This is a genomic window from Marinomonas sp. THO17 (assembly GCF_040436405.1).
In the GTDB taxonomy this organism is placed as follows: Bacteria; Pseudomonadota; Gammaproteobacteria; order Pseudomonadales; family Marinomonadaceae; genus Marinomonas.
On sequence record NZ_AP031575.1, the window covers coordinates 1,600,088 to 1,657,758 of the forward strand.

Annotated in this window: 54 protein-coding genes and 1 riboswitch (2 of these 55 running past the window's edge); of the genes, 15 read left to right on the plus strand and 39 right to left on the minus strand. The window is 42.1% G+C overall.

Annotation, left to right across the window (positions count from 1 at the left end):
* The 18 genes from ABXS85_RS07555 to bioB form a co-directional block, all read right to left on the minus strand.
* Positions 1 to 204, minus strand: partial view of a SpoIIE family protein phosphatase gene (locus ABXS85_RS07555; RefSeq protein ID WP_353669429.1) — the start only. The gene continues 1,503 nt to the left of window position 1, outside the view; only the first 204 of its 1,707 coding nucleotides appear in the window; it begins with the start codon at positions 202 to 204; the stop codon falls past the left edge of the window.
* Between the two features lie 5 nt (positions 205 to 209).
* Entirely contained in the window at positions 210 to 512 is a 303-nt protein-coding gene (locus tag ABXS85_RS07560) for an STAS domain-containing protein (protein ID WP_353669430.1), read from the minus strand.
* Positions 513 to 542: 30 nt separating this feature from the next.
* Positions 543 to 2,423, minus strand: coding sequence for a hypothetical protein (locus ABXS85_RS07565; RefSeq protein WP_353669431.1), 1,881 nt, complete (start codon positions 2,421 to 2,423; stop codon positions 543 to 545).
* Positions 2,424 to 2,432: 9 nt separating this feature from the next.
* Positions 2,433 to 4,436, minus strand: a complete 2,004-nt coding sequence (locus tag ABXS85_RS07570) for a hypothetical protein (RefSeq protein WP_353669432.1) — start codon at positions 4,434 to 4,436, stop codon at positions 2,433 to 2,435.
* 14 nt (positions 4,437 to 4,450) lie between these two features.
* The gene (gene fliJ, locus ABXS85_RS07575; RefSeq protein WP_353669433.1) at positions 4,451 to 4,885 is read right to left on the minus strand and encodes a flagellar export protein FliJ; all 435 of its coding nucleotides are present in this window, start codon (positions 4,883 to 4,885) and stop codon (positions 4,451 to 4,453) included.
* Positions 4,886 to 4,938: 53 nt separating this feature from the next.
* Positions 4,939 to 6,270: a flagellar protein export ATPase FliI gene (gene fliI, locus ABXS85_RS07580; protein ID WP_353669434.1), complete on the minus strand. Its 1,332-nt coding sequence runs from the start codon at positions 6,268 to 6,270 to the stop codon at positions 4,939 to 4,941.
* On the minus strand, positions 6,270 to 7,088 hold the full coding sequence (locus tag ABXS85_RS07585; RefSeq protein WP_353669435.1) for a FliH/SctL family protein: 819 nt from the start codon (positions 7,086 to 7,088) through the stop codon (positions 6,270 to 6,272). Before ABXS85_RS07585 ends, fliI begins: the two co-directional genes overlap by 1 nt.
* Positions 7,089 to 7,095: 7 nt before the next feature.
* Positions 7,096 to 8,109, minus strand: a complete 1,014-nt coding sequence (gene fliG, locus ABXS85_RS07590; protein ID WP_353669436.1) for a flagellar motor switch protein FliG — start codon at positions 8,107 to 8,109, stop codon at positions 7,096 to 7,098.
* Complete coding sequence (gene fliF / locus ABXS85_RS07595; protein ID WP_353669437.1) at positions 8,110 to 9,783, minus strand: flagellar basal-body MS-ring/collar protein FliF; 1,674 nt, start codon at positions 9,781 to 9,783, stop codon at positions 8,110 to 8,112. It lies immediately after the preceding gene.
* Between the two features lie 27 nt (positions 9,784 to 9,810).
* On the minus strand, positions 9,811 to 10,173 hold the full coding sequence (gene fliE, locus ABXS85_RS07600) for a flagellar hook-basal body complex protein FliE (protein ID WP_353669438.1): 363 nt from the start codon (positions 10,171 to 10,173) through the stop codon (positions 9,811 to 9,813).
* Between the two features lie 67 nt (positions 10,174 to 10,240).
* Positions 10,241 to 11,590, minus strand: coding sequence for a sigma-54 dependent transcriptional regulator (locus ABXS85_RS07605; protein WP_353669439.1), 1,350 nt, complete (start codon positions 11,588 to 11,590; stop codon positions 10,241 to 10,243).
* Between the two features lies 1 nt (position 11,591).
* The gene (locus ABXS85_RS07610; RefSeq protein ID WP_353669440.1) at positions 11,592 to 12,746 is read right to left on the minus strand and encodes an ATP-binding protein; all 1,155 of its coding nucleotides are present in this window, start codon (positions 12,744 to 12,746) and stop codon (positions 11,592 to 11,594) included.
* Positions 12,746 to 13,216, minus strand: coding sequence for a helix-turn-helix domain-containing protein (locus tag ABXS85_RS07615; RefSeq protein ID WP_353669441.1), 471 nt, complete (start codon positions 13,214 to 13,216; stop codon positions 12,746 to 12,748). Before ABXS85_RS07615 ends, ABXS85_RS07610 begins: the two co-directional genes overlap by 1 nt.
* A gap of 89 nt (positions 13,217 to 13,305) precedes the next feature.
* Positions 13,306 to 13,983, minus strand: coding sequence for a dethiobiotin synthase (bioD, locus tag ABXS85_RS07620; protein ID WP_353669442.1), 678 nt, complete (start codon positions 13,981 to 13,983; stop codon positions 13,306 to 13,308).
* A 14-nt stretch (positions 13,984 to 13,997) separates the two neighbouring features.
* Complete coding sequence (gene bioC, locus ABXS85_RS07625) at positions 13,998 to 14,822, minus strand: malonyl-ACP O-methyltransferase BioC (protein WP_353669443.1); 825 nt, start codon at positions 14,820 to 14,822, stop codon at positions 13,998 to 14,000.
* Complete coding sequence (locus tag ABXS85_RS07630; RefSeq protein WP_353669444.1) at positions 14,806 to 15,606, minus strand: alpha/beta fold hydrolase; 801 nt, start codon at positions 15,604 to 15,606, stop codon at positions 14,806 to 14,808. The genes bioC and ABXS85_RS07630 overlap by 17 nt, the downstream gene beginning before the upstream one ends.
* A 12-nt stretch (positions 15,607 to 15,618) precedes the next feature.
* The gene (gene bioF / locus ABXS85_RS07635) at positions 15,619 to 16,800 is read right to left on the minus strand and encodes an 8-amino-7-oxononanoate synthase (RefSeq protein WP_353669445.1); all 1,182 of its coding nucleotides are present in this window, start codon (positions 16,798 to 16,800) and stop codon (positions 15,619 to 15,621) included.
* Complete coding sequence (gene bioB / locus ABXS85_RS07640) at positions 16,784 to 17,872, minus strand: biotin synthase BioB (RefSeq protein WP_353669446.1); 1,089 nt, start codon at positions 17,870 to 17,872, stop codon at positions 16,784 to 16,786. Before bioB ends, bioF begins: the two co-directional genes overlap by 17 nt.
* Before the next feature lie 306 nt (positions 17,873 to 18,178).
* Here bioB and ABXS85_RS07645 point away from each other — a divergent pair, with 306 nt between their 5' ends.
* Entirely contained in the window at positions 18,179 to 18,661 is a 483-nt protein-coding gene (locus ABXS85_RS07645) for a hypothetical protein (protein WP_353669447.1), read from the plus strand.
* Between the two features lie 68 nt (positions 18,662 to 18,729).
* Positions 18,730 to 20,019 carry an adenosylmethionine--8-amino-7-oxononanoate transaminase gene (gene bioA / locus ABXS85_RS07650; RefSeq protein ID WP_353669448.1) on the plus strand — a complete coding sequence of 430 codons (1,290 nt, stop codon included), beginning with the start codon at positions 18,730 to 18,732 and terminating at the stop codon, positions 20,017 to 20,019.
* A 60-nt stretch (positions 20,020 to 20,079) separates the two neighbouring features.
* On the opposite strand, the gene ABXS85_RS07655 is transcribed toward bioA, so the two are convergent.
* The 6 genes from ABXS85_RS07655 to rpsF all read right to left on the minus strand — a co-directional run bounded on the left by ABXS85_RS07655 (position 20,080) and on the right by rpsF (position 25,198).
* Positions 20,080 to 21,633 carry a methyl-accepting chemotaxis protein gene (locus ABXS85_RS07655; protein ID WP_353669449.1) on the minus strand — a complete coding sequence of 518 codons (1,554 nt, stop codon included), beginning with the start codon at positions 21,631 to 21,633 and terminating at the stop codon, positions 20,080 to 20,082.
* A 63-nt stretch (positions 21,634 to 21,696) separates the two neighbouring features.
* Positions 21,697 to 23,073 carry a replicative DNA helicase gene (gene dnaB / locus ABXS85_RS07660; protein WP_353669450.1) on the minus strand — a complete coding sequence of 459 codons (1,377 nt, stop codon included), beginning with the start codon at positions 23,071 to 23,073 and terminating at the stop codon, positions 21,697 to 21,699.
* A gap of 121 nt (positions 23,074 to 23,194) precedes the next feature.
* Positions 23,195 to 23,638, minus strand: a complete 444-nt coding sequence (gene rplI, locus ABXS85_RS07665; RefSeq protein ID WP_353669451.1) for a 50S ribosomal protein L9 — start codon at positions 23,636 to 23,638, stop codon at positions 23,195 to 23,197.
* A gap of 19 nt (positions 23,639 to 23,657) precedes the next feature.
* Positions 23,658 to 24,521, minus strand: coding sequence for a hypothetical protein (locus tag ABXS85_RS07670; protein ID WP_353669452.1), 864 nt, complete (start codon positions 24,519 to 24,521; stop codon positions 23,658 to 23,660).
* An 18-nt stretch (positions 24,522 to 24,539) separates the two neighbouring features.
* On the minus strand, positions 24,540 to 24,770 hold the full coding sequence (gene rpsR / locus ABXS85_RS07675; protein ID WP_013662377.1) for a 30S ribosomal protein S18: 231 nt from the start codon (positions 24,768 to 24,770) through the stop codon (positions 24,540 to 24,542).
* Positions 24,771 to 24,793: 23 nt separating this feature from the next.
* Entirely contained in the window at positions 24,794 to 25,198 is a 405-nt protein-coding gene (gene rpsF / locus ABXS85_RS07680) for a 30S ribosomal protein S6 (protein WP_353669453.1), read from the minus strand.
* 239 nt (positions 25,199 to 25,437) lie between these two features.
* On the opposite strand from rpsF, the gene ABXS85_RS07685 reads away from it, so the two are divergent.
* The 3 genes from ABXS85_RS07685 to ABXS85_RS07695 are packed head-to-tail and all read left to right on the plus strand — an operon-like array spanning position 25,438 to position 28,023.
* Positions 25,438 to 26,190, plus strand: a complete 753-nt coding sequence (locus ABXS85_RS07685) for a MipA/OmpV family protein (RefSeq protein WP_353669454.1) — start codon at positions 25,438 to 25,440, stop codon at positions 26,188 to 26,190.
* Positions 26,191 to 26,201: 11 nt separating this feature from the next.
* Positions 26,202 to 27,098, plus strand: a complete 897-nt coding sequence (locus ABXS85_RS07690) for a DMT family transporter (RefSeq protein ID WP_353669455.1) — start codon at positions 26,202 to 26,204, stop codon at positions 27,096 to 27,098.
* A 22-nt stretch (positions 27,099 to 27,120) separates the two neighbouring features.
* On the plus strand, positions 27,121 to 28,023 hold the full coding sequence (locus ABXS85_RS07695) for a DMT family transporter (RefSeq protein WP_353669456.1): 903 nt from the start codon (positions 27,121 to 27,123) through the stop codon (positions 28,021 to 28,023).
* Between the two features lies 1 nt (position 28,024).
* On the opposite strand, the gene ABXS85_RS07700 is transcribed toward ABXS85_RS07695, so the two are convergent.
* The 7 genes from ABXS85_RS07700 to hldE all read right to left on the minus strand — a co-directional run bounded on the left by ABXS85_RS07700 (position 28,025) and on the right by hldE (position 36,883).
* A complete protein-coding gene (locus tag ABXS85_RS07700; protein ID WP_353669457.1) occupies positions 28,025 to 28,891 on the minus strand; it encodes a DMT family transporter in 867 nt (288 codons plus the stop codon).
* A 44-nt stretch (positions 28,892 to 28,935) separates the two neighbouring features.
* Positions 28,936 to 29,649: an ATP-binding cassette domain-containing protein gene (locus ABXS85_RS07705; RefSeq protein WP_353669458.1), complete on the minus strand. Its 714-nt coding sequence runs from the start codon at positions 29,647 to 29,649 to the stop codon at positions 28,936 to 28,938.
* Entirely contained in the window at positions 29,642 to 31,216 is a 1,575-nt protein-coding gene (thiP, locus tag ABXS85_RS07710) for a thiamine/thiamine pyrophosphate ABC transporter permease (RefSeq protein ID WP_353669459.1), read from the minus strand. The genes ABXS85_RS07705 and thiP overlap by 8 nt, the downstream gene beginning before the upstream one ends.
* Positions 31,217 to 31,239: 23 nt before the next feature.
* Complete coding sequence (thiB, locus tag ABXS85_RS07715; RefSeq protein ID WP_353669460.1) at positions 31,240 to 32,250, minus strand: thiamine ABC transporter substrate binding subunit; 1,011 nt, start codon at positions 32,248 to 32,250, stop codon at positions 31,240 to 31,242.
* 55 nt (positions 32,251 to 32,305) lie between these two features.
* Positions 32,306 to 32,422: riboswitch (TPP riboswitch) on the minus strand.
* Between the two features lie 22 nt (positions 32,423 to 32,444).
* A complete protein-coding gene (locus ABXS85_RS07720; protein ID WP_353669461.1) occupies positions 32,445 to 33,671 on the minus strand; it encodes a 3-deoxy-D-manno-octulosonic acid transferase in 1,227 nt (408 codons plus the stop codon).
* Entirely contained in the window at positions 33,671 to 35,455 is a 1,785-nt protein-coding gene (gene msbA, locus ABXS85_RS07725; RefSeq protein WP_353669462.1) for a lipid A export permease/ATP-binding protein MsbA, read from the minus strand. Before msbA ends, ABXS85_RS07720 begins: the two co-directional genes overlap by 1 nt.
* A complete protein-coding gene (gene hldE / locus ABXS85_RS07730; RefSeq protein WP_353669463.1) occupies positions 35,456 to 36,883 on the minus strand; it encodes a bifunctional D-glycero-beta-D-manno-heptose-7-phosphate kinase/D-glycero-beta-D-manno-heptose 1-phosphate adenylyltransferase HldE in 1,428 nt (475 codons plus the stop codon). It lies immediately after the preceding gene.
* Positions 36,884 to 36,979: 96 nt separating this feature from the next.
* Here hldE and ABXS85_RS07735 point away from each other — a divergent pair, with 96 nt between their 5' ends.
* The 6 genes from ABXS85_RS07735 to ABXS85_RS07760 are packed head-to-tail and all read left to right on the plus strand — an operon-like array spanning position 36,980 to position 42,850.
* A complete protein-coding gene (locus tag ABXS85_RS07735) occupies positions 36,980 to 38,137 on the plus strand; it encodes an AGE family epimerase/isomerase (RefSeq protein ID WP_353669464.1) in 1,158 nt (385 codons plus the stop codon).
* 2 nt (positions 38,138 to 38,139) lie between these two features.
* Positions 38,140 to 39,087 (plus strand): ADP-glyceromanno-heptose 6-epimerase, encoded by a 948-nt coding sequence (rfaD, locus tag ABXS85_RS07740; RefSeq protein WP_353669465.1) that lies wholly within the window; start codon positions 38,140 to 38,142, stop codon positions 39,085 to 39,087.
* Complete coding sequence (gene waaF, locus ABXS85_RS07745) at positions 39,080 to 40,081, plus strand: lipopolysaccharide heptosyltransferase II (RefSeq protein ID WP_353669466.1); 1,002 nt, start codon at positions 39,080 to 39,082, stop codon at positions 40,079 to 40,081. Before rfaD ends, waaF begins: the two co-directional genes overlap by 8 nt.
* Complete coding sequence (locus ABXS85_RS07750; RefSeq protein ID WP_353669467.1) at positions 40,081 to 41,022, plus strand: glycosyltransferase family 9 protein; 942 nt, start codon at positions 40,081 to 40,083, stop codon at positions 41,020 to 41,022. The genes waaF and ABXS85_RS07750 overlap by 1 nt, the downstream gene beginning before the upstream one ends.
* Positions 41,019 to 41,801 (plus strand): glycosyltransferase family 2 protein, encoded by a 783-nt coding sequence (locus ABXS85_RS07755; RefSeq protein ID WP_353669468.1) that lies wholly within the window; start codon positions 41,019 to 41,021, stop codon positions 41,799 to 41,801. Before ABXS85_RS07750 ends, ABXS85_RS07755 begins: the two co-directional genes overlap by 4 nt.
* Before the next feature lie 8 nt (positions 41,802 to 41,809).
* Positions 41,810 to 42,850 (plus strand): glycosyltransferase family 4 protein, encoded by a 1,041-nt coding sequence (locus ABXS85_RS07760; protein WP_353669469.1) that lies wholly within the window; start codon positions 41,810 to 41,812, stop codon positions 42,848 to 42,850.
* A gap of 379 nt (positions 42,851 to 43,229) precedes the next feature.
* On the opposite strand, the gene ABXS85_RS07765 is transcribed toward ABXS85_RS07760, so the two are convergent.
* The 3 genes from ABXS85_RS07765 to ABXS85_RS07775 form a co-directional block, all read right to left on the minus strand.
* The gene (locus ABXS85_RS07765) at positions 43,230 to 45,056 is read right to left on the minus strand and encodes a DUF3413 domain-containing protein (RefSeq protein ID WP_353669470.1); all 1,827 of its coding nucleotides are present in this window, start codon (positions 45,054 to 45,056) and stop codon (positions 43,230 to 43,232) included.
* A 77-nt stretch (positions 45,057 to 45,133) separates the two neighbouring features.
* On the minus strand, positions 45,134 to 46,303 hold the full coding sequence (locus tag ABXS85_RS07770) for a nucleotide sugar dehydrogenase (RefSeq protein WP_353669471.1): 1,170 nt from the start codon (positions 46,301 to 46,303) through the stop codon (positions 45,134 to 45,136).
* Positions 46,304 to 46,420: 117 nt separating this feature from the next.
* Positions 46,421 to 47,260, minus strand: coding sequence for a sulfurtransferase (locus ABXS85_RS07775; RefSeq protein ID WP_353669472.1), 840 nt, complete (start codon positions 47,258 to 47,260; stop codon positions 46,421 to 46,423).
* Between the two features lie 120 nt (positions 47,261 to 47,380).
* Here ABXS85_RS07775 and ABXS85_RS07780 point away from each other — a divergent pair, with 120 nt between their 5' ends.
* Positions 47,381 to 48,142 (plus strand): TlyA family RNA methyltransferase, encoded by a 762-nt coding sequence (locus ABXS85_RS07780; RefSeq protein ID WP_353669473.1) that lies wholly within the window; start codon positions 47,381 to 47,383, stop codon positions 48,140 to 48,142.
* Positions 48,143 to 48,169: 27 nt separating this feature from the next.
* On the opposite strand, the gene ABXS85_RS07785 is transcribed toward ABXS85_RS07780, so the two are convergent.
* Both ABXS85_RS07785 and lon read right to left on the minus strand, forming a co-directional pair.
* Positions 48,170 to 49,585 (minus strand): MATE family efflux transporter, encoded by a 1,416-nt coding sequence (locus ABXS85_RS07785; RefSeq protein WP_353669474.1) that lies wholly within the window; start codon positions 49,583 to 49,585, stop codon positions 48,170 to 48,172.
* Between the two features lie 145 nt (positions 49,586 to 49,730).
* Positions 49,731 to 52,163 (minus strand): endopeptidase La, encoded by a 2,433-nt coding sequence (gene lon, locus ABXS85_RS07790; protein ID WP_353669475.1) that lies wholly within the window; start codon positions 52,161 to 52,163, stop codon positions 49,731 to 49,733.
* A 243-nt stretch (positions 52,164 to 52,406) separates the two neighbouring features.
* Here lon and upp point away from each other — a divergent pair, with 243 nt between their 5' ends.
* Positions 52,407 to 53,063: a uracil phosphoribosyltransferase gene (gene upp, locus ABXS85_RS07795; RefSeq protein ID WP_353669476.1), complete on the plus strand. Its 657-nt coding sequence runs from the start codon at positions 52,407 to 52,409 to the stop codon at positions 53,061 to 53,063.
* Positions 53,064 to 53,120: 57 nt separating this feature from the next.
* On the opposite strand, the gene ABXS85_RS07800 is transcribed toward upp, so the two are convergent.
* The 3 genes from ABXS85_RS07800 to ABXS85_RS07810 all read right to left on the minus strand — a co-directional run bounded on the left by ABXS85_RS07800 (position 53,121) and on the right by ABXS85_RS07810 (position 55,928).
* The gene (locus ABXS85_RS07800) at positions 53,121 to 53,744 is read right to left on the minus strand and encodes a LysE family translocator (protein WP_353669477.1); all 624 of its coding nucleotides are present in this window, start codon (positions 53,742 to 53,744) and stop codon (positions 53,121 to 53,123) included.
* Positions 53,741 to 54,388, minus strand: coding sequence for a TetR/AcrR family transcriptional regulator (locus ABXS85_RS07805; protein ID WP_353669478.1), 648 nt, complete (start codon positions 54,386 to 54,388; stop codon positions 53,741 to 53,743). Before ABXS85_RS07805 ends, ABXS85_RS07800 begins: the two co-directional genes overlap by 4 nt.
* Positions 54,389 to 54,761: 373 nt before the next feature.
* Entirely contained in the window at positions 54,762 to 55,928 is a 1,167-nt protein-coding gene (locus ABXS85_RS07810; protein WP_353669479.1) for a GGDEF domain-containing protein, read from the minus strand.
* A gap of 108 nt (positions 55,929 to 56,036) precedes the next feature.
* Here ABXS85_RS07810 and ABXS85_RS07815 point away from each other — a divergent pair, with 108 nt between their 5' ends.
* Both ABXS85_RS07815 and ABXS85_RS07820 read left to right on the plus strand, forming a co-directional pair.
* Positions 56,037 to 57,017, plus strand: a complete 981-nt coding sequence (locus tag ABXS85_RS07815; protein ID WP_353669480.1) for a glutathione S-transferase family protein — start codon at positions 56,037 to 56,039, stop codon at positions 57,015 to 57,017.
* Between the two features lie 178 nt (positions 57,018 to 57,195).
* Positions 57,196 to 57,671, plus strand: the 5' portion of a protein-coding gene (locus ABXS85_RS07820) for a glucosaminidase domain-containing protein (protein WP_353669481.1). It continues 373 nt past the right edge of the window; 476 of the gene's 849 nt are visible here — the first part of the coding sequence; the start codon lies at positions 57,196 to 57,198; its stop codon lies off the right edge, out of view.

The following is a 57,671-nucleotide window of genomic DNA, read 5'->3' on the forward strand; positions in this document are numbered from 1 at the left end:
AAGGGCCGCTTCCCAACCATCTTTACGCGGCATTTTAACGTCTAAACAAACTAATTGAATGGTATTTGGATCAAATTTATCGACTGCATCCTGACCATCTTCCGCTGAAATTACATTATGACCAAACTGACTCAAGATGGCCTTCAACAAAATTCGGTCAGAAGGATTATCATCAGCAATCAAAATGTTCAGAATCTGTTCCATAGACACTACTCTTGGATATCAAATAACCTATGGAAATTTGCTATTTTCAAGATATCTAATACTGCACCATTAGGCTTCTTCAAAATAACACTCGCTTTTTCACCACCAGCATGATCTCTTAACAATAACAACATACCCAATGCCGAACTGTCTAAATAGCTGACATTACTAAAATCAATCTCGTAGGCGCTCGCTTTCTTGACTGAAACAAAGGCTTCTTTAAACGACTTATGACAGCTGTAATCAAAACGTCCATTAATAACAATCGTTAGACATTTTGTTTTATCATTAAAAGAGCTTTCAACCACTGAACACCTCGCAAGTAACAATGGGAAGCACTACCACTCCTCCCATTCTTCATACAAATCTCCATCTGTCGGCACCCCATCCTTTTCTACTTGCTCGCCAGATGATTCTTCTGTTGTTATCAACTCAATTCGCTTTACAATGTAGTCAACTGTTTCTCTCACTCTCATTAACCTAGCGTTTCCAACACTACGATCTGATTCCAACAAGGATAAGGTAGTACTTATCATACTCGCCATTTCCTGTATTTGACCTTGGACCTCATTAATATCATGGTCTAGATCAACTGCAAAACGATGGCGAACCGCATCATTTTGCCCTTCAGCAGCTGATAAGCTCGACAACACCCCAGCTCTCACTTCGTTTAAACATCGACTGACGTTCTCAAGCAACAAAGCATTTGAAGATAAATCTTTTTCCACTAGAGACAGACGCTGAACAACCATCTCATACCCTAATAGAAGGGAATCTTGAATTTGATCCGATAAATTCCTTACATCTCGTACACTTAATTCAGACAAAGAGGTAGAAACAACAGGCAAAGTTTCCTGAGTCTCAGAAACATTGTGGTCTGTTTTTACGTCAAATAGGGATGCTATTTGTTGTAGTTTGGTAATCTTTTCAACATTATCTGTATGTATCGCGAAACTATTACTTGCGCTCAGAACCTCCTGTACTCTGACCCTTATTGCTTCTAATGCAACCGCAAAAGACGCATAAGGAGACGCCTCTCTTACCATACGAATGGGCGCATCCCAGACATCTTTAGAGAGCAATTTTAAACTGTTATACAAAACATCAAATTCAGCACTTTCCGATTTATGCTGAATCAAAATCAAATAGCGCATACTCGATTCATCTTCATCTGCGGTAAAGCGCTCCACTGTTAAAGCATAAACCCCATCAGCTAAGACCAGCTTCAACTCGCCCTCACTTAATAAGATGGTCTCTGCGACCTGCTCACCTATGGGCGAATCTAAACCTGGATCGATACCAAACAGAGATTCAAAAGTAGCGGTATTTCTCTGCCACAAAATGTCGGCGCCTCGAGTAAGCCAAATGATGTCTCTCTCTTCATTTACCACAAAAAATGGTAGTTCAACTGCCGACAAAGCAGAGTCAATCAAGGTTAAACGCCCCAACTGATGTCGAATATCCATATCTCGAGATGATAATTCATGATCGATTAAGTGACTTAAATCCGTTAATTCATCGACCATCTTACGATCTGGAAGCACAGATGCATGACCATGCTTTCTGTGATCAATCACATGATGTATGGTCGCAAAACCAGTGGTTAATTGACGACTAAAGCGCGATGCCAACAGAATAACGATGAAAGCAACAGCAATAAACAATGCCACAGGTGCCCATACCATTCGCCCGACGAAAAGCTGACGTTGATAATCTAATGCCACACCAAGTTGCAATAGCTGTTCATCCAGCACCTCAAGTTGTTCAAACTCTAGATAAGCCTGCACTCTTTCTTGAGCAGACAAAGGGTAAGTATCTATTTCACGATTAAAAAAGACATTGAGTAAATTAATTGCGCCAGATAAATCGGTATCTTGAACTTCAGGGAAAGCATCCAATCTATCTACAATTAATTGATACTCACTAATGAGTAATTGTTGATAATAACTGGCTGAATTAGTTTGTAATCCAGGTTGAATACTATTTAAATTATCAATAAGAAGCCATTCCAGCCAGTTTTCTTCTGCACTATGAACCAGCGTCTGCAACTCAGACAATTTTTCTTGCTGCGAGTTTTGTTGTAGTAATTTGCTGTTTACTAGGTAATAAAGACCAGCAAACGCCAATAACAGAAAAAACAACAAAATAACGACTGTTTTCTGCAAACCGTTAATTAACTCTTTTCGCGGAGCACCAAAAGGTGAATGCAATTTATTCATAGTAAATAATCACTTACAAGCTAACACTGACGCAAAATAGTCAGTGATAAAAGACAAATATTTTTTCTTATCTAGTACAACGAGATCTTCATGTTCTAGGTCGTTACTAAGCTCGCTACCACTCCCTAGTTCAAGTGATTCAATTGATTGATATGATTCATACCAATCAACCGAAACGAATGGCAAAACAACGGATTTGCCATCAGCCTCAAGGATAACAGAAAAACACCCAGTTGAGCTTGTTTCACTAAACCCTGATGCCCCTTTATTCAATTCGACATATTCGACGCAACTTTCTAAGCTTGGCATAAAATACCGACTTTGCAGCCCAAATTCTGTATAAAGATTAAAACATTGCGGTAATTTGTAAGGCGTAATATCCTCTACCAAATCTGCTTCAATCGCTAAGGGCAAACCATTACATAACCCAAAATAATACCCCTTCTTACCTAAGCGAGGAACCATTTCAGCCCTTAACCCTCGCTCTAAAGGCGGCATAATACTGGCATTAGCCAAACTGGGCTCCAATAACATTTCACCTTTCTTATCCAACCAAATATTTCTTACTTGCGGACCAACACAATGACAATCTAATGCCACCGCTTCTACACACCTCAACATATCATAAGGAATAGCAAAAGGTTGACCCAATTGAGTCACTACCAATACGTCAATCTTCCCGTGATTAGGAAATAACTTACAAGCAGCTTGATCAATAGAATAGACTTCAAGGGAAGTCACCAAAGGGACTCGCCTCTCATCCTCTAAGCAACAAAAAGCTTGCTGGTTTGTGAAAGAAATCTGATCAGCCTCTATACAATAAGGTCTTGCTTCTGAGCAGTGAAAATGAAGTTGTTGAGAAAGGTAATCTATCTGATATAAAACACTTGGTAGTATATCCCGGCCTAGGTAGACACTCTGAGTTATCGTCTTCGTGGCCGTAACAGCATCACTTTCCACAACCGCACTAGTGTCTGACGCTGAAACATTATGCGCCAGCGCATAAAAACTTCCTTGCCAACGCGTAGGAAATAGCATTGACTCCTGTTCAACAGACCATGAAGACAGATTCACCCTAGGAACTGGAAATTGCGAAAACGCTGGATCCACTTGAGCCATGTTACCAACAACATCAGCAAAAGTAGTATAAATCTGTTGCTGAACATGTTGAGTGTATTGTGTTAAAAAGCTATCTCTCCAGTGACGAGACAAGTTATTTGATTGGAAAACTGAGAGCAAGGCAGGAAATGACAATGCAAGATGCTCTAATAAGGCCGTTTGTCCAACAAGGTCGTTTGTTGATACTGTTTTCGTTAAGTTTTCAGATACTTGAAAGTCTGATATGGCAGTCTGCTTATCTGTCTGCTCGGCTTTGTTTTCCACCCATTCAAGCTCAGAAAAAAAGCGATCCAACCAACTTAAAGGCACACTGGTCTCGAAAGAAAAACGCCCAACAAAACACCCATTAACAGTACCACTTACCTCAAACGACACTGACCCAAACTCAACTAATCGTTGCAATAAACCTTCTATATCAAAACTTTTCTCACCCGTTAACTCAGCAACATACTGAAACCGATCTGCAGGGTCCGACAACCTTGCTTGAAAATCTATTAGGCTTTGCCAATAAGAGTTATGAGGCAATAAGGAACGCACATGAAGCTGCTGATACTCTGGACCTAACTGAACCGCCATGACATTTTGAAAAATGGCATCCAGACAAGGCAAAAACAAGGTTTGCCAATCGGTATGAAAAGGACAATCTAATCCAAGCAATTGATCAATGGTATTTTGAATTAAGATAAGTTGGGAATGAAACAAAGAAGTACTAGAAAAAGCAAACTGGCATTCTTCTTCAAGTCTTCCCAGTAAAGAACGAGAGCGTTCCAAAGATGAGCGAGGTTGCATGGTATAAGACACAACAGCAGCCTCTATTTCAGCCATAAGCAAACTAACATCTGAAATATTTAGTTCCGCAACTGAATTCCCCCGTCCCACTTGTTTTAACTCCATTCTTGAAGACGCTATTAGCGACTCATGTCCAAAAAACGACGCATGGCAAATTCATCCGTTTCACGCTGCTCCTGTCTATCTTGAAAAGCTTGTTCTGCTTTTAAGTTTTTGTCTTTCAAAACATCCATACTTTGTGTTTTTGAACGTGCTTGTAACCAACGTCGCATACTCATATCAGCTTGCTGCTCTGCTCTTTCTATGGCTGCCTCTTGTTGTGCAATAGCCTGTTGCACACGATCAACAAAGTGCTGATAATTGGTCGTAAGATAAGGGCTCAAGCCAAGCAGGTTTCGTTCTGACTCATATTGTTGAGCATACTCTTTTAACTCTTCCAGCTTCTGAATGTCTTGCTGAACTTTTGCCTTATCACGCGCCAACTGTTGAGCAACAACATCCTCTTTACGCTGGGCAAGATCCACAAGTATTTGCAAACGACGTGATTTTTTCATGAGCAACCTATTTATTCCGTTAATAAATAGTAGACGTATTTAGTGACTGGCGTCTACTGCCCTTTGGTCATTGCAGTCACTAAAGCTTCCAAACTTTGATCTATTGAAAAGCTTTCACCGAGAGGCTGCTGCAGAAAATTACGAATTTCAGGCATTTGAACAATTGCCTGATCAAGATCAGGATCACTGCCCTGCGCATAAGCACCGACAGAGATTAAATCCTGATTTTGCTGAAATTTTGAATAAAGCTGTTTTACACGCATTGCGCCATATAAATGATCTTCACTAACAATTTGTGGCATAGCGCGAGAAATAGAAGCTTCTATATCTATGGCTGGATAATGACCTTCCTCAGCAAGACGCCGAGATAATACTATATGCCCATCAAGTATGGCTCGAGACGCATCCGCTATAGGGTCTTGCTGATCGTCACCTTCTGTCAGAACCGTGTAGAAGGCAGTAACAGAGCCATTACCATTCTGCCCATTTCCCGCTCTTTCAACAAGTTGAGGGAGTTTCGAAAATACGGAAGGCGGATAACCTTTGGTCGCCGGTGGTTCGCCAACCGACAATGCAATTTCACGCTGGGCTTGTGCATAACGAGTAAGAGAATCCATTAACAAAAGAACATTCTTACCTTGGTCTCGATAATATTCAGCAATACGAGTAGCTAGCATCGCAGCACGCAGTCGCATTAATGCAGAATCATCAGCGGGAGAGGCCACGACCACTGAACGAGCTAAACCGTCTTCACCCAGAATCTGCTCAATAAATTCCTTTACCTCTCGACCCCGCTCACCAATGAGCGCGACAATAGTAATATCCGCTTCGGTAAAACGCGTCATCATACCCAGTAACATGCTTTTACCCACACCACTACCTGCAAACAACCCCAGACGCTGGCCTTTTCCAACCGTCAAAAGGCTATTGATTGCCTTAATACCAACATCCAATGTATCGGTAATGGGCTTACGTTGTAATGGATTGATGATGCCACCGTGCAAACTCACTGAATCTTCTGCACTAATTGGACCTTTGCCATCCAAAGGCTTCCCCAGTCCATTGACCACTCGCCCCAATAATTCATCACCTACGGGCATTTTACTTTCATCAAGTAATGGCTTCACACGTGCACCAGGGGAAATTCCCTCAATTGCCTCGGTTGGCATCAGATAAGTCAGATCCCCCGTAAAGCCGACCACTTCTGACTCTACCCATCGCTCTTTACCAACTTGTACAGCGCAACGGTCCCCTAAGGCCACGACACAACCTACCGCTTCCATAGTCAGCCCAACCATGCGCGTCACCTTGCCTTCCAGTTGAGGAGAATAAGAGCTGGAAAAAGCATTGGAGAGTTTGGCTAATCTTTCTTCAAGGCTGGCCACTAGTTTGCGTCCTGATCATGTGAGCTTGTCAAATGACGTAATTCTTCATAAACGGCGGCTAAACGTTGTTCAACACGGCCATCAATATGGAAGGACTTTGAGTCCAGCACAAAACCACCACTCACCATAGAAGGGTCTTCTTCAATTTTCAATGCTAGACGTTCTTGGATACCTAACGCTTCTAAGACCGAAATATCATCAGGGTTAAGACGTATACGAATACGTCCTTCAAATTCACCTATTTCATCAAACACTCGAGTAAGCTGTTCTGTTAGGATAACCTGCCCATCTTGCTGCATTTTATGCAAACAAACATTTTCTACCATGCGAATCATAGCTTGATAAATGAGTTGCTCAGCAGCGTGTCGGCTGCTTTCTAGTGGCTGAGAAATCTCTGCGACGACATCCGCCAATAAAGCTTCAACCTGCTCAAGCTGAGCTTTAGCAAGTTCACGGGCTTGCTCACGGCCTTCTTCTATGCCTGCCGCTATACCTTCAGCTTGCCCTTTTTCAAAACCGTCTACTTCACCTTTAGAAAAGCCGCCTTCGTAACCTTTTTTATGACCTTCCTCTTCTCCTTGAATAAAGCCCTCGTCGTAAGCGGCGGATCGGATTTCTTCTAACTGAGAAGCGGTTAGCGGCTCGTATACAAGAGCGTCCTGATCCACTTCTTCTGACGTCACAACGGTATGTCTTTGCACCAGAATCGCTGGACCGCTGGACTCTATCGGATTGGGGTTTTCAAGATGAGGCAATTCCCATCGTTCATAAGCCGTTAGCTTACGATCTTCAGGCTTTTCATTATCCTTATCAGACATAGGCTAACTAAACCATCTGCTCGCCACCACCACCGAGAACGATTTCTCCGTTATCAGCGAGGCGCCTAGCAACTGCCAGAATTTCTTTCTGTGCAACTTCAACTTCACTTACACGAACAGGACCTTTTGCTTCCAAATCGTCTTTCAACATGTCAGCAGCACGGGAAGACATGTTTTTGAAAATTTTCTCCTGCATGTCTGGGTCTGCCCCTTTCAATGCCAGAATCAGAGTTTCAGATTCCACCTCACGCAAGATAACTTGAATGCCTCGATCATCCACGTCTAGTAAGTTATCAAACACAAACATTAGATCTTGAATAGTGTTTGCCAAATCTTCATCCACGTCACGAATGGATTCCATCAATTCGGTCTCCACCGAACTGTCAATAAAGTTCATGATGTTCGCAGCAGTACGCACACCGCCAATGGTAGTCGATTGCGTCGAGTTATTACCGGAGAATTGACGTTCGAGTATGTTGTTTAACTCTTGTAAAGCAGCAGGCTGTACCGTTTCCAATGCCGCCACTCGCAACACAATATCCAAACGCACACGTTCATCAAAATTTGCCAAGATGTCGGCAGCTTGGTCAGGATCAAGATAAGAAATAACAATAGCCTGAATCTGTGGGTGTTCATAACGAATAACGTCAGCGACGGCACGTGACTCCATCCACTTGAGAGTATCTAGACCCGTGGTGTTACCACCTAACAGGATTCGATCAATCAAGCTTCCGGCTTTTTCTTCGCCTAAAGCCTCTCGCAACATATTACGAATATAACCATCAGCACCAAGTCCTAGACCAGTTTGATCACCCACCAACACTAAGAAATCGTCCAAGACTTTTTCTACTTGGTGACGTTGCACATTACTCAATTGCGCCATAGTCTGGCCAATTTTCTGAACCTCTTTAGGCCCCATGTGCTTTAGGATTTGTGCAGCATCAGACTCACCCAGTGACATTAATAGCACTGCAGCTTTTTGAACCGATGTTAGATCTGCACCTTGGCCTGTATCACTCATTTAGTTTTCCATTACCCACTGTTTAACCACTTGCGCAACACGCTCTGGCTCTTCGGCAATCAAGCCACGTATCGCATTAAGTTGACGATCAATTTTTTCAGGTGAACCTGGTACTAATATGTCTTCTGCACTGACCAAAGACACCTGATCATCTGAAATTTCATCCGTTTCATCAGAGAATATAGCGGCTTCGGTATCCTCCGCAACCGCAATCTTATTTTGCTCACTGAGGGTTTTCAAAATCGGACGCACCACGATGAGCAACAAAATGAGCACGAACAAGCCCACTAAGGTTGGTTGCAATAAATTCAAGAACCAAGGCTGCTTATAAAAAGGTGGCTCAACAATTGGCTCTTCAGGATCTGGCAAAGCAAAAGGAGAATTAATCACACTCACACTATCACCACGAGCAGGATCATAACCCACGGCATCACGCACCAATAGTGTCAGACGGCCTAATTCATCGTCACTCCAAGGTGTTCTCACAACGGTAGAAGTATCGGTATCTAGACTGGCCAGATCATCTACCACCACAGCAACCGACAATCGTCGAATAGTACCTTGCTGACGTTTGGTATAACTGATGCTGCGATCTAATTCAAAATTACGTGTGGTTTCTTCTCGAGACTGACCGTTTGTTCCTGTTCCATTACCACCAATGGGTGCACCATTCTCGTCAACCGCTTCCGGCGCAGTGACAGCACCTGGCGGTTGATTAGTTAATGCGCCAGGAATACCACTAGCTGAAACGCCAGCACTACGATTCTCTCTAAGGGTTTGCTCACTTCGCAGGGCCAATAAATCGGGGTTATATTGCTCGTCAGTCTTCTCGATGGCGGTAAAGTCCACATCTGCTGACACCTCTGCTTTGAAACGGCCTTGTCCCACAACCGGACCAAGAATGTTATTAACTCGCTGCAACAACACATCTTCTACTTTGCGAGTATAATCGAACTGCTTACCTGCCACGGACAATTCTGAATCAGAATCCTTCTCGGTAAGCAAGGTACCTCGCTGATCCACCACAGTAACATCTTTATCACTCAATTGAGAGATACTAGATGCAACCAAATTAACAATGGCATCCACCTGACTTCGATCTAAGCGACGCCCCGGATAAAGCTCTAGAAATACAGAAGCGGAGGGTTTTCGAGTATCACGAACAAACACCGACTCTTTAGGGATAGCAAGATGAACCCGAGCCGTTTTAATACTTTGCAAACTTGAGATAGTTCGACTCAACTCGCCTTCCAAACCACGACGATAACGTGTCGTCTCAACAAACTGAGAGGTTCCTAGACCTTGATCTTGGTCCATAATTTCCAAACCAACAATGTTATCAGAAACAATGCCAGAGCCAGCCAATTTTAAACGCGCTTGATGATAATAATCTCCTTCAACTAATAACGCGCCGGTATTTTCATCAAGTTTAAAAGGAATGTTGTTAACACTAAGAATTTCAACTATTTGATCCGCGTTGTAATCCGTAATACTACTTAAGACAGGTTTATAGTCTGGGCCATTAGTCCATAACACAGCAGCCAAACCAATTGCGATAGAGGCAGCTAAGCCGACCATTAAGGCCAGCTGTCGAATCACTGTTAACTTATTGAATCCAGTGACTAATTCTAAATAGAGCTTACGCTCCGATTGTTCTGCAGGGACATTATCCATTAAAAAGCGCCAAGCGGTTTATCTAGCCTAAATCGGCATATTCATGATTTTTTCATACGCATCAACAAGCTTATTTCGTACTTGAGTCATCGCCTCAAAAGACACACTTGATTTTTGTAGGCCAATCATCACTTGTGGTAAATCAACACCTTCATCACCGCGTTCATAAGATTGAGCGAGTTGCGATGCTTCTTGTTGAAGAGAATTTACATTATCAACGGCATTCTTCAGCATTTCTGCAAAATCTGCTCGTTCAACAGCCTGAGCAGCATCCGCATTGCCACCAGGTTGTGCAACCTCTGCCACCCCACTACCGGGTGCTTGAACTTGCGAGCGGAGATCCCTCATTTGGGATAACACTTGATTAATATCAGGTCGACCTGAAATCATGCTCTTCACCTAAAAAATCACGTTATATAAAGTTTAGCATAAAGCTAATTAAAACAAGATACAAAAATCAATCTACGTCGATACCACTTTCACGCATTTTCGCTATCTTATATCTTAAGGTTCGAGGACTGATTCCCAACTTGTCCGCCACTTCCTTACGTTTACCCTTAGCATCAATTAATGCTTGGGCAATAATACGAAACTCATGCTGCTGAACACCTTTACCCAGTATGGAAGCCGCACTTTCTTCTTCCTCATGCACCTCTTCTGAGGTTGTTGGTGCTCCAGCCATCATATCAAAAGCTATGTGCTCGTCGTGTATTTGACCATTTGAACTTAATATCAAGGCACGCTGAATAACATTATCTAGCTCACGAACATTACCAGGCCAAGGGTGCGCTTCTAACTTACTTTGGGCTGAAGGTTTCAACAAAGCCCCTGTTATGCGCATCTTGCCAGCATGTTTGTGCAACAAATGCTCGGCAATGGGTAAGATATCCCCTTTACGTTCTCTAATTGGCAACCATCGTAATGGAAAAACATTCAGGCGATAATACAAATCTTCGCGGAAACCGCCTTCTTTTACGTACTCTGCAAGATCTCGGTTGGTGGTCGCTATGATCCTCACATCCAGCGGAATCGATTTTTTACCGCCAAGACGTTCCACTTCTTGCTCTTGCAGCACTCGTAACAACTTAGCCTGCAAGCCCACATCCATTTCCGTAATTTCATCTAATAGCAAGGTACCGCCATTAGCTTGTTCAAATTTACCTGCTTGCGAAGAAACTGCACCGGTATAAGCACCTTTTTCATAACCAAATAAAATGGCTTCCAACATATTTTCAGGAATAGCGGCACAATTGATGGCCACAAAAGGGGCATTACGACGCGACGATTGGTTGTGAATGTAATGGGCAAGCACTTCTTTACCTGTACCACTTTCACCACACACCAGTACCGTTGAGTCTGTCACAGCCACCCGCTTAGCCAAATCCAATAAAGCTAAACTGGCCGAATCTTTAGCAATCGGCTGACTCGAGGATAAAGAGGTTTGCTTAACCGTATATTTGGCAATAGCATTCAAAAGTTCCTCTTCCTGAAACGGCTTAAGAAGATAATCCACTGCACCGTCACGCATGGCTTCTACCGCATGAGCAATGTCACCATAGGCCGTCATTAACATAATCGGTAATTCTGGATACGTATCAACCACGTGATGCAATAAACCATAACCATCCATGCCGGGCAGATTGACATCTGACACCACCATATCAAATTGCCCATGCTTCAGCGCCAACACGGCTTCTTCAGCACTGGACACCATTTTGCATTGGTAACTTGCCAGCATGAGCGTGTCTTCCAGCGCTTCTGCCAATCCCTTGTCATCTTCGACGATTAATAACTTCACATCCGACATGCTATACCCTTATAAGAGGAATGGTTAAACTGGCCGTTGTCCCAGCCCCTTCTATACTATCAATTTCAAACTGTCCATGATGAGCACGAGCAATGGCCTTAACCACCATCAACCCCAACCCAGTGCCATGCTGTTTGGTTGTCACAAAACCTTCTTGAACATGCTCTAAATGCTGTTTTGACATGCCCACACCACGGTCTTTAAATACGAATTGAACGCCTGCATTTGCTTCTCGCCAAGCCAACTTAACGACACACGCTTGCGCTTGTGAATCTATGGCGTTATTAAGCAAATTTAACAGCGCACCAATCAGCGTTTCCTTATTACATTGAATCACCTGATTCGAAGTAAAATCACTTCCTGAAGCTTCCAAAGTCGCATTTTTTTGTTCGCATACTTCTTCACATTGGCTTATCAATTCATCAATAAACTCATTAATAGATAAGGTTTCATCCAATTTAATTTCACTACGTGAAAAAATCAGCATATCACGAATTTGCTTTTCGATATTAGCTAATCTATCCACCAGTTTATTGGCAAAATTTTGACGCATTACTGGCGCCAAATCCGCTTTTTGTAAATGCCCAGCATACAAAGAAGCCGAGGATAATGGTGTTCGTATTTGATGTGCTAAAGCGGCTACCATTTTTCCCATATTGGACAGTCGCTCATGATGATTAAGCTTCTTTTGCAACAAGTAGGCTTGCGTTAAATCCACCAAGATCACCAATTGACCCGGCACATTTCCCAAAGAGGCCGTTTCCACACGCACTCTTCGACCAGTCACCATAGTCACATCATGACCATCGTCTTCTTGAGGTCGGAAGCTAAGTGGTACCACTTCTCCCCAAGACTGTCCAATAAGAGGCAAGTTAAAAAGTTTTTCTGCTACCGGATTTGCCATCACAATCAGGCCTTCCTCGTTTAGCAGCAACACCCCAACTGGCATGGATTCAAACAATTGCTGAAACTGCAACACCAGCACACGGTTTTTATCTTGTTCCTGTCGCTTATCCTGCTCCACTTGCTCTAACTGCTGATGCAAACGCGCCACTTCTTGCTGCAAATCAAGATAAGATTTTGTCAACACATCGGAAGATTCAGAGAAAGCCTTAAAAGCGGCTTTTAATTCCGCTATTTCTTCATCTTTAGTCACTAAAACTCCGACTTATCAATATTGTAACGACGCATTTTTTCAATCAAGGTAGTACGCTGTATCTGCAAATTTTGCGCCGCTTTTGATACCACCCCTTGGGTAGAGACTAAAGCCTGACGAATCAGAAGCGCTTCCAAATGACGGACATGCAAGTTCAAATTCACCCCTGAAGCCTGAGGAAAGGTATGCAATTGTTTAATTTCTTTTAGAATGGAAGAAAAAGCTTGGGAACGCCAGGGCAAAGGGCAAAACCAAACATTTTCAACTTCGGTAACCAATGTATCCTCTCGCAACGAAATGACTGGAATCATTTCGTCTAATTCAAATGATTCAACTTGACGACCAAGTACCGCAAAATCCGGCAAATCAAACGCCGTTAGAGACGTGCTGTGCTCAATACCAATAAAAGTTAATATACTGGAAACACTGGATATTTCGTCGTTATTTAAACCACATAACCAAGCCTTCACCTTAGCACCCCAATTATCACCTTATTATCGTGCATTTATATCTCGTATTAATGCGCTTTTATCCAAGACTTTCAAGCATTAAGAAAAAATTATAAATTTGAGAGTAAGTTATCAAACTCTTGCTCAACAACTTCAACACTTTGAGCATATGACAACTCCCCCATTAATGGTGCAGGCAAGATGCTCTTTAAAGTTTGCAGATTTTCTTCGTAGCAAGGCATTTGAGAATCAGCGCTGTTAGCGACCCAACCTGCTAAATTCAAACCATCACGGATAATGGACTCTGCCGTTAAAACGGCATGATTAATACAACCTAACTTCATATTCACTACAAGGACAACAGGATAACCGAGTGATCGAGCGACATCAGACAGCATTTCTCTATCATTTAGTGGTACTCGCCAGCCACCAGCACCTTCTACTAAAGCCAGTTCATGTGGTAACAACAAAGCACCTTTTATAAAACCCTCTAAACGCGCAGCAGTGACCAATCTTTGTTCTTGTTGTGCTGCAATATGAGGGGCAATAGCCGCCTCCAACAAAACAGGGTTCACTTGTTCATAGGCCAACTGCACACTGTTTGCTTGCATAATTTGATGAGCATCTTGATTACGCCATGCGCCCTCTATCATTTCCGCTCCTGCCGCCACAGGCTTTAACCCCATAGCCTTTAAACCTGCTCGCTTGGCTGCTAACAATAAACCAACGGTAAAATAAGTTTTACCTGCGTCCGTGTCGGTTCCCGTCACAAAAAAACGTTTTTTCACACTAACCTCTTTATTCAATTCGCTCGCTTTTGCGCCACCACAAAAGCCACTTGATAACTAAGCGGAATACCTTCTGGCTGACGTTGCTTTTCATAAGCCTGTAAAAAACGCTTCCAAGTAGAAGGTGACATGACACTTTGCTCTGCCCCGACCATACTGGCACCGACCTTACGCAATGAGGCTACAGCTTGCTCAGGACTATCAAACCACATACGCACTGTGTCGTGACAAAGGGACTCTAGATGCCAACCCTCTTGCTCTAGATAATCTTGAAGGACTTGCCGAGGGACGTATTGATGCACATGATTTGTTTCATCAACACCTTGCCAGGCCAAATCAATTTCAGGCATAGAATCTGACAAGAGTGTGGTAAAAACAAAATAACCATGCTGTTGGCTGGCTTTATATAAAGCCTGAAAAAGCGCATTTGGTTGCAAACACCATTGCACAGCCAAATTAGAAAAGACCAATGACAAGCTAGCTTTGGCAAAGGGCAAAGACTCTGCATCAGCACACAAATAATGGATTTTATGAGCAAGATCAGGACAATCTTGCTGCACACGCTGGCGAGCTTGCAATAGCATGCTACTTGACAAGTCCAACGCCAAACAATGAGAAAAACTATGCTGTGTTACCAATAATGGCAAAGCCGCTCCCGTACCTGAGCCTAGATCAACTATCCGATCAAAATTCTGATTTGGAAGCATAGCAAGTAATCTATGCATTACTTCTAACTGGAATTGAGCATAACGATCGTACCCCACAGCAGCACGATCAAAGCGTTTTGCGAGCTGCTTTTTAAAAGCCGCCGCAGAAGTCATATCAGGGGTTATTAGCATTGATAAAATTTTCAACCATTTGCACACATGTGGCTTCATCTTCTAAAAACGCCTGATGAGCACATTCCGGCAAGACTAAACTCTGCTGTAAAGGATTCACCTCAAGCTGCTGCAAACAGTGAGCTGATACTAAGGCGTCCCGTCCACCGAATAGATGCAAATTCGGTACATCCAATAAAAACAATTCGCGACGCACATCCAAGGTTTTCAACAAACGCAAACCACCTACCAACGCAGCTTTATTAAGATTATTCATTGGCAACAAAGCTTGTAGTTGCTTCACCAATGCTCTCTCGTTCTTTGCTCCCTTGGATTGCAATGTCACAAAGCGTTTTAGACCTTGTTCAGGCTGCTCAGCGATAAGATTGGCAAAGGCATCAAAATCCGCAAGAGACATGGCATGACCCCAACCGTCTCGCTCTACAAAGCTTGGCGCACTTGAGAAGGTAATCAAACCTTCAACACAGCTGGATCGACGAGCCGCCACATAAGTCGCTATCATGCCTCCAAGTGACCAACCCAACCACCACGCACTATTTGGTGCCACTGCGATAAGTTGCTCTGATAAGGCGTCAATGTCGTAATTTGGACCAATACGTGTTTTTGAAATCCATTGCTCGTCCAATGAAATACCCGGCAAGTTCGCTACAACGACGTAAAAATGGCCACTCAAACTTTTCGCAAAATCCGCCATAACTTCTTTCGGCATGGCCCATCCAGACACCATAAATATGGCTTGTTTAGACTCGTCACCAAAAGCTTGGGTTTCAATAGGTGTGCGCATCTTGTCCCTCAATTATTTAGCCGTTAATACTCGCTCAAGTGCATCACATAATAACACTAAATCTTGCTTGGAGTGTCCAGCGCTCAGGGTAATTCTCAATCTCGCTTTGCCCTTTGGAACCGTAGGTGGGCGAATCGCCGTACACCAAATAGCGGATGCTTTAAGCTGCTCGCTTACCGCTAAAGCAGTCGCACTGTCACCTATCACTATGGGCTGAATCCCTGTCTTAGAAGGCATCAAATCGACTGGCAAATCTGACATACGCTGACGAAAATAAACAATATGCTCTGCTAACACTTCTCTTCTTTGTTGGCCTTCATCTGAGCAAATCAACTCAAGAGCTGCCAAACTTGCACCAGCAGTGGCAGGAGACATAGAAGTGGTATAAATATATGGGCGCGCGAACTGAGTTAAATAGTCAGCAAAATCATTATTTGTGGCCACAAAAGCCCCTGCTGTACCAAATGCCTTACCAAATGTCCCAACTAATATTGGCACTTGCTGCATGCCCAAATTATACAGCGCTAAACTACCTCGTCCTTGCGCTCCCAAACAGCCTAATCCATGAGCATCATCTACCATCAAAGTCCAATCTAACTGCTCAGCCAAAGATGACAGCTTATCCAATGGCGCAATGTCCCCATCCATGCTAAATACGCCATCAGTCACTAGTAAACCTGATTGCAGCTCTTTACGCATACGCTGCTCGGCACTGGCTGCATCAGCATGCAAATATCGACGCAGTGGCGCCTGCGCCAATTGTGCGCCATCAATTAACGACGCATGATTCAATTTATCCTGTACCACAGGTCTTTGTTTGCTGGCTAACGCCGAGATCACGCCCAAGTTCGCCATGTACCCTGTACTGAATAGCATAACCCTTTGATACCCAAGCCAATCCGCTAACGCCTCTTCTAATGCCTGGTGAACCCCTAGATGACCCGACACCAAATGAGAAGCTCCACCACCGACGCCATATTCGCTGGCGCAAGATTGCATGGCTTTAATAAGGTAGGGATGATTGGCCAAGCCAAGATAATCATTTGAACAATAGGCAGTGTAGGCTTGCCCTTGAATCTGAGTATGAGGAACCTGAGGACTGTCTAGTGTAACAACTTGCCTCATTAAATTGCCTTGACGTCTCTCATCCAGAGCCGCCAAGACCCAGTCAGGCGTATTAGACACTGGCTTCATAGAATAGCTTAGCGTCTTCTTGTTTAGCTGCTTGCGCAGTAATGGCTTCTACCATCTCTTCGTCTGAGTGCTCTTCACGCTTTTCAGGATTGATGCCCAATTTTGCGAATAACGCCATGTCTTTATCCGCTTCTGGGTTACCTGTAGTAAGCAGTTTTTCACCATAGAAGATAGAGTTAGCACCGGCCATGAAACATAGAGATTGCGTTTGCTCACTCATGCCCTGACGTCCTGCCGACAAACGCACATGGGACTTCGGCATAATAATACGTGCCACAGCAATGGTTCGAATGAATTCAAAGGTATCTAAATCGTCTACATTTTCAAGGGGTGTGCCTTCTACTTTCACCAACATATTAATGGGCACACTTTCAGGATGAGGCTGCATTTGAGATAACTGTCGCAATAAGCCAACACGATCTTTTTGCTCTTCCCCCATCCCCATAATGCCACCACAGCATAACTTAATGCCAGAATCCCGCACACGAGATAATGTGTCTAATCTATCTTGATAACTACGAGTGGTGATGATGCTGTCATAAAATTCAGCCGAAGTATCTAGATTGTGGTTGTAATAATCCAAACCCACTTCTGACAAACGTTTCGCCTGATCATCGTTCAGAGTTCCCAAAGTCACACAAGACTCCAAACCAAGAGACTTAACACCTTTGATCATCTCCAACACATAAGGAAAATCTTTCTCGGAAGGGTGTTTCCAAGCCGCTCCCATACAAAAACGGCTAGCGCCTTTTTCCTTCGCTAAAGCAGCTTCTTCCAGCACTTTTTGCACTTCCATGAGTTTTTCTTTCTCTAACTCAGTATTGTAATGACCGCTCTGAGGACAATATTTACAATCTTCTGGACAAGCGCCCGTCTTAATTGACAAAAGGGTACTGACTTGCACTTCATTAGGAGTAAAATTCTCTCTATGGACAGTCTGAGCACGGAACATCAAATCCATAAAAGGCAAATCAAATAAAGCTTTCACCTCGGCATGAGTCCAATCATGACGAGGCTCACTAGATAAAGTGGAAGTGGTGTTAGTTAGTGACCCTGTGTTATTAACAGACATAATTCCCTCAGACATAAAATATTTGGAGCAATACTAATGGACTGGAAATTGCTGTCAACTACTAAAATCGACAAGGTTTACCTTAGTGTATTTTTTAACCTGTGCTATTTATGCCAGAAAAAGCAGGCTTTCCCAATCTGTTTACATTGCCGCAGTGGGTTTGAAAAGAACATTACCTGCTGTCAAAAATGCCGTAAGCCATTTGCTTCACAACACCCTGAAGAACAAAGACTTGTGTGCGGTGAATGTCAAATAAAACCACCCAGCTACGACACATGCTTTGCCCCCTATCTCTTTACTGGCAGCATGCGCACATTAATTCATCAAACCAAATTCCACCAACAAGTGCACTTTATTCGCCCATTGGTGCATCTACTTAGTGAACACCTTCTGAAAGCTTATCAGAATCAAGCTTGGCCAAAACAATTACTTTTCGTTCCAAGCCACCCCAAACGCATTCGCGAAAGAGGCTTCTGCCAGACACAATTGATCACCAAACAGCTTGAACAAGAATTACGACAACAAACTCAAAACGCACCTCGACTGCCGACCTATAACCCAATCCACAAAATACAACACACAGAAGCACAGCACTTACTTAAACGCAAAGATCGCCTTAGTGCACCAGGCAATAGCTACCAAATCCTTCAACCTATCGCCGAGCATATAGCCTTGGTTGACGACGTCATGACAACAGGTAGCACGATAGAAGCAGTATGCCAATCACTTAGGCAAGCTGGTGCAAAACACATCGATGTTTGGATTATTGCCAGAACAGCGGACAGATAAAAGTGAACTCTGGTCATTTTGTGCTGCTTTGTTTAGTATTCCGGCAGATTCAGCAAAGGCACTTTTTCATGCAAACCAAGCGCACCACACAAGACTATCTTGACCTCGACAAACAGTTACTCTGGCACCCCTACACTTCGATGAGCCACCCAAGCCCCCAATTTTTGGTTGAAAAAGCCGAAGGATGTGAAATTACCTTGAGCACAGGTGAGTGTTTAGTCGACGGCATGTCTTCTTGGTGGAGCGTCATTCATGGCTATAACAACCCCACGATAAATCAAGCCATTGAGGAGCAATTAAAACAGTTTTCACATGTGATGTTTGGTGGACTGACCCATAAACCGGCCATCAAGTTAGGGGAGAAACTCATTGAAATAACACCCGAGCCATTACAGCGAGTCTTTTTCTCAGATTCAGGCTCGGTTTCCGTTGAAGTAGCCCTAAAAATGGCCATTCAATATTGGCACACGCAAGGCAAGGCAAGTAAACAATTCTTTGTCACTCCGCGCAGCGGCTACCATGGCGACACCTTTGCTGCTATGTCTGTTTGCGATCCTGAAAATGGTATGCACAACCTTTTCACAGACGCTTTAACACAACAATTTTTTGTCTCACCTCCACCAACAGGACTCCATACACCAATAGATGAAAATTACATTGCCGAAATACGTGACATGTTTTCACAGCACCATCAAAAAATTGCCGGTTTCATCATTGAGCCTGTCGTGCAAAATGCTGGCGGCATGCGCTTCTATAATCCTGACTATCTAAATACCATTCGCGCTTTATGCGATGAGTTCGATATCTTATTAATTTTCGATGAAATCGCCACTGGCTTTGGTCGAACAGGCAAACTCTTTGCCACAGAACATAGTCAAATTTGCCCCGATATTATGTGCATTGGCAAAGCCTTAACAGGCGGATATATGACACTGGCAGCCACCTTAACCAATGATAAGGTAGCGCTTGGCATCAGTGAGAAAGACGGTGTGTTCATGCATGGCCCAACTTTTATGGCCAACCCACTAGCCTGTAGTGCAGCAAACGCCAGCTTAAAACTTTTACTGGAAGGAGCTATCACAGAGCAAGTTAAGCAATTGGAACTCTGGTTAAAAACCTCATTAGAACCCTGCGAAACCCTAGACCAAGTTAAGGAGGTTCGCTGTTTGGGTGGCATTGGAGTGGTCGAGCTGAAAGAAGCCGTCAGTCTTCACAACATACAGCCTAAGTTTGTTGCTCAAGGCGTATGGATACGGCCCTTTGGCAAACTTATTTATCTAATGCCTCCTTATGTCATAAGCAAACATCAGGTTGAGCAGCTTGGAAAAGCCATTTATCAGGTTATCCAAGATAAATAAAAAAGCCCCCTAGCTCTTATTACACAGCTAAGGGGCTTTCAATAAGAGCTATATAAATGCTTATTGCTTCATACGTTCAGCAAGATTTCCTTGCTCATAAGCTTCTTCTTCAATATGCGTGATATTTAACACAATATTTTCAGCTCGTTCTATGCTGTTTACGCTCAACTCATCCACAGTCGTCATTCTTTCATTTAAGTTACGCGCAACATTCGCTTGACCTTCAGAAGACACATTAATTTGCGCGGTCATCTCTACTATACGTTGTACTGAGATTTCTATTTCACTCATCTTTTCAGCCACTTGATTGACACTATTCACCCCTTCCTGAGCCACCAAGGTGCCCTTATCTATGGTTTGGGTGACTTCAGCAGTGTGCTTCTTCAAGGCTTCAGTCATACCATGAATGCTTTGCGTGGCAGTTTGCGTTCTAATGGCAAGCGCTCTTACCTCATCGGCAACCACTGCAAAGCCGCGCCCCGCTTCACCAGCGCGCGCAGACTCAATCGCAGCATTAAGCGCAAGTAAGTTTGTTTGTTCTGCAATATCACTAATGGAGTGAACCAATTCGTTAATTTTGTCGCTTTCTTCTGCCAGAATGGACACCACCTGTTTGGCATCAGCAATTTCACGATACACCTGATCAATCGTCGTTCCGGTTTGCTGCGCCAAATGACGGCTTTGTTGCGTCAAACCACCCACCGCCTCAGTCGCATCGACTGCTACCTGAATGTGAGACGCCACTTGAGTCACACTAGTCAACAATTGCGAGCTGGCAGCCACCACATCCTGAAAAGTCGTACGCTGCTTAGTAAAGTTTGCTAAGTTGTTAGTAACGCTGGCCTTAGCAGCGGAGGCACGTTTACTAAGATGATTAGCACCTTCTTTTAGACGATAGCGAAATGTATGCGCTGCAGCTTCTTGATGGATTTTTTCAAAACGAATGGCAGCTTTAGCTCCCACAGAATGGCAATACAAATATTGACCAATAGGGTTTCTCGCTTCTTCAGAGAGTACAGACACCAAACGCCGCACAGATTGAGCTTGAGAGTAAACATAACCTGCCCCCAGCAAAGCCACGACTATTGCCAATACTTGATAAATAATATTATCAGTGAACAAAGCAAGCACCGCCAAAAGAGCAAATGCCAAGATGGCAGGCCAAATAGCGTTGGCAAAATGCGATGCACTCTTTACTCGCCAAGGCAGCAAACTTTTACCCGCATTAATTCTGTCATACATGTTTTGCGCATGGTGCTTTTCAACTTGCGAGGCTTTGCGGCGCACTGATTCATAACCAATGACTTTATCACCATCCAAGAGCGGACTGACATGAGCACTCACCCAGTAATGATCGCCATTTTCACAGCGATTCTTTACTATCCCCATCCAACTATGCCCTCGTTTAAGGTTTGCCCACATATCCGCAAACACGGCTGAAGGCACATCGGGATGACGGATAATATTGTGCGGCGCACCTATTAAGCTGCCCTCATCATAACCAGCCACTTTACAAAAAGCCTCATTGACAAAAGTGATTCGCCCTTTTACATCCGTACTAGACACCAAAATATCGCTTTCAAGAAAGTCATTCTCCTTTCCAGTTATAGACATTTTACGCATCTTCATCCCTCGATTTTTGTTATTTTTTCTGCCAATAGATATCAGTGGCTATCTCTACTCATCATCAAAGTCGCGATAAGCGTCCGGCGCTAAGTCCTCAAAGCGGGTAAACTTACCTACGAAAGCGAGGCGACAGGTTCCTATCGGGCCATTACGCTGCTTACCTATGATAATTTCAGCAATACCTTTGTGAGGCGTGTCTTCATGATATACCTCATCACGATATACGAATGAAATCACATCAGCATCCTGCTCGATCGCACCAGATTCCCGCAAATCCGAGTTCACTGGACGTTTATTAGGACGATTCTCAAGGCTACGATTAAGCTGGGACAAAGCCACCATAGGACATTCCATCTCTTTAGCGATGGCCTTTAGAGATCGAGAAATCTCCGAAATTTCATTGGTCCGACCTTCGGTAAAGCCTGGTATCTGCATCAACTGCAAATAGTCGACCATGATCAAGGCAACGCCGCCGTGCTCTCGAGCGATTCGACGCACACGAGAACGCATCTCTGTTGGACTAATACCACCTGTATCATCGATGAATAACTTTCGGTCTTTGAGCATTTTAACCGCGGACATCAGCTTGTCCCAATCTTCTTGAATCAACTGACCTGAACGCATACGGGTTTGGTCAATTCGACCGAGTGACGACAACATACGCATCATTAATTGTTCGGCCGGCATCTCCAAACTGAATACGATAACAGGTAAATCACTGATCATCGCGGCATTTTCTACCAAGTTCATGGCAAAAGTGGTTTTACCCATAGAAGGACGACCCGCTACGATGACCAAATCCGCTGGCTGTAAGCCAGCCGTCATGGCATCTAGGTCGGTGAAACCTGTACTCAATCCGGTAATGGCGCCATCTTGGTGATATAATTCATCAATCTTATCCACCGTCGCACTAAGAATATCAGAGGCAATTCGGGGGCCGCCCTTTTTCTCACCACCTTCAGCTATTTGGAATATTTTTCGTTCTGCCTCATCAAGCACTTCTGCCGCTGTCATACCCTCTGGATGAAAAGCACGGGAAGAAATTTCATTGGTGGTGCTAATAAGGCGACGCAGTACCGAGCGCTCTCGAACAATGTCTGCATAAGATGCAATATTAGACGCACTTGGCGTGGCTTCAGCAATCTCAATCAGATACGCCATACCACCAATGGACTCTAAATCACCACGCTTATCTAAACGCTCGCCTATGGTCACCACATCCACAGGTTCAGATTCATCCGCCAATCTCGCGATAACCGAAAAGATAAGCTTGTGTTCGGGTCGATAAAAATCATCCGCTATGACCAGCTCAGACACTTTTTCCCAAGCTTGTGGGTCCAGCATCAAACCACCAACCACAGAACGCTCAGCTTCGATTGAATAGGGAGGCAGCTTTATTGCCGCTACTTCTGAATCGTCTAATTGCACGCAACAACACCTGTAAGAAAAGGTAAAAAAACAAAAGATTAGCTTATCATGGCAATAAAAAAAGGGCATCTCGCAAACTGCAAGATGCCCTTTTTTTTGACAAATAATTTCGCTTAGTAAATTATTCAGCAACCACTGCTAGTGTCACAGTAACAACAACTTCAGAGTGAAGTTGCAAATCGATCTCGAAAGAACCTGTATGGCGGATTGAGCCTTCAGGTAGACGAACTTCTGCTTTAGCCACTTCAACTTCTGCAGAAATCGCTTCCGCGATGTCACGTGTACCAATGGAACCAAACAGCTTACCTTCGTCACCAGCATTTGCTGTAATGGTGAAAGTTTTGCCTTCTAGTGATTGCGCACGTGTTTCAGCAGCCGCTTTACGCTCTGCCGCCTGAGCTTCAAGTTCAGCACGACGCTCTTCAAAGCTAGCCAAGTTAGCTTTTGTAGCCATTACAGCTTTTTTGTTTGGAATCAAAAAGTTACGAGCGTAGCCTGGTTTAACAACTGCAACGTCACCAATACCGCCTAGCTTGTTTACTTTGTCGAGTAGAATAACTTCCATCTCGATCACCTCTATTTAATCATTCGCTATCATTTGAGTTGGACGCTTTATCTTGGATTTTAGAACGTATATCGACAAAACTGTCTATCACACTAAGTGCCACTAACAGATTGGCAAAATACACATTCAGGATAAAAAATCCCACCAAATAAAATGCGATCAGTCCAACAATCCCAATTTCTTTTTTTGCTAAAATACCGTGTACTAATGCAAGGCCAGGTAAAACCAATGCTGGTACAGCCGCCAGAGACAACACGCTAAATGCACCCCCAACACTTTCACCAATTAAAATCATAGCGCCCAGCACTAGACTGAATGCCAAAGGCATTCTTAATTGATGAAACTCTGTACGCAAACCACCAGGGTTGTAAAGTGCTGCCTGCCATTTTCTAGCCAGTAATAACGCTAATACCGCAATCACTGCTTGAAAAATGGATACTGCCATTACCGCTTGAGTAAATATGGCTGATCGAGCAGGAACCTCTACCCCTTCTCGCTGCAAAACCGTTTCAACTAAGTCAACTGCAAAGTTCATCACGTTTGCCATGAGCAGTGGCTGAATCAGGGTACTGATACAGGCAATAAAACTGCCGATCAACAACACCCAACTCCATGACGTTGTGCGCCTTAATATATAAGCTAACAAAGTCACGTCCAGCATTACCATTAATGCCGTTGCATCCCCTTGCAGCATCCAGATCACTAAACCCGGTAAACAGCCCCAAGCGAAAACAGATATTCCTTCTTTAACACCTTTACGAAGTACCACTAGACCTAAAATGGCCGCAGCCAACCAGAACATGACAGGGATCAAACCAAACACCATAACACCAATAATGGCATTAAGACGTTTCTGCATTACCCATTTGGCTAAACCGCTCATTAGTGTACTTCTAGCCTATTAATTAAAGTGGCTGTCAGTGTAAGGAAGTAAAGCAATATAGCGAGCGCGTTTGATTGCAGTCGCTAGCTGACGCTGGTAACGAGCCTTAGTGCCAGTGATTCGGCTAGGTACAATTTTACCAGTTTCAGTAATGTAACCTTTAAGTGTGTCTAGATCTTTGTAATCGATCTCTTTAACGCCTTCTGCTGTAAAACGGCAGAACTTACGACGACGGAAAAAACGAGCCATGAGTGTCTCCTAATTCAAATAGATTAATCTTCAGATTCTTCAACAGTTTCTGCAGCAACTTCAGCATTACGTTCTTCACGCTGTGGTGCAGAACGACGCTCTTCGCGACCTTCAGAAGCCTTGATAGGAGAAACAGCAGTAACCGCTTCTTTACGACGGATCACCATGTTACGGATGATGGCATCGTTGTAGCGGAAAGTGTCGTTTAGTTCAGACAAAACACTTTCAGAACACTCAACGTTCATTAGAACATAGTGTGCTTTATGAATTTTGTTGATTGGGTAAGCAAGCTGACGACGACCCCAATCTTCGAAACGGTGCACTTGACCACCATCTTCAGTGATTAGGTTAGTGTAACGCTCAACCATTGCTGGTACTTGCTCGCTTTGATCTGGGTGAACCAGAAAGACGATTTCATAATGACGCATTTAAGCTCCTTATGGGTTCTTAGTCTCCACGCTTCCCCTGTTAAAAGCTGTGAGACAAGGAGTATTGATTTACAGGGACGCGAATTATATAGCAGAACTGATTAAGAAGTAAACGTATTTAAAGACTATTTACGACACCCTAGGCAAAGCGAATTCGACCGTTTTACAGGTCTAGTAAAAGAACATAAAATCATGCCATCTTTTACTGTTTTTTATTACGGATTATAGGGAACGAATACATGAATTGTCGCTCATTTCAGCCTTCTTTAAGCGTCGTTGCCACTTGTCTATTATTGACATTTTCGGCCTCAAATCATGCCGCTGGAAGCATTGGTATTATGGGCGCTTTGTCCGAATCTATCTACACAGATACTGACTCAGATGCGCAAGCCTTACCCAACATATCCTATGAAGGAGAGCGTTTTTATTTCAAACTCCCTGAAATTGGCTACCATGTGATCCCCGAGAGCAAAATGCAGGCCTTATCAGTAGGACTATCTTATCAATCTGCTGGTTTTGATCCTGATGATTCAGATAACAGCGACATACGTCTTCTTGATGAGAGAGACGATAGTGTGATGGCATTTGCGGAATACCGCTTTGGCTTATTAAACACGCAAATAGCCCAAGACATAAGCGGAGAGCATGATGGTTACTCTGTTCAACTGTCCATTGGTCTTCCTCTTCCATCTGGTAACTGGGTATTCATTCCCTCTATTAGTCATCAGTACACCAGCAGTCAAATGAGTCAACATCTGTATGGAGTTTCTCAGGCAGAATCGAATCGTACATCAGGACGTCTAAGCGCCTATCAAACCGGTTCAACTTCGCAGAATAGTATTGGCCTAAGAAGCATTTACAAAGCATCTCAACAAACCAATCTGATGCTCGCTATTAATCATACTGTCTACAGTGACAGCGTTTTTAACAGCCCAATTGTGGATAAACGAAGAAAAACCTCTTTCCTTGCAGGGATTATTTACAACTTCTAAGGCCAAACTTTATGCGCCCATTAAGCAATAACACCAAAGCATTGCTCTTTGGTCTGCTCACTGTGATTTTATGGTCAACCGTCGCCACAGCCTTTAGTTTGTCTCTTAAAAGCTTGACCCCCACACAACTTTTACTCATAGCTTGCGGGATGTCCTTGGTTTTTTTACTTTGTTTGCTGACCCTGCAAGGTAACCTTGGCGAATTAAGAAAAGCGGCCATATCTTCTTGGCGCACTTCTTTGTTTTTTGGCACCATCAACCCTTTTATTTACTACCTTATTCTTCTAAAAGCCTACCAAATTTTACCTGCACAAGAAGCCCAGGCTATCAATTACACTTGGGCCATCACCCTTAGCTTTATGGCTGTGCCAATTCTAAAACAAAGCCTTCGCTTACCAGATTACATCGCCGCAGCCAGCTGCTATTTTGGAGTGTTGTATATTTCCACCCGAGGCGAGGTGAGCTCTTTGGAGTTTTCGAATTTGGTAGGTGTGGGTTTTGCTCTATTCAGCACATTTATTTGGGCGCTTTATTGGTTACTTAACACCAAAGACACACGCCCAAGCCAAATTGGTCTCACTCTTAATTTTGCTTTTGCCTTGCCCATCATCTTTGTTTACGCAGCCGTCACTGGTGAATTAAGCAATTTAAAAACCGAAGGTATTTGGGGCGCCATCTACATAGGCTTATTTGAAATGGGGCTAAGCTTTGTTTTATGGAATCACGCCCTAAAACTCACTAGCAACACCAGCCAAGTCGCCAATCTCATCTTTTTGGCTCCCTTACTTTCTATTATTTGGCTTTCTCAACTTGCCAACGAACTAATTTTACCCTCGACCCTGATCGGCTTAGCCTGTATTTTATTCGGCCTTTTCATACAAAACTGGGCCAAGCGCAACAAAGCCTAAAACAAAAATAAAGGAACCTTTTATGCCTGCATTTGTGTATTTGCTACTGCCTATTTTATTCTGGTCTGGCAACTATATTTTAGGACGCATGACTGTTTCCAATGGTGTCGACCCCTATAGCATTTCTTTCCTTCGTTGGTCCTTAGCCTGCTTGATAATACTGCCATTTGCCTATCAAAAGCTTTACCAAGAGAGACATATTATCCGCCAACACTGGCCCTTGTTAGCACTCTTTGGCTGGTTAGGCATCTGTAACTACAATCTTTTTTTGTACATAGGCCTTACTTCCACCACAGTCACCAATGCCGTATTACTCAACTCCATCATGCCAGTGATGATTCTCATCGCAGCACGCATTATTCTAGGCAGCACCACCAACAGGATACAAAACACGGGAATATTGGTGTCCACCCTTGGTGCTGTGATCATAGTTAGCCGCGGTAGTCTCGACACCTTATTACATTTAACTGTCTCTACTGGAGATCTATGGATTCTCACCGCTGCAGTCAGTTGGGCAATTTATTCCGTGATGATTATTCGTCGACCTAAAGACATGTCCTTGATTGGTTTTTTTGCCTGTACTGCCATCATAGGCACATTGGTTCAAGCACCACTATTCTTCTTATTTGCTGAGAGCAGCCTCAGCGATTTACATGCTAAAGACTGGGGAAGCATAGCTTATATGGGCGTATTCGCTTCCATTGGAGCCTTTTTATGCTGGAACATTGGCATTCAGAAATTAGGCGCAGCAACCGCTGGCCACTTCATTCACTTATTACCCGTCTTTAGTATCATCCTATCCGTTTTGCTATTAGGCGAACGTTTATTCCAGTTCCATTTTATTGGCATTGCTCTGATTTTTTCCGGCATCCTGATTGCTACTGTACTCAATAATCAAGTGTCTAAACCTAAATCAAGTGAATAGATTAACCTCGATTACGTGCGATGCGAGTGCTGATCAGAATACTCATAAAAATCAGCACTACGCCCATTACAGCAAACTGATCGGGCACATGTCCCCAAATAACCCAGCCCCAAAAGCCACTGAAAACAACGCCGATGTAACTAACCGGTGACACCATACTGGCAGGTGCATAGGTATAGGCTTTGTTATACAAAAACATACCAACATATAAGGTAACAGCCACCACAGCCACCCAAGGCCAAACGGACATAGGTAACAATAGGCTATCTCCTTGAGAAAAAACTAAGGGTAAAGACAAAACACAGGACACCAAAAAATACACCAGTAAGGTTTCTTCGCCTGATACCTCATGCGACAACATTCGTGTAGTCACCATAGACAAAGCCAAACCAACAGCAGACACAAATCCCACCAGATGCCAAGGATTAATATGGTCCGGCGTGGGCTGAATCACCAAAGCAACCCCAATAAAGCCAATAATCAAAGGCAGCCAACGAGCTCTTGGAATGCGAATGCGATGAATCACCAACACCACAAAAGGCACACATAGAGGTGCACAGGTACGCAATAAAGAAGCTTCTACCAACGGAATATGATTGAGAGCCCAATAATAAAATAGAAAGCCAATGAAACCGCCGAAACTACGCAATAAATGAATACGCCATACCGTCCAAGGTCGCTTTTGCCATTTACCACGCATTTGAGGCAGTAAAACCAAAACGCAAAACAAACTTTGCCAAAAGACTAAACTTGAAACTGCGATGTAGGTTTGCGCCTGCTTAGCTGCTACTGCAGTGACCGACATAATAAAAGCATACGCAATGGTCGCTAAAATACCCTTTTTAATCAGTTCCCTATCGTCCAACATCGGAAGCCTCATGCAAATAATAGATGGTCGCCATATGTACTGAATTATTCGTCTTTTGTCGAGGTATTTGCACGCCCAAGGTAACGCTCAAAAGCGACATGATCTTGTCTCCCCTGCAACACTTCCATTGTGTCATGCGCCGCCACTTTACCTGATTCAATTATCATGACTTTTCCTCCCACTAAGCTTGCCTCACTGGGCAAATGGGAAACCAACAAGGTCGTCAAAGTCAAACTCTCTGTTACTTCTTTCACCAGAAACAGCATTTCCTCACGTAATACTGGATCCAGCGCACTAAAAGGTTCATCTAATAGTAAAATAGGCTTGTTTCGCACCATGACTCTGGCAATGGCAACTCGTTGCGCCTGACCACCAGAAAGCGCTTGCGGATATGACTTGGCTTTTTCTATCAATTGAGTTTGCTCTAAAGCCCAATATACTTTCTCTTGCTGTTCCGGGGTCAATCGCAAGCTGGAAACAAGGCCAATAGCAACATTTTGCCAAACCGTTAGCTGAGGAAACAAATTATCACTTTGAAATAAGGTTGAAATCGGTCGATCATAAGCAGGCAAATTTGATAGAGACATTTGATTGAATAACAGCTGACCTTTACCTTGTAAAAAACCACCAATTAAATGCAATAAGGTACTTTTACCTTCTCCACTCCCACCAAGTAAAGTAGTCATACCAGTCTCTATTTGTGCTTGATAATGGGCGTGAAAATCTTCCCAATGATACTCGAGATTAAGATCAAGCATGCTGACGACCTCCAATGATTCGACCACTTAAGACGAATAACAACAAACAGAGTAAAATTAACACCACCGCCACACAAGCGCCTTCCTCAAGCCGATAATTGCCAATTAATTGGAACAAATACAAAGGCAATGACACCATCCCTTGACTACCAAACAAGGCAATCACCCCCATATCCCCAAGAGATAACACCAACGCAAAGGCAAAACCTTGGGCTATACAAAATTTTTGCACTGGCCATTCCAGTTTCCAGCGCTGCCATCTTGCCACTCCTAAACTGCTGTATAAGTTACGATAACGTCGCTCCTGCTGATAAAAGCTTGGCATAATAGAACGCAGCACAAACGGCATGGCCATCACAGCATTTACCCAAACCACAATCCAATAACTGGATGAAAAACTCATCCCCATTTCACGCATCCAGAGAAACAAGCCTGTCGCGATAACCAAGCCTGGCACCATCAAAATAAAATTCCCTAGTTGCTCCAGTCGAATAGAATACACATCCAAAACAGCTCGCCCCATACAGTACCTTGCTACAACAGCAAAACACACACCCATCAATACACTGAAAAACGCCGCAGGGAAGGCTATTTTTAACGACACCCACATTGCAGACCATAGCCCTGGAGACTGAATAGTCTGCCAAAAAGTCATAGTGAAGAGAGGGTCAAATATGGCAACAAACGGCGGCACCACCAAGAAAAGCACACTCAGTAAAGCCAAGCCATCAGAGCCAGTGGACAGCCAAGACTGTCTTATGGGGTACAAAGTTTCACCTAGCAAGCTAGCGTCTTGTCTGTGTATAGGCGCAAACTTATAGACCAAGAATGCCATAGCACTGCAAATCCCCACCTGTATCAAAGATAAAAAGCTGGCTTTGCTTAAGTCAAAATCAAAGCGTAACGCCTGATAAATAGCGACCTCTAAGGTAGAGGATTTTGGCCCGCCACCAAGACTCAACACAACAGCAAAGCTAGAGAAACAGAGCATGAAGATCAACACAAAGACACCCGGCATGGCCTTGCGTAAATAACTCCACTCAATAAAGCGAAAGGCTGCCCAACGAGAAAAACCCAGCTGATATGCCTGTCGCCATTGCCCTGCAGGAATTAAAGCATACGCCTGTAACAATAAACGCACCGCTAGGGGCAAATTGAAAAAAACATGAGCCAATAAAATCCCGCTCAAACCGTACAGGGGAAAGTCTATCGACAATAGGTTACTCACCCAACCACTACGCCCATACACCACCACGATACCCAAAATAGCGACAATACTTGGTACAACAATAGATACAGAGAAAATCTGCAGTAAAAGATTCCGCCCAAAAAACTGACGATGAAACAAACAAGATGTAACTGGAACTGCGATGGCAAGACTAATCAAGCTACTCAGTAAAGCCTGCCATAAAGAAAAACGAATTAAACGCCATAAATAAGGCTGAGACAGAAAGCTCTTCCACTCTCCTACATCAGTGAACTTCAACAAATAAAAAAGACCAATGCCCCCTAAAAAAACAAACAAGCCTACTCCCAGCAGAGCTGGCAGTAGGCTTAGGATTGGCATATTTCGTTTCAAAAAAGTCCTACTTACTCGGTCGTTGCATTCAACCACTCATTGATCCATGCTTTGCGGTTTAGCGCAACCTGTTCTGCGGGTAGCACCAGATTGTTAGCCGGCTTTAAAGCGGTATCAAAAGCAGCAGGCAAAGGCTGATCAAGCTTAATAACAGGAAGCATCCAGTTACCCGTTGCTATGGTCGACTGAAAGCCTGGTGTCAAAATGAAATTCATAAATTGCTGAGCAAGGGTTTTATTTGGTGCAGACTTTAGCATTGCCGCTACCTCCACTTGTGGATAGCGCCCCTCTTTCGCTTCAATCGCTTTATATTTGCTCTCACCTTCTGCCACTATGTGGTAAGCAGGCGAAGTGGAGTAGCTCAGCACCACGTCCGCTTCCCCTTTAAGGAAGAGGCCATATGCATCCGACCAACCTTTGGTCACGGTAACAGTGTGAGAAGCTAGGGTTTTCCAAGCTGTAGCGGCATCCTCACCATATACAGACTTCATCCAGAGCATTAAGCCTAAACCTGGTGTACTGGTGCGAGGATCTTGGTAAATGACACGTAAATCTTGGTTTTCAACAATCTCTGACAAACTTGTTGGCGGATTGGAGAGTGTTTCAGAGTTGTAGATAAAAGCAAAGTGCCCATGGTCAAATGGCACGAAAACTTCATCTGTCCAAGCCTTATCCAGCTGCACAGAAGTAGTATCCACACCATGTTTTGCTAACAAACCAGTCTCTGCTGCGGCTGTCATCAAATTCAGATCCAAACCTAACAAAACATCCGCTTGAGACGACTTCCCTTCTAATTGCACGCGAGACAAAATGCCACCAGAAGAATCCAAGGCAACAAAATTCAACTCACAATCACACTCCTTCTCAAAATTTTCTTTTATTTTTGGCCCCGGGCCCCAATCGGATGCGAAAGAATCATAGGTGTATACATTTAAAGTCTGACTGAAGACAGCAGCAGAAAAAGCAAAAGATAGGCTTGCCAAAGCAATACTTGAACATTGACGAAGAGAGAGTTTTTTCAAGGTGTCGCTCCTAAAGTAAGTGAGCGGCGTATCAAAGGAATATAAGCAAACAGAACATTACTTACTACCTCAATTCCTACGCCAGCATAATCTGGATCAGGTTCAATGGGTTAGCGAACAATCACTTCTCAGCTTGAAATGAAAATTAAATCAAGCACCCCATGAGATATAGAGCGGACATTGTAAAGAGTCACTTAATGAAAGTCTATTTCATTAAGTACTCGTGTTACTGCACCTTGACTGCTTTGCGCGAACCTTAATGCGGCTTGGCCAAGACGAATTCGTTGGGACGATTGTTTTGATAGAGAAATCAGTAAATTGCTCAGCTGCTCCTCATTCTGACAACGCAATGCCCCTTTCGCCAAGATCAACTGATCTGTAATGTCTTGAAAATTAAAGGTATAAGGACCAACTAAAATGGCTTTGGAAAGCAAGGCTGGCTCAATCGGATTGTGACCACCACGTTTTATCAAGCTTCCACCAACAAAGGCCAAATCTGACGCTTGATAGTAATGCATAAGTTCTCCCATGCTATCACCTATCACCACTTCGAAATCCTTCCATTTATTTACGGGTGTTTTACTGCGTAGTGCCACTTTTGAGAAAGACTCTTTTGCCAACTCGCTGACTTCTTCGAAACGTTCAGGATGACGAGGAACTAAAACCAATAGTGCTTGTGGTTGAGACCTCAACAGAACTTGATGCGCTTTTAATATCTGCGCTTCTTCACCTTGGTGAGTACTAGCAGCAAGCCAAACAAAAGGTCGATCAATTTGTTCTCGCCAGTTCTGATCCAATACCTCTTCAGAAACAGCCAAATCGAATTTTATGCTGCCCGTCGCATACACTTTGCTTGCCCCTAAACGCTTAATACGATCCGCATCGGCCTGCGCATGCGCCAAAAATTGATCTGGCAAAGCAAACAATCGAGATGAAAAACGAGGAAACCTTTGATACCGAAGATAAGAACGCTCGCTCATTCGCGCATTAACAATACTGACATGAAGCCCTTTTTGTTTCGCCAGCATTAAAAGGTTTGGCCAAAGCTCCATTTCAACAATCAATAATCTTGGGCACTCTATTCGACTCAGTGCTTTCTGCACTGCCCAATGCCAATCCATTGGTAAATATTTATGCTGAGCAAAGGGAAAGACTTTTACAACCTGCTCTGCCCCAGTGGGTGTCATGGTCGTCACCAATAAACGATGATCAGGGTATTTTTCGCGCCACTGTGCCACCAAGGGTCTGGCCGCCAAGACTTCTCCCACAGAAGCACAATGCAGCCAAAGATCGGCCTCTACTTTCCCCCAGTGCCCACAAGCCTCCTTTGCACGATAATTCGCATAGGTACGTTTGAAACGACGAATTTTTAACCATATTAGCGGCGTTAGTAGGTTAATAACAAAAGAGTACAACCACATTATTCAGCCGCCTCACTAAATTGCTGATTATGCAATTGCGCATAGGCCCCTTGCTGCGCAAGCAATTCCTGATGCGAACCTTGCTCAATAATCTCGCCATGATCCACCACCGCAATAATATCGGCATTTTCAATGGTGGATAGACGATGGGCTATTGCAATGGTAGTACGATTTTCCATCAAGCCGTCTAAGGCAGATTGAATAGCACGTTCTGATTCAGTATCCAGTGCTGATGTCGCTTCATCTAATATGAGAATAGGTGCATTTTTAAGAATGGCTCTAGCGATGGCGATACGTTGACGCTGACCACCGGACAGCAGGACCCCATTCTCTCCCACCATGGTATCAAGGCCCTTATCCAATTCCTCGATGAAGCCCCAAGCATTAGCCGCTTTGGCAGCTGTAATAACGTCTTCTTCCTTAGCATCACGCAAATGACCATAGGCAATGTTCTCTCGTATAGTACCGTTAAAGAGCACAACCTGTTGATTCACCAAAGCAATATTAGACCTCAGAGACTCTAATTGATAATCGGCAATAGGCACACCATCGATATTTAATTCCCCTTCATCTAAGTTATAAAAACGCGGAATCAAATTTGCTAATGTCGATTTACCACTGCCGGAGCGCCCGACCAACGCCAAGGTTTTTCCTGCAGGTAATGATAGGGTGATGTTTTTCAGCGCTTGCTTTTCCGTACCTGGGTATTGAAATGACATACCCTTCCATTCAATATTTCCTTTCAACTGACTGGCTAATATTTTCCCTTCATCAGGCTCAACACGCATATCCAAAAATTCAAAGATACTTTGTGACGCTGCAATCCCTTTTTGCAATACACTGTTGACATCCGTTAGCTGACGAATAGGTTTGCCAAGCATGCCGGCAGCGGTTAAGAAGGCAATAAAGTCTCCCGGTGTCATGTGTTGACTCAGGGTTGGACTAAGCGCAAACCAGATTAAAGTCGCCATGGCAAAAGCCAATATAAACTGCACAATAGGAATATTTAGGGAGCGGGTTTTTTCCATTTTCAATTGAGAACGGCGATTCTCTTGTGCGGCTTTACGGAAACGTTCAACTTCGTATTCGCTGCCACCAAAGATTTTAACCACCTCATGACCTTTAATGGCTTCCGAGGCCACATCCGTCACACCTCCCATTGCATTTTGAATGCGCTTACTGAGGCGACGAAAACGCTTGGATGCATAAGACACGATTAACCCAATAAGAGGTACAACTAACATAAAGAGCAAGGTTAGCTTCCAATTCATATAAATCATGTAAACCAACAAGCCCACCACAGTAAAACCTTCCCTCAAGACGACTCGGATCGCTTGAGTAACGGCACCAATAACTTGCTCGGTATCATATGTTAATTTGGCTAATAGTCGTCCGGTTGGTATCGAATGATAATAACTAGAAGACATTTTAACCATTTTGTTAAACATGCTGGTTCTTAGGTCAAATACAACCTTGTTGGCCACTTGTGCCATAAAATAGCCGCCCAGAAATGTACCTATGCCTCGAGCAATAAAAATAGCCAATATAGCAAGCGGTATAACAATTCTGTTTTCAAGCACCTTACCTTCTGAAACGGTATCAACAATATGTTTTAACAAGGCAGCAAGGGCTGGCTCCATCCCTGCATACAGCATAAAGCCAATCACACTCAATAACACATAGATCCACGAGGCCCTAACGTAGCCCAACAACCTCAAGTAAGTACGAAAACCTGTGGTTACTGCCATCTGTCCTTTTATTTCTTCATCTTGCTTTTTTTGCATTCACAAATTCGCTTTCTCAATTATGGAGGTTGTTGAATAGCCATTTAAAAATGTCAGTACTTTTACTTCACCACCATTCGCCAAAACATGATCAGCACCAACAATTGTCTCAATGGAATAGTCTCCTCCTTTGACTAATACATCAGGTGACAAAAGCTCAATGAGTTTTTTCGGAGTATCTTCATCAAACCAAGTTACCCAATCAATCGCTCCAACACTCTCGAGTACAGCCATACGATGCTCAAGATTATTAATTGGACGCTTGTCACCCTTTAAACGCTTAACCGAAGCATCAGTATTAACCGCAACAATGAGACGATCACCAAGCGCTTTGGCTTGTTTCATATAGGCAACATGACCAGGATGTAAAATGTCGAAGCAACCGTTTGTAAAAACTACTTTTTCACCATTTACTTGAGCCAATTTGATTTGTTGCAAAAGTGCATCAGGAGAAAGCACACCAAAGTTTTTAGAATGGGTACGCTGATACATAATGGTTTCAAGCTGATCCGCCGTGATAAAGGCAGTACCAAGCTTACCCACCACATATCCTGCTGCTTGGTTAGCGTATTCCACCGCATCCACAAAACGTTTACTGGTCACATAGATGGCCGTTAATACGGCAATAACAGTATCTCCCGCCCCCGTCACATCAAATACTTCGCGAGCAGCCGTTGCAAGATAAAATGGTGTTTTATCACCATCTAACAAAACCAGCCCATCTTCACCTCGTGTCACCAGTAAAGCATGCCATCCAAACCGTGCTTTTAATTCTTTAGCCTTGCTTTCTAATTCCTCTGTGGAATGACAGGTTCCAACTATGGTTTCAAATTCAAGTAGGTTTGGTTTAACCAATGTGGCACCTTGATAAATTGAGAAATCATTCCCTTTAGGATCAACAAGGCTTGGTACATTGGCTTGATTAGCCAATTTGATTAACTGCGGGATATCGGCCAGACAACCTTTTGCGTAATCAGAAAAAATGACAGCATCAACATCAGATAGAGTCTGTTTAACAACCTCAGCAAGTGCTTCATTTTGCGACAAACTGTCTACTCGCTCTTCAAAGTCGAGTCGTATTAGCTGTTGATGTCGACTCATTACCCTCAATTTGGTAATCGTAGGTAACTCTTTTGATTCAACGAAACGACAGCGAACACCTTCTTTTTCAAGACAGTCTTGCAAAACCTGCGCATTCTCATCCTGACCAACCACACCAACCAAGGTAACTGATACTCCAAGCTTAGCCAGCCCCAATGCGACGTTTGCTGCCCCGCCTGGTCTATCCTCGATATTTGATACCTTGACCACCTGCACCGGTGCTTCAGGTGAAATTCTTGAAGTGCCTCCATGCCAGTATCTATCCAACATAACATCCCCAACAACGAGAATGTGTTTATCCTTGAAATTTAGGTAAGAAGAGTTCATAGCCATTTAATCATCGATTTTTCAAAGCCGACATCTTATCATAGTCACCCTGCAAGTTGGACACGCGAACTTCATTAAAAATAAGGCTTTGTTAGCATGCTTGATTCAGCAATTTTAGATTGCCAATCTTTTGTTTTTTCTAAACTTCTTCCAAACTGGGCCAAGTATGGTCTAGATGACTCTTTGGGCTACAGTTACGAGAGTTTGCATCAAGATTGGACAATCAAGCCTATGGGTCGAATTCGATTACTTACTCAATGTCGTCAACTCTATACCTTCAGCCACGCTTGCCTTAGCAATCCAACAGAAAACAGCAAGCTTTTTGAAGCCAAACTTCAACCCCTATTTGACTTCATTTTGGAACGTTACTATCAAGACAATCGTTGGATCTTTTCTTTAAACGATGATTTAAGCACGCAAAATACCGATTCGGATGCTTACGCTCTCGCCTTTGTTTTATTGTCGTTCAGCTTTTACTATCGGGTTACCAAAGACAAAAGAGCCCTAGAGTATATAGCTAAAACTCACTATTTTTTGCATGATAAAATGGCTGCTTCCAACGGTGGTTTTTTTGAAAGTTATCCCATTAACAAAGAACAAATTCGTAGACAAAATCCACACATGCACCTGCTGGAAGGTTACATCGCCGCCTACGAAGCAACCCAGCAAAATGAATACAAAGATGCTATTGCCATGCTTTTGTCTCTTGTGGAAGCGCATTTTTTCGATAAAAAAAACAAGACACTAAGAGAATTTTATACTCCCGATTGGCAATGGCATCCTGAAACTGGCCACCAAGTTGAGCCGGGGCATCACTTTGAGTGGGTATGGCTGTTATATAAAGCAAACACAATACTACCTAACACGGAATATACCGATATTGCTCAACAACTCTGGTTAACAGCCACAAGACATGGCATTGACCCAAATGGCGGCATCTACAATCAAATAGATGGCAACACTTTATTAGCAACTGATAAAGAAAAACGTATTTGGCCTATTACAGAGTACCTAAAGGCCATCACAGTTATACCAATTGGCTTGGAAGAGAAGAGATTTCGATTAACCCAAGCTTGTGAGTTTATGCTGGATAATTACCTTTTAAGCACAGGGGGTTGGAACGAATATCTAGACCAAGATAATGCCCCAAAAAGCTACCCTCTTTCAGGCACAACCAGCTATCACATTTTTCTGGGCATTACAGAAATGCTAACATGGTTTAAATTAAACAACTCACATCACGAATTGGACTAAATATGTATATTGTTACTGGCGGCGCGGGCTTTATTGGCAGCAACATCATCAAAGCCTTAAATAATCGAGGAATTACTAATATAGTATTGGTTGACGACTTAACTGATGGTAAAAAATGCCTAAATTTGTCCGATCTTGATATTGCCGATTACATGGACATGTATGATTTTTTAGAGGCGATCAAGCAAGACTCTTTAGCAATGGATGTGACTGCCGTTTTCCATGAAGGAGCCTGCTCAGCGACCACAGAATGGAATGGCAAATATGTCATGGATGTTAACTATCAATACTCCAAAGCTGTTCTCGCATTTTGTTCAAAACATAATATTCCATTCTCTTATGCGTCTTCAGCTTCGGTATATGGCTCAGGTCCTGTCTTTGAAGAGGCAAGACAATATGAAAAGCCATTGAACATGTATGCTTACTCTAAGTTTCAATTTGATCAATACGTTCGATCCATTCTTCCTACAGCTAAACATCAGATAGTGGGCTTTCGTTACTTCAACGTATATGGCCCAAGAGAGCAACATAAAGGCAGCATGGCAAGTGTCGCTTTTCATTTACGTAATCAAGTATTAGCGGATGAGAATCCAAAATTATTTGGTGCTTATGATGGCTATGAAGCTGGTGGTCAGAGTAGGGATTTCATATACGTTGAAGATCTTGTTAATACCAAGCTGTGGTTTTTAGATAACCCTGATAAGTCTGGAATATTCAACCTTGGCACAGGCAAAGCAGAGCCATTTAGGACCATTGCAGAAACAGTTATCGAGCATTATGGTAAGGGCGAAATTGAATACATTCCATTCCCTGAGCATCTAAAAGGCGCCTATCAGAGCTTTACTCAAGCAGATATTACCAAACTAAGAGAGACTGGCTATAAAGGTTCATTTAGAGGTTTGGCAGAAGGAGTCAAAGACTACTTAGGTTGGTTAGATAATCATGGTTAAATATTTAATTGTTGGTCCATCATGGGTGGGCGACATGGTTATGGCGCAAAGCTTATTTATGACCATTAAACAACAAGAACCAGACGCCATCATTGATGTGATCGGCCCAAATTGGTCTGTGCCTATTCTTGCAAGGATGCCAGAAGTCCGTAACGCTATTGTATTGCCTACAAGTCATGGTGAATGGGGAATCAAGACACGCTTAACCATTGGCAAAAGGCTACGTGATGAGAGCTACAGCAAAGCTATAGTCATCCCAAGATCATGGAAATCGGCTTTAGTACCTTTTTTTGCGAATATACCCCATAGAATTGGTTTCAAAGGTGAACAAAGATACGTATTGCTCAACGAGCGTAGAAAGCTGGATAAAAACATTTTGAACCAGACGGTGAAACGTTTCGTGTCTCTGGGGGTAAATAATCAAGAGGCTTACCCACCGAATATTCTCCCTCAACCAAAGTTAGCCATTGATAAAGCTAATCAAATAGAGTTATATAAAAAACATTCACTCTCTCAACGCCCTGCCATTGCACTTATGCCAGGCGCTGAATTTGGCCCTTCCAAACAATGGCCTATCCCTCACTTTCATGAACTGGCAAAAAAATTAATTGAAAAAGGACATCAAGTTTGGATTCTAGGTGGTCCCAAAGACCAACAGGATGGCAATGAAATCATAAAAGACCTTGGAGAGTACGCTGTTAATTTATGTGGAAAAACGCAATTGGTTGATGCGATAGATTTGCTTGAAGCGGCTGAAGTTGCCATCAGTAATGACTCTGGACTTATGCATGTCGCTGCAGCAGTGGGCACAAGGGTACATGGCATATATGGCTCGACCAGTGAGCTTTTTACCCCCCCTCTCACGGACAATAAAGTCATCCATAATCTTCATTTAGAATGCTCTCCTTGCTTTAAAAGAGAGTGCCCTCTTGGACATACAAATTGTCAATATAAAATAAAACCAAGTAGTATCTATGAGAGCTTATTAAATTAATGAACACTGTACTATTAAGAAATCGACCTCACTATGGCGCCCAAATTACAGCCTTGCCTGCTTTGTTTTATTTCTACAAAAATTATACAAACAAGTCTCCTTTAACTCTCATATCAAAGTATGAACTGAGTTGGATATACTCTGAAGTAGAATGGATAAATGAGTCAAAAAAATCCTCTAGCAAAATTGAAGAGCTTTTATTTTCTTTCAAAAGTAAAAATTTACTAAACTTGAGACCAAGCTACTTACTTCCAATTACAGCAAGTCGAATTTTTGGAAAAGGGAAAGTTTTTAGTTTAACCAATGGAAACATAATTTCAAAAATAATACCCAACCAACATCACAAGCTAAATAATAATACCTATAGAGCAACATCATACTTAAAAATATTCATTGATAGTGAAGAAAAAATATTAGATGAAATTTCTTCACTCTTTCATAACCTCAAGCAAAAATCAAATATAGATTTTCAAAAAAATGGTATAAATATATTAATAATGCCAGGTGGCGGTGCAGGCGAATTCAAAAAATGGGGCATTGATAATTTCATCAAATGCTATCAAATTATTTCTGAAAAAATCAATGGCGAAAGCCATCTTCATATTCTCTTAGGCCCTGATGAAGAAAAAGAAAATCAATACTTAAAAAACTTAAAAAAAGAATTTAATTTCTCCGTACACATCAATTTAAAGATCAAAGATATATCTAAGCTAATTGACTCATGTGAATTAACTATAGCGAATGACTGTGGGCCCTCTCATATTGCCCAGTGCCTTCAAAAGCCGTATATTGGAATTTTTCGAAAAGAAAACCCCGAATGGTTCCTTCCTCATAAAAACTCCATAAAGATAACCCCTACTAATGGAGACAATATTAAAGATATTGAAATAAATACAATTGTCGATAAAGCTATTTATTTATTAAGGAATAAAGAACAATGATTTCTGGAAACATAATCACTTTAAATGAAGAGAAAAATATCTTTGATTGCATAACCTCTATGAAAAAAGTATGCGATGAAATCATTGTGGTTGATTCTGGTAGTAGCGACAACACGATTAAAATAGCTGAAGAGTTGGGTGCACAAGTTATTAAGCAACCCTATCTCGGCGATGGCATACAAAAAAATGTAGCGCTAAAATATGCAAAACATGACTGGGTATTAAGCTTAGATGCCGATGAACGGCTAACCCAAAAAATGATAGATTCAATTAAAAAAATCAATTTAAATCAATCACCTTATGATGCCTATTCTTTCCGAAGGCAAAATATGATTGGTAGTAGATGGATCAAGCATTGTGGATGGTATCCAGATCGCTGTATAAGGTTGTATAACTCAAAAAAAACTCGCTTTGCTAACGTAAAACAGCATGCAAAAGTTGAAACTAAGAACATTAAGGATATTAATGCTGATATTATTCACTACTCTTTTAGAAATATTGGTGAACTTTTTGCCAAGCCGGGAAGAAACTTTAGTGGCAGAGCGGCAAAAATCATGTATGCAAAAGGAAAACGGGCTAATGTATTCTCTCCTTTTACTCATGGTCTAAATGCTTTTATTCGAAAATACATTTTTCAACGTGGTTTTTTAGGTGGTGTTGATGGCTTTACAGTGTCATTGAGTTCCGCCGTTAACAGCTATCTCAAATATGCAAAGTTGCTTGAGTACCAAAGAGATACTAGTGTTACCGAACAAGATGACTTTAACAATATATGGTGAAATAATTCGTGGATAAACTATCAATTCTTCATGTTAATCTTGCTAAGGGATTTCGTGGCGGAGAAAGACAAACAGAGCTATTAATTAGATCATTATCTGAATATGCTGAAATTACTCAAACACTAGCCTGTAGAAAAAGTTCTCCTTTAAGAGAAAAATTATCTGATATCAAAAATCTAACCTTTAAAAATGTAGAAAACCAATTCTCAGGTTTATTTTCACGAAATAATTTTGACTTTGTGCATGCTCATGAAGCGAAAGCGGTACATTGGGCTTTTTTTAACAAGCTCATCCACAAGACTCCTTACATAATTACTAGGCGCGTTGACATACCAGTAAAAAATAAATGGCTAAATATACAAACCTATACGAACGCATCTGCTATTGTAGGCATATCAAACCTAATTTCACATCAGTTAAGCAACAGAAATTGGGGAGACGTTCATACTATCCCAAGTGCAAGTGCTCAATTAGAATGTAGTCCTGATATAGGCGAGGCGTTTCGGCAACTATTTCCCCATAAATTTATCGTTGGGCATGTAGGCGCTTTGGTCGATAAACATAAAGGCCAGAAGGTACTTATTGAAGTCGCAAAACTAGTAGAGCAATCCCATCCTGAATTACATTTTGTTTTTTTTGGCGATGGCACTGATAAAGAAGAACTACATCAACTAAGTAAAGAAAATCAAAATATATCTTGGATGGGGTTTAAAGAAAATATTGGTGATTATCTACCTTTTCTAGACTTATTTGCTTTTCCCTCACGCAATGAAGGATTAGGTTCTACATTATTAGACGTTATGCAAGCTGAAGTTCCCATAATAGCCTCAAACATCGGAGGTATTCCTGATATTATCAAACACCAATATACTGGTATTTTAGTTGAGGTAAATGATGCTCATGCATTAAAAGATGCGATTCTAGACTTGAAAAATGATAATGCAGCAAGAGCAAAACTACTATCAAATGCCAAAAGATTTGTCGTTGACTATCATCCCAATAAAATGGCAGAAAAATATCTTAAAATATATAAAGCAAACCTTCACTAAATAAGACTAAATATATATATTTTTAACTATAATTTCGAAAATAATATTTTCAATGATTTACCAAGAAACATACAAACAGTACCGGCATGTGCCAACATACTCCTGCACAGCACAAAACCTTACTCTATGCAGACTGACTTCGCGCCTTCCAGAGAAAGACCCTCTCTGTGTTAGGAGTCATTGAAAAGTATTAACATTACTACTCACTCCTACATTGATAGGCCGTTTCTCTGATAAGACTGATGTTCAGAATACCGATTCACAGCTATTACTCTTTGAAATTAAGCTATAAGTAGAGATACTACCTTTATCCATTAAAAAATATATAAACAATCCCGTAAACTTAAGTATAAGAATTTATTCGATTTTCTAATTGCTATTACTTCTTAAAGCGGCTCAAATGCTCCAACATTTCTTTCATATATTGCACACCCGGCCCTCCAGATTCTTTTGCCCTGTTTGATAAATCCAGCAGTTGATATTGACCACTTCTGCCAACTTCAAGAATGCTGTCCTCATTGATCATAGCATAAGCACTATAACTGGATGACATTACCCAATCTCTAACCAAATTATCGGATAATAAATCCAATCCAGTGGAGTATTTTGAGCTATCTCCTGCGGCTCCTAAAAAGTGCTGCATCAAAGTAGGCACCACATCTTCATGACTTGTCATTCCTTGTTTAAATGGTCTTCCAGAATCAATCATAGGCCCTACAATGGCAAAAGGAACATGAGTTTGAGCAGGTGTAAAATTGCCATTATGCCCCCAAAAATTAAGCTTGTTATCATTAAACTCTTGTCCATGATCACCCGTCATAATAACGATTGTATTATCTCTTTGCCCTGCATCCTCGATGGCTTGCAACACCTTTTTTGCAAGACTATCGACAAAGTGCACACTGGTTTTATAACGGTTTTTAAATGGCTCTGGATCCATTTCATTATTAAGACTCAAATAATTTACACTGTTCAACATAGGTTCAAAACGCGTTTTATAATTTTTAGGAAAATCATATCCATGTGGTGCATCATAAAACAAAAACGAAAACTGTGGTTTTGATTTATCAATATGTGAATACCAGTCCAACCAATCTTGTGTTAAATCTATATCACGAGCCGAAGGAGTATCTCCATCAGAACGAACCCTGAGATTCGGTATTTTTGAAAATACTGTTCGATTAAACTCAGGATCAAGCAGCGAGGCAGATGCAAAAGCACCTATCTGATAACCCAGTTGCTGAAACCTATCCATCATGATGGGTGATCGTTGATTAGCAAGCATGCTATGCCAATATGTGCCCGGTATACCATAAAAAAGACCAAAAATTCCCGTTCGAGTCGCGTTACCGGTTGCATAATGCTTAGGATAAATACGCCCACTTTGCGCATAAGACCATAAATTTGGTGTTATCTCTTCATTAAAAGTATCAAATCGCCAGGAATCTATTACCAAAAAAACAACGTTAATAGGATCCTTTATTTCATTATAAGATATTGTTGAAAGTGGGTAGTGAACATCTGAGCCAGTCTTAATAGATAAAGCTCTTTGCTCAGCTAAGGCTTCTTCATCTATCCAACCATACTTCTGCATTAATCTATTTGCTGTAGCAGGTTGAAATAATGGAAGATAATTTTTAACGATCAATACAGGTTGATAAGCATTCGCTGCTGCCCAGATATGAATAAAATTACTTAAAAAGAAAAAAATAATAAATCCATAAACATAAAATTTCTTTTTCCCACGAGCAGTAATTGACTGCTGCCATAGAAAACTAGCAATTAAATATTCAACTATGAAAACAAAAATAAAAGAGATGATTGTGATAGTCCATGTCAGGATTGAAAAATCCACAACATCACCAGACATTACCAGCTTTAGTACAACTTCATTTATATGAAACCTATATTGCGCAAATACAAAAGTATCAATCACTAATACAGATAATACTAAGCTAGAAAGAAGGCTAATAAAAATTAGAAATATAGGTTTAGGAAAAATAACGAAAATAAGTCCTAGTAAACCCACCACTCCACCAAGCAATGCCATCTGGCCGATCAAACTGGAGACAAGGAAAAGTGGGGCTAAGATACCTTGAGGGAAATTCGGTAAATATACAAAATACCGGCAAGCAATTAAAATTGAAAAGACAATATTAATAATTAAAAACAAACCATATAACGATAACTTTTTATTAAAACCCATTTTTTAAACCTTATTAAAACCAAAATACTTATATGGCTTAGGAAGGATAAACCATCTTGATATGTGAATAATATCGATCAAGCATCCCCACCAAACAAATCACGGGTATAAACCTTGTCAGCGACGTCTTCCACATCATCCGTCATGCGGTTTGCAACTATGACATCTGCAATCGATTTAAACTCTTCAAGGTCGTTTATGACTCTTGAATTGAAGAATTGAGATTCGCTCATTGCTGGTTCATACACAACCACCTCCACACCCTTTGCTTTGATGCGTTTCATGACTCCTTGAATCGCAGACGCACGAAAGTTGTCAGAACCAGATTTCATGACTAACCGATAAATACCAACCACTTTTGGGGAACGTTTTAGAATAGATTCAGCAATAAAATCTTTGCGTGTCACATTGGCATCCACTATAGCACGAATTAGGTTGTTAGGGACTTTGTCATAATTTGCCAATAATTGCTTGGTGTCTTTTGGAAGACAATAACCACCGTAACCAAAGGAAGGGTTATTATAATGTTGACCAATCCGAGGATCTAAGCCGACACCTTCAATGATTTGACGACTGTCTAGTTGGTGAGATTCTGCATAACTGTCCAACTCATTGAAAAAAGCCACTCGCATCGCAAGATAAGTGTTAGCAAAGAGTTTAATCGCTTCTGCTTCTGTCGAACCTGTAAGCAAAACATCAACGTCTTTTTTCAACGCCCCTTGTACCAGCAGGTTAGCAAATACGCGAGCGCGATCAGATTCTTCGCCAACGATAATACGAGACGGGTACAGGTTATCGTGCAAAGCCTTTCCTTCACGCAAAAACTCTGGAGAAAAGATCAAGTTTTTTGTGTCATAAGTCTGTCTGGCCGCTTCCGTAAATCCAACCGGAATGGTTGATTTAATTATCATCACAGCATCTGGATTAATATGACAAACGTCCGCTATAACAGATTCAACATGACGAGTATTAAAGTAATTTGTATCGGGATCGTAATCGGTTGGTGTGGCGATAATGACGAAGTCCGCACCCACATAGGCTTCATCTTTGTTTAACGTCGCCTTAAAGTTAAGCTGATCTTGTTGCAGACTACGTTCTATGTCCTCATCTTCGATCGGCGACTGTTTAGCATTCAGCATGTCTACTTTTTCAGAAATGATGTCCAATGCAACCACTTGGTTATGCTTAGCGAGCAACAAAGCATTTGAAATTCCTACGTAGCCAGTACCAGCCACTGCTATTTTCATAACTCGATACCTTACAACAAAGATCCAATCTAAAACTGCGCTCTATTTTACAGTCTATAGCAAAATAGAAAATGCTAATTGTGTCTTTTTCTCGTTTTTATGACCAAATGCTAAGAACTAATTTCCTTGCATCAAACGTGACATTCTTTTTGACCACTGACTCCAAGATCCGACATAAAGCAATCTTGCGTCAATTCCTGCATAGTTTAAAGCCAATATGTTGTGGCAAGCGGTGACACCCGAGCCACAATAGTACACATAATCGTCGACAGGATGCATAATCCAGTCTTGCCACTCAACATGAAGCTGTTCCGCTGGTTTAAATCGACCTTTTTCATCCAAATTATCCATAAAAGGACGGTTAATTGCACCGGGAATATGGCCAGCAACTGGATCCATGGTTTCGTTTTCTCCTAAGAACCTATCTTGTGCGCGCGAATCCACCAGCTGGAATTGATTGGTCTCAAAATTTTCTACTACTTGCTGTTCACTCACCGACCAGGGAAACTCAACCTTCAGGCTTACAGTATTTGGGGTGACATCAGGCACCAGAGTATCAATGTCTCTTCCCTCGCGTTTCCAAGCCGGATAGCCACCATTTAAGACACGAGTTTTAATACCTTGTTGAGTCAACATCCACCAGGCTCTCGCCGCCATCGCCCCTCCCATGTCATCGTATACAATAACGTCACTGTCTAAACCCACTCCCCATTGCTGTATACACTGAGCAAAATCATCAACACTTGGTAATGGATGCCGACCTGATGTCTGAGTTTCTTCGCCAGCTAACTCATGATGAAGGTCGATAAAAATGGCTCCTGGAATATGACCTGCAAGATACTCTTGATGACCTTTTGCTAAATCCGTTAGATAAAAGCGACTATCCAAAATAACGAGATTCTCGTTTCCCAATATAGAAGCGAGTTCGCTTGTTGAAATTAAAGTGTTCGGTTGCACGCAAAATCCTCGAATTTACTTATCTTTATGGATAAAGGTTTGTTCAATCAATGATTAAACTTACTTAGCATAGCCCAATTTTGCTAATATAAGGGCACTACTCTTTACTCTAGAATCATCATGTTACGTATCGATCTACTTCTTACTGAGCAAGGCTTAGCCAAATCTCGTTCACAAGCGCAGACTTTCATCCGCAATGGGCAAGTTCGTTATTACCTCAATGGGCAATGGCAAACTGTGTCAAAAGCAAGCCTTAAACTCCCAGAAGAGACTCAAATTAATGTCAATAAAAATCACTTAGACAAATACGTTTCGAGAGGGGCCTTAAAACTTGAAGGCGCATTAGAGCATACTCAACTGGATATATCTGGCTTTCATATATTAGATATCGGTCAATCAACTGGGGGCTTTAGTGATTGTGCAATACAACACGGCGCAGCCAAAGTCGTTGGTGTTGAAGTAGGTCATGGACAACTTGATGAGAGCTTACGACATCATCCACAGATTGTTTGTTTAGAAGGCATCAATGCTCGCTATCTTAGTGAGAAAGATTTACACGGACATATGCCTGAATTAGGTTTTGATTTAGCGGTAATGGATGTCTCTTTCATCTCTCAGAAAAAGATCTTGCCACAACTTCCTATTCTACTAAAATCCAATGGCCACCTAATCTCCTTAGTAAAACCTCAGTTTGAAGTTGGCAAAGAATTTATTGGTAAAGGCGGCATAGTCAAAGACCAAAGCAAGGTTAAAAAGCTAACCACTGACATACAAGCTTTTGTTGAAGAACTTGGATTTGAAGTGAAATGCTATTTAGCGAGCCCCATAAAAGGCAGTGATGGCAATCAAGAATATTTACTCTGGGCAAGTAAACAGAACTAATATGCATTTAAAAAAACAGCGGTATGGCTAAATTAACTCATCAAACCCAGTTGAAGCACCAGACGGCATAACCTCTCTAGTCGAAGTCGTTCCAGAAGATGACTTACTCTCTTCATATCTCTGCTCAAGCTCAACAATATATTTTCGCGCCGTGTAAAATCCGACACAGCCAAATATCACCGACCCAATTGCTTGGCCAAACAAAATTCCCTCTGCTCCCATAAACCAAGAAAACACAATAATAAGAGGCCAAGTCCCCAAAGTTGCCCGCCCAAAATTCAACATAGTACTGTTTAACGGACGCCCTAGATTATTAAAGGTCGCAATAGCAATAAACAATAGACTTTGAAAAAAGAAACTGAAGGACACAAAAGTGGCGAAGAAGCGAATCAAATCCGCTGTACCAGAGGAAGCATTAAACACCACCACCAACCAGTCCTGTGAAACATAAAGCACCCAGCAAAGCAGTACACAGTAGCCTAATGCATAAATAACCGCACTCGAAACCGTTTGATACATACGATCGAAGCGTCCTGCCCCGTAATTTTGCCCAAGAATAGGCCCAACTGCACCAGACAAAGCAAACAAACCACCAAATACAACAGGAATAATACGACCAATAATAGCCACTGCAGCAACCGCATCATCACCAAACGACGAAGTATGTTCCATCACAATAGCATTGGCTAATGGCGAAGATAAATTGGTCAACATGGCCGGCACAGCAATCATGGCAATGCTGCGGGTATCTTTAAAAAAGTCCATAAGATCAAACTCACCGAGCATCTTATGTACTTGTACCACACCATAATAAGCAACAACTACCATCGAACATCGAGCAAATAAAGATGCAATTGCAGCACCATCCACCCCAAGACCAAGAGCAAAAATAAAAATAGGGTCAAGCACCGCATTTACCAAACCACCCACCATGGTGGCATACATTGCACGCTTAGCGTCTCCTAACGCACGCATAATGCCTGAGCCAATCATACCAATCATGACCGCAGGCATGCCCAAAATTAGGATTTGCAAATAGCTGGTTGCCAAATCAAGAGCACGTCCATTAGCACCAATAAACAGCAGAAGATGAGGGATTTTAGGCCATAAAAACCATACCACAGCAGATGAAAATAAAATGCCAAATGCCAGCACATTAACCGCACGGCGCTTTGCCAGCTCAATATTATGTTCACCTATTGCACGAGAAACCAATGCCGTCGCCGCTATGGATACCGCGATACTTAAGGAAACGGTAAAAAACATTATTGTGCTAGCAAAACCCACTGCCGCAACAGCTTCTTTCTCACCTAACATTGATAAGAAAAGCATGTCGACTAAATCCACCAAAAACATACACATCAAACCCAATGCACTGGTCACCGACATGGTAACAACATGCTTAAAGGTAGAACCTTGTGTGAGTTTGGCCGAATTAGGCATCAACGCCCCCTAACAAATGATATAAAAAAACCGGGCAAACACTGTTCACCCGGTATCGATTATTTTCTCACGACTTAAGCATGAATAGAATGCCTTGCTTGCGAACAAATAATTGAAAAATCAGTACGAATTGATCTTTAAAATTTCAGTGTAAATTATTAGCTGTCGAATCAAACACCACTTTTTCAACATCGGCGAAGCGTTCCGCAAAATGCACTGTTATACCTTCTTTAACCGAGTCTGGTAATTCTTCAAAATCACGTCGATTCGGTTCAGGTAGAATCACTTCATTGATCTTACTGCGCTTAGCAGCAATGATTTTTTCACGAATCCCGCCGACGGCTAAGACCTGCCCTGTCAGGGTTAATTCCCCCGTCATCGCTAATCCTCGACGTACCGGTTCGCTTTTTGCCAATGACATTAACGCTGTCGCCATAGTAATACCTGCACTTGGACCATCTTTGGGTGTAGCGCCTTCAGGAACATGCAAGTGCACCAAACACTTATCAAAAAATTCAGGTGAGCTCTGATAACTCTTGGTATGAGAAAATACATAAGAGTAAGCAATATCAGCTGACTCCTTCATTACTTCTCCCAGTTTACCTGTTAACTTAAGACCACAAGTCAACTCATGCACTCTAGTCGCTTCAATCGGTAAGGTGGCACCGCCCATTGAAGTCCAAGCTAACCCTGTTACGACGCCTATGCCTTGCAAGGTTTTTTCAGGGCGGAAATAAGGCATACCCAACAAATTCTCAACATCTTTAACACCCACATTGATGTGATCTTTTTCGCCCGTCATAAGTTCCACAACCGACTTGCGAAGAATTTTTTGTAGCAACTTATCCAAACCTCGCACACCCGCTTCACGCGCATAATGCTCAATCACATGACGCAATGCCGCATCCGTGATATTCAGTTGCTTTTTCAATAACTTATTTTTCTTCAGCAATTTAGGCCATAAGTGCTGTTTCGCAATGGCCAATTTTTCATCCCCTATGTAACCCGAAAGACGAATCACATCCATCCGATCCAGCAATGGCGATGGAATCGTATCCAGCTGATTCGCCGTACAAATAAACAAAGCTTTGGACAAATCAATTCGCATATCCAAATAGTGATCAAGAAATTCACTGTTCTGTTCAGGATCCAACGCCTCAAGCAAAGAGGATGCTGGATCACCTTGGAATGACGAACCGATTTTATCTATCTCATCCAACATGATCACAGGGTTTTCGACTTGAACATCTTTTAACGCTTGCACAAACTTACCCGGCAAAGCACCTATGTAGGTGCGACGATGGCCTTTAATCTCAGCCTCATCTCTCATACCACCTAAACTAAATCGATAGAATTTACGGTTAAGTGACTCGGCGATGGATTTACCAATTGAAGTTTTACCCACTCCAGGAGGACCAACCAATAACAATATTGATCCACCCATTTCACCACGATGCGCACCTAAAGCTAAAAACTCGACAATACGATCTTTAATATCACTCAATCCGGCATGATGCGACTCCAATACCTCACGAGCCGACTTTATGTCTAAGTTATCCTCAGAATGTACGCCCCAAGGTAGAGACGTCGCCCAATCCAAGTAATTACGTGTTACACCATATTCTGGTGATCCCGTTTCTAGGATACTAAGCTTATGTAACTCTTCTTGGATCTTGTCCGAGACAGATTGAGTTAAGGTTTTTCCTTGCAAGCGCTCTTCAAAGGTTTCCACATCGGAAGTACGATCATCTTTGGAAATACCCAATTCTTTTTGGATAACCTTTAGTTGTTCCCGTAAGAAAAAGTCCCTTTGATGTTTGCCAATCTTGTCATTCACTTCAGCACTAATTTCATTTTGTAAACGAGCAATTTCCAGCTCTTTTCGCAATAAAGTTAACGATAAATGCATCCTGGCTTGTACTGGAATAGTTGCTAGCACATCGTATAATTCTTCCGCTTCTGCCGAGGTAATGGAAGCGGCAAAATCAGCCAGCAAGCCAGATTCATTGAAAGAAAAGCGACCTAAATACTGACGCAAATCTTCACTAAACAAAGGATTCAAACGAATCAGTTCTTTAATCGCATCCAAAATAGCAATTGAATAGGCTTTTGCTTCATCGTCACTGGCTTTTGCATCATTGATGTAACGTACTCTCGCCAAATAAGGTGCTGTATCACTCAGCCATTCGACTACTTCAAAGCGTTTTATACCTTGAGCCAAAAAGGTCAATTTATCACTTTGTTTCTCAGCTTTATGAATACGAGCAGCACAGCCAATCGACCGAAATACTTCTACTGAAGGGGCACCTTTACCCACTTTATCAGCATACACCAAGCCTACAGCGGCCTGAGGATACTCAGCGATACGTTCAACCGTGTCTTCCCATTGTTCAGCATCCACCATCACAGGTTGTACTTGTGCCGGAAAAAAAGGCCGACTTGATATTGGCAAAATATAGAGAGATTCGGGCAACACATCGTCTGGTAAAGCAAGGGCTTTGGGGTCACTGATAACTACACTTTCATCATCTGTTAGGTCATTATCTTCTTGATTTTCTATAAAGTCGTCATTACTCATTATTCAATCCAATTCTTTCATTGGGACATTCTCTACCCACATTCACGGCTTATTTAACCAGTCTAATGCTTGTCTATGTTGTGACTATCTTAAAGAAATCAATCCCCTGCTTGACCTAAAGCTTCACTAACCAAAAGGACAAGATTAATGATTTAGCTAAAAACCACTTAGTGCTATCATGAGAATAAATTTTGCAAGGTAATGATTGAATACCAAAGCACGCCAACGAAAAGGAAAATACGCATGACTCGCGAAGAACTTCTTGAAAAGTACAACGACATTTTTGTTATCCAGCACCCTTTCGTAAAACACAAACTCACCAGTCTTCGTGATAAAAACACCAGCACTCGTGAATTCAGAATGCTGGTAGAAGAGTTAGGCACATTAATTGGATACGAAGCAACTCGCGATTTGGATACAGTGGATATTGAAGTAGAAACACCGCTTGAAAAAGCCATGAGTCCCGTTCTTAAAGGTAAAAAGCTGTGTATTGTTACCATTATGCGTGCGGGTAATGGTCTTGCCGAAGGCGTTTTAAAACTGTCGCCTTCAGCGCGAGTTGGTCATGTGGGTTTATATCGAGATCCTGAAACCAAACAACCTGTCGAATACTACTTAAAAATGCCGCACTCTATAAGTGAAAGAACCATTATTGTGGTAGACCCTATGCTGGCAACGGGCAACTCTGCCATCATGGCCATTGAAAAAATGAAAGAAATGGGCGCTTCAGATGTGCGTTTCATATGTTTATTTGCTGCACCAGAGGGCATTCAAGCTTTCAAAGCAGCACATCCAGACGTGCCTATGTACATTGGCACAATTGATCGTGAGCTAGACGACCACGCTTATATTCGCCCAGGTGTTGGTGATGCTGGCGACCGCATTTACGGTACCCGCTAATCAAAGCAGCCGCCGCAGAGAAGGACTCTTTGGCGGCTGTGTAAAACTTTCTCTTAGTTAACTGCGCAATGCTAGATAACCGCCTGCACTCACCATAATGCCACCTGCCACTCGGTTCAACCCTTTCATTGCCTTACTGGATTTCATCATACGACGAGCCTGAGAAGCACTCACAGAAATTAAAGTAAGCCCCAACATGAGTGCAATAAAGGTTAATACTGACGCTAATGCAATGTCCCATGACGTCAATATAGTCAAGTCCATAAAAGTGGGTAAAAAGGCAATGTAAAATAAAATAACTTTTGGATTGGATACCGCAATCATAAAACCTTGAACAAAACTGGCCATTTCTTGTTTCGACGACTTCGGCAATGTAACTTCTTTTGTCTTAGTAACAACGGGAGCGCTCCACATTTTCCACCCTAAATAGATGAGATAAGCAGCCCCAAGATAACGAATAGTGATAAACAAGCCTTCCATAGTTTGCGCAATCACCGCAAGACCAAAACAAGCCATCAGTAGATACATAATGTCGACTACAGTCATTCCTAAACACAAAGAAACACTGGCTCTAGCTCCCTGAGTCATACTTCGCGCTATGATGGCGAAAACACCTGGCCCAGGAGTAATACTGAAAATGAAAATAGCAACAAAAAAGGCAATAGCACTTTCAATTGTCATACGCTTTCTTTAACTCCACAGCCAGCTAATACCATTTTCGTTATAAAGGCTTTTGCCTCTTCGTAGTCGCTCTCTTGCAAATCGTCTTTTTGCAACATAATACGAACTTGAGCATCAAAATCTGCATAGGTTTGCGTCATAGCCCAAATGCTAATAAACAAATGCTCTACTGGAACAGGTTCCATCAAACCATCATTAACCCAGCTTTCAATGGTGGTTTTTTCACGACTTAACTCAGTCACAAATGCACGGCGCAAATACTCTAGCACAAAGGGCTCTTCTCCAATCAGGGCCATAGCAAATACTTTAGAAGCATTTTTATCAATACGAGAGTGGTCTATTTTTTCACTGATATAGCGTGTCAAATTTTGTTTTGGACCCTGTGCAACATTAAACTCACTTACTGAGTTGAGCCACAAGGTCAAGATACGTTCTAAAACAGCCTCTAATAAATCCTTTTTGGAGCGATAGTAATAATGAACATTAGCCTTAGGCAAACCGGCTTCATCGGCAATCATTTGCGTGGTGGTTTTAGCCAACCCTTGACGGGCAAAAACACGTTCCGAAGTTTCTAGAATAAGAGTTTGATTTTGCGCTCGAATGTGCGCTTTCAGCTGATCTTTAGGTCGTTTTGCGTCGCTCAAATCTAGCCTCGCTGATATACTCGTAAATTTAAAAGGGGGATCTGTTCATCTTCAACAAGCATAAACAGAATAACATTTTTTCCCATGCTCACGAAGCACGCTCTAACAATTCCCTTAATAGCCTACTTTAATTAGACTTTTCCTCCGGCATAAAAAAAGGGAGCCGAAGCTCCCCATTTCCCCTCGTAACAGAGACTCAAATAACTATAGGCATTCATTATCTAAGCTAACTGTTACACCACGTTGGCGCTGTAATTAAGGTATGTGAAGACTCACACACCTTAATGTTCTTGAAATCTAAATACGATTATAGACAGCTAAATTCACAGTGCAATAGGTTAAGCTAAAAAAATTGACCGTTCGTTCAATTTTTTTAGCTTTTTGACACGCTTTTGGCTGGCAAGGACTTAGAAACCCGATTTCGCCCCTTCTTTTTCGATTGATACAGGGCTTCGTCTGCACGCTTGATAACAGATTCAGAGTCTTCACCACTAGCGGCAAACGCCACTCCTATACTTGCGGTCACATTGACACCCTTGTCTTTCTTCGCTTTAGGATCAAATACTTCCACAATCGCCTTTTCAATACTGGAGCGCACTCTTTCCAATACTTTTTCGACCTCTTTCAATTCACCATGCCGAAACACCAGAGTAAATTCTTCGCCACCATAGCGAAAAGCACGGCCTGGGGAGGAAAAGGCTTTCAACTGTTCAGCCACAATCTTAAGCACTTTATCACCCATATCATGGCCATAGGTATCGTTAAACTTTTTGAAATGATCCACATCTACCATGGCAATGGCATAGTATTTTGATAAACCAACTAACTCTTCATTCAAAGCCCGACGACCTGGTAAACGTGTCATATCGTCCAAATAGGCCATTCGATAACTTTCCATTAATAAAAACCAGATCCACAACAAACATTGTGCGGACAACATGGTGTCGTATTGCCCGTCGGAAATACTAAAGCGAGAGATAATAATGAGACTGATAACACTGACTAGCCCACAGGCATGAAACGCGTCATTGCTGCGCCACCAAGCCGCCGCCATTAACAAAATACTCACCACTAAGCCTGCCCATAACAAAAAATCTGACCAAGTAAAGGGAAATTGCCAAACAGCGTTATCAAGAAAAGAAAAAGACACCCAATGTCTTTCGATGGCATAACACCAGGTCACCAACATGGCGACAAACAATAGGCGGTTCACTGCGAACTTATTGAAAAAGCCACGCTCTTTAACAAAAGCGAGTAAAGCAACACTGAAGCAAGAGACAACCAGATACGCTGTAATGGACTCTGTTTGCTCAGAGCCACCATATAATTTGGGAATTAGTAACAAAAGCACCAGTATAAAAACTCGACCTTTGTTAAAGTGCCATGCTAATAAAATGGCGATCGCAGCTAAAATCAAAGGCATCAAAGGCAAGATGCCAATCCACGCTGGCGGCAATATACCAATATATAAGCTAGCATACACACTCAAGAGCAGAATACAGCATGGTACGAATAAAGAACCAAAACGCTCAGACAACATAATAGCAAACCCATCGAACCATTCGATTAAATACGACCAATATATTGCCCCGAAATGATCGAGGTTTCATTAATAATAAGTATAAAAATACAGATTGAGGAAGTCATTATGGGATTATTAGTAAATGGACAATGGGTCGATCAATGGTACGATACCAAAAAGTCTCAAGGTAAGTTTGTGCGTTCTGAAGCCATTTTCCGAAATTGGATTCACTCACCAAAAGACTTCAATGCCAATCAGAACAAGCATTTTCCAGCAAAAAAAGATCGATATCACTTATACGTTTCTTTAGCTTGCCCTTGGGCACACCGCACTCTCATCTTTCGCAAACTAAAACAGTTAGAAAACATTATTAGTGTCAGTTGTGTTCACCCAGACATGATGGAAAACGGCTGGCAATTTTTGCATGATGACTGTTTTCAAGACGCCCAAATACATATTGGTGACCCACTTTATCAAAGTAAATTTGCTCATCAACTTTACACGAGAGCAAAAGCAGATTATTCCGGCCGTGTCACAGTGCCTATTCTATGGGACAAAAAAACTCAAACCATAGTATCTAATGAATCCGCAGACATCATTCGGATGTTTAATACCGCCTTTAACGATTTAACGGGAAATACACTAGACTTTTACCCAAGCGAACTGGCGGACGACATCAATAACATTAACGAACGCATATACCACACGGTAAATAATGGCGTGTATAAATGTGGTTTCGCGACGACTCAAGAGGCCTATGAAGAGGCCTTAACTCCCTTATTTGACACTCTGGAGTATCTTGAAGACAAATTACAAAATCGTCACTACCTAATAGGCGAACGACAAACAGAGGCGGATTGGCGTCTATTTACTACCTTGATTCGTTTTGACCCTGTGTACTTCGGCCACTTCAAATGCAATCTCAAGCGTATTCTCGACTACCCTAATATTAACCGCTATCTACGCTCTTTGTATGAACATGAAGGCATCTCAGATACAGTGAATTTTGATCACATCAAACGCCACTACTATTTTAGTCACAAAAATATTAACCCTACTCAGGTAGTCCCTATGGGACCTAATACTCTATTTTTGGACAACAAATAACTCTCTACCATAATGACAAAGCCCTGTTATGTCAGGGTTTTGCCAGCATACTTCCTAAAGACTGTTAAATTGACGATTTTTTAAGGATAATGTGCTCACTTTTGATTTAACAAAATGCTTTACTCATAGCTTTCAATGAAAGCGATCCATTATAAAAAGTTTAGAGTTGTGGTTGTTTATGGAAAAGAAAATTCTCTGGGGTATTACGGCAATACTAATTTTAGTGTTATGGATTAAAACCAACCCTTTTCAGGACGAGGACGAAAAAACTAAGAAAGAAACCAGTTCAGCGCAAGCCGAATACGATGCGACGGAGGATGAAAAAAGTTATTTTGAAAGCCACCCTATTCAGACTCAAACACCTGATTTTCAAGAAATTAGCGACGTTAAAGCACGAAAAAAAGCGTTTTTTGAATACCTTTCTCCTTTTGCAAAAGAAAAGAATGCGCTTATTCTCGAAGATCGAAAGCGTCTTGATGCCTTAATGGATAAGCCAGAAAAACTGTCGACGCAAGACATAGAATGGATATCCAAGCTGCGAAAAGACAATAAACTAAAAGTATTAGAAACCTATTCAAGAAAAGATCTACAGGCGCTGATGTTGCGTCTCGACATTATTCCCACTTCGCTAGTATTGGCACAAGCTGCCAATGA

What these genes read in the sequence shown, in the direction of transcription:
- ABXS85_RS07565 (WP_353669431.1), bottom strand. Translation starts at nt 2,423, where the DNA reads ATGAATAAATTGCATTCACCTTTTGGTGCTCCGCGAAAAGAGTTAATT.
- ABXS85_RS07570 (WP_353669432.1), bottom strand. Translation starts at nt 4,436, where the DNA reads ATGGAGTTAAAACAAGTGGGACGGGGGAATTCAGTTGCGGAACTAAAT.
- fliJ (WP_353669433.1), bottom strand. Translation starts at nt 4,885, where the DNA reads ATGAAAAAATCACGTCGTTTGCAAATACTTGTGGATCTTGCCCAGCGT.
- ABXS85_RS07585 (WP_353669435.1), bottom strand. Translation starts at nt 7,088, where the DNA reads ATGTCTGATAAGGATAATGAAAAGCCTGAAGATCGTAAGCTAACGGCT.
- fliG (WP_353669436.1), bottom strand. Translation starts at nt 8,109, where the DNA reads ATGAGTGATACAGGCCAAGGTGCAGATCTAACATCGGTTCAAAAAGCT.
- fliF (WP_353669437.1), bottom strand. Translation starts at nt 9,783, where the DNA reads ATGGATAATGTCCCTGCAGAACAATCGGAGCGTAAGCTCTATTTAGAA.
- fliE (WP_353669438.1), bottom strand. Translation starts at nt 10,173, where the DNA reads ATGATTTCAGGTCGACCTGATATTAATCAAGTGTTATCCCAAATGAGG.
- ABXS85_RS07605 (WP_353669439.1), bottom strand. Translation starts at nt 11,590, where the DNA reads ATGTCGGATGTGAAGTTATTAATCGTCGAAGATGACAAGGGATTGGCA.
- bioC (WP_353669443.1), bottom strand. Translation starts at nt 14,822, where the DNA reads ATGCTAATAACCCCTGATATGACTTCTGCGGCGGCTTTTAAAAAGCAG.
- ABXS85_RS07630 (WP_353669444.1), bottom strand. Translation starts at nt 15,606, where the DNA reads ATGCGCACACCTATTGAAACCCAAGCTTTTGGTGACGAGTCTAAACAA.
- bioF (WP_353669445.1), bottom strand. Translation starts at nt 16,800, where the DNA reads ATGAAGCCAGTGTCTAATACGCCTGACTGGGTCTTGGCGGCTCTGGAT.
- bioB (WP_353669446.1), bottom strand. Translation starts at nt 17,872, where the DNA reads ATGTCTGTTAATAACACAGGGTCACTAACTAACACCACTTCCACTTTA.
- ABXS85_RS07645 (WP_353669447.1), top strand. Translation starts at nt 18,179, where the DNA reads ATGCGCACATTAATTCATCAAACCAAATTCCACCAACAAGTGCACTTT.
- bioA (WP_353669448.1), top strand. Translation starts at nt 18,730, where the DNA reads ATGCAAACCAAGCGCACCACACAAGACTATCTTGACCTCGACAAACAG.
- ABXS85_RS07655 (WP_353669449.1), bottom strand. Translation starts at nt 21,633, where the DNA reads ATGTCTATAACTGGAAAGGAGAATGACTTTCTTGAAAGCGATATTTTG.
- rplI (WP_353669451.1), bottom strand. Translation starts at nt 23,638, where the DNA reads ATGGAAGTTATTCTACTCGACAAAGTAAACAAGCTAGGCGGTATTGGT.
- ABXS85_RS07670 (WP_353669452.1), bottom strand. Translation starts at nt 24,521, where the DNA reads ATGAGCGGTTTAGCCAAATGGGTAATGCAGAAACGTCTTAATGCCATT.
- rpsR (WP_013662377.1), bottom strand. Translation starts at nt 24,770, where the DNA reads ATGGCTCGTTTTTTCCGTCGTCGTAAGTTCTGCCGTTTTACAGCAGAA.
- rpsF (WP_353669453.1), bottom strand. Translation starts at nt 25,198, where the DNA reads ATGCGTCATTATGAAATCGTCTTTCTGGTTCACCCAGATCAAAGCGAG.
- ABXS85_RS07685 (WP_353669454.1), top strand. Translation starts at nt 25,438, where the DNA reads ATGAATTGTCGCTCATTTCAGCCTTCTTTAAGCGTCGTTGCCACTTGT.
- ABXS85_RS07690 (WP_353669455.1), top strand. Translation starts at nt 26,202, where the DNA reads ATGCGCCCATTAAGCAATAACACCAAAGCATTGCTCTTTGGTCTGCTC.
- ABXS85_RS07695 (WP_353669456.1), top strand. Translation starts at nt 27,121, where the DNA reads ATGCCTGCATTTGTGTATTTGCTACTGCCTATTTTATTCTGGTCTGGC.
- ABXS85_RS07700 (WP_353669457.1), bottom strand. Translation starts at nt 28,891, where the DNA reads ATGTTGGACGATAGGGAACTGATTAAAAAGGGTATTTTAGCGACCATT.
- ABXS85_RS07705 (WP_353669458.1), bottom strand. Translation starts at nt 29,649, where the DNA reads ATGCTTGATCTTAATCTCGAGTATCATTGGGAAGATTTTCACGCCCAT.
- thiP (WP_353669459.1), bottom strand. Translation starts at nt 31,216, where the DNA reads ATGCCAATCCTAAGCCTACTGCCAGCTCTGCTGGGAGTAGGCTTGTTT.
- ABXS85_RS07720 (WP_353669461.1), bottom strand. Translation starts at nt 33,671, where the DNA reads ATGTGGTTGTACTCTTTTGTTATTAACCTACTAACGCCGCTAATATGG.
- msbA (WP_353669462.1), bottom strand. Translation starts at nt 35,455, where the DNA reads ATGCAAAAAAAGCAAGATGAAGAAATAAAAGGACAGATGGCAGTAACC.
- hldE (WP_353669463.1), bottom strand. Translation starts at nt 36,883, where the DNA reads ATGAACTCTTCTTACCTAAATTTCAAGGATAAACACATTCTCGTTGTT.
- ABXS85_RS07735 (WP_353669464.1), top strand. Translation starts at nt 36,980, where the DNA reads ATGCTTGATTCAGCAATTTTAGATTGCCAATCTTTTGTTTTTTCTAAA.
- rfaD (WP_353669465.1), top strand. Translation starts at nt 38,140, where the DNA reads ATGTATATTGTTACTGGCGGCGCGGGCTTTATTGGCAGCAACATCATC.
- waaF (WP_353669466.1), top strand. Translation starts at nt 39,080, where the DNA reads ATGGTTAAATATTTAATTGTTGGTCCATCATGGGTGGGCGACATGGTT.
- ABXS85_RS07750 (WP_353669467.1), top strand. Translation starts at nt 40,081, where the DNA reads ATGAACACTGTACTATTAAGAAATCGACCTCACTATGGCGCCCAAATT.
- ABXS85_RS07755 (WP_353669468.1), top strand. Translation starts at nt 41,019, where the DNA reads ATGATTTCTGGAAACATAATCACTTTAAATGAAGAGAAAAATATCTTT.
- ABXS85_RS07765 (WP_353669470.1), bottom strand. Translation starts at nt 45,056, where the DNA reads ATGGGTTTTAATAAAAAGTTATCGTTATATGGTTTGTTTTTAATTATT.
- ABXS85_RS07770 (WP_353669471.1), bottom strand. Translation starts at nt 46,303, where the DNA reads ATGAAAATAGCAGTGGCTGGTACTGGCTACGTAGGAATTTCAAATGCT.
- ABXS85_RS07780 (WP_353669473.1), top strand. Translation starts at nt 47,381, where the DNA reads ATGTTACGTATCGATCTACTTCTTACTGAGCAAGGCTTAGCCAAATCT.
- ABXS85_RS07785 (WP_353669474.1), bottom strand. Translation starts at nt 49,585, where the DNA reads ATGCCTAATTCGGCCAAACTCACACAAGGTTCTACCTTTAAGCATGTT.
- lon (WP_353669475.1), bottom strand. Translation starts at nt 52,163, where the DNA reads ATGAGTAATGACGACTTTATAGAAAATCAAGAAGATAATGACCTAACA.
- upp (WP_353669476.1), top strand. Translation starts at nt 52,407, where the DNA reads ATGACTCGCGAAGAACTTCTTGAAAAGTACAACGACATTTTTGTTATC.
- ABXS85_RS07800 (WP_353669477.1), bottom strand. Translation starts at nt 53,744, where the DNA reads ATGACAATTGAAAGTGCTATTGCCTTTTTTGTTGCTATTTTCATTTTC.
- ABXS85_RS07810 (WP_353669479.1), bottom strand. Translation starts at nt 55,928, where the DNA reads ATGTTGTCTGAGCGTTTTGGTTCTTTATTCGTACCATGCTGTATTCTG.
- ABXS85_RS07815 (WP_353669480.1), top strand. Translation starts at nt 56,037, where the DNA reads ATGGGATTATTAGTAAATGGACAATGGGTCGATCAATGGTACGATACC.